At 56.2% G+C, this 56,840-nt stretch carries 51 protein-coding genes and 1 tRNA gene (2 of these 52 cut by a window edge); 34 read left to right on the forward strand and 18 right to left on the reverse strand.

Going from position 1 to position 56,840, the window contains the following annotated elements; genetic code table 11:
- The 3 genes from B3K78_RS00810 to B3K78_RS00820 form a co-directional block, all read left to right on the forward strand.
- A protein-coding gene (locus B3K78_RS00810; protein WP_027874144.1) for a DUF3015 domain-containing protein crosses the window boundary here: on the forward strand, positions 1-137 show its 3' end. The gene continues 346 nt to the left of window position 1, outside the view; the window shows 137 of its 483 coding nt (coding positions 347-483); the start codon falls outside the window, past its left edge; the stop codon is at positions 135-137.
- 67 nt (positions 138-204) lie between these two features.
- Positions 205-2,052 (forward strand): Lnb N-terminal periplasmic domain-containing protein, encoded by a 1,848-nt coding sequence (locus tag B3K78_RS00815; protein ID WP_286693940.1) that lies wholly within the window; start codon positions 205-207, stop codon positions 2,050-2,052.
- Positions 2,034-2,870, forward strand: a complete 837-nt coding sequence (locus B3K78_RS00820; RefSeq protein WP_286693941.1) for an alpha/beta hydrolase — start codon at positions 2,034-2,036, stop codon at positions 2,868-2,870. Before B3K78_RS00815 ends, B3K78_RS00820 begins: the two co-directional genes overlap by 19 nt.
- Before the next feature lie 20 nt (positions 2,871-2,890).
- On the opposite strand, the gene B3K78_RS00825 is transcribed toward B3K78_RS00820, so the two are convergent.
- Positions 2,891-3,373 carry an FKBP-type peptidyl-prolyl cis-trans isomerase gene (locus B3K78_RS00825; protein WP_286693942.1) on the reverse strand — a complete coding sequence of 161 codons (483 nt, stop codon included), beginning with the start codon at positions 3,371-3,373 and terminating at the stop codon, positions 2,891-2,893.
- A 106-nt stretch (positions 3,374-3,479) separates the two neighbouring features.
- Here B3K78_RS00825 and B3K78_RS00830 point away from each other — a divergent pair, with 106 nt between their 5' ends.
- Positions 3,480-3,656: a hypothetical protein gene (locus B3K78_RS00830; RefSeq protein ID WP_286693943.1), complete on the forward strand. Its 177-nt coding sequence runs from the start codon at positions 3,480-3,482 to the stop codon at positions 3,654-3,656.
- A gap of 11 nt (positions 3,657-3,667) precedes the next feature.
- Here B3K78_RS00830 and B3K78_RS00835 read toward each other — a convergent pair whose 3' ends face one another.
- Complete coding sequence (locus tag B3K78_RS00835; protein WP_027874141.1) at positions 3,668-3,922, reverse strand: hypothetical protein; 255 nt, start codon at positions 3,920-3,922, stop codon at positions 3,668-3,670.
- A 120-nt stretch (positions 3,923-4,042) separates the two neighbouring features.
- Here B3K78_RS00835 and parC point away from each other — a divergent pair, with 120 nt between their 5' ends.
- A complete protein-coding gene (gene parC / locus B3K78_RS00840; protein WP_204996164.1) occupies positions 4,043-6,304 on the forward strand; it encodes a DNA topoisomerase IV subunit A in 2,262 nt (753 codons plus the stop codon).
- Here the strand turns inward: parC and B3K78_RS00845 are convergent.
- Positions 6,288-7,496, reverse strand: a complete 1,209-nt coding sequence (locus B3K78_RS00845) for a hypothetical protein (protein WP_204996165.1) — start codon at positions 7,494-7,496, stop codon at positions 6,288-6,290. The genes parC and B3K78_RS00845 overlap by 17 nt on opposite strands.
- Before the next feature lie 179 nt (positions 7,497-7,675).
- On the opposite strand from B3K78_RS00845, the gene serB reads away from it, so the two are divergent.
- Complete coding sequence (gene serB / locus B3K78_RS00850; protein ID WP_027874138.1) at positions 7,676-8,917, forward strand: phosphoserine phosphatase SerB; 1,242 nt, start codon at positions 7,676-7,678, stop codon at positions 8,915-8,917.
- Here serB and B3K78_RS00855 read toward each other — a convergent pair.
- The 3 genes from B3K78_RS00855 to epmB form a co-directional block, all read right to left on the reverse strand.
- A complete protein-coding gene (locus tag B3K78_RS00855; RefSeq protein WP_286693944.1) occupies positions 8,893-10,899 on the reverse strand; it encodes a sensor domain-containing phosphodiesterase in 2,007 nt (668 codons plus the stop codon). The genes serB and B3K78_RS00855 overlap by 25 nt on opposite strands.
- A 34-nt stretch (positions 10,900-10,933) precedes the next feature.
- Complete coding sequence (locus B3K78_RS00860; RefSeq protein WP_286693945.1) at positions 10,934-12,733, reverse strand: cyclic-di-GMP receptor FimW-related protein; 1,800 nt, start codon at positions 12,731-12,733, stop codon at positions 10,934-10,936.
- Between the two features lie 70 nt (positions 12,734-12,803).
- Positions 12,804-13,817 (reverse strand): EF-P beta-lysylation protein EpmB, encoded by a 1,014-nt coding sequence (gene epmB / locus B3K78_RS00865; protein WP_286693946.1) that lies wholly within the window; start codon positions 13,815-13,817, stop codon positions 12,804-12,806.
- Between the two features lie 46 nt (positions 13,818-13,863).
- On the opposite strand from epmB, the gene efp reads away from it, so the two are divergent.
- Both efp and epmA read left to right on the forward strand, forming a co-directional pair.
- A complete protein-coding gene (efp, locus tag B3K78_RS00870; protein WP_027874134.1) occupies positions 13,864-14,433 on the forward strand; it encodes an elongation factor P in 570 nt (189 codons plus the stop codon).
- Entirely contained in the window at positions 14,434-15,393 is a 960-nt protein-coding gene (epmA, locus tag B3K78_RS00875) for an EF-P lysine aminoacylase EpmA (protein ID WP_286693947.1), read from the forward strand.
- Positions 15,394-15,449: 56 nt separating this feature from the next.
- Here the strand turns inward: epmA and asd are convergent, their stop codons facing one another.
- From asd to rsgA, 3 genes are all read right to left on the reverse strand, one after another.
- Positions 15,450-16,301, reverse strand: a complete 852-nt coding sequence (gene asd / locus B3K78_RS00880) for an archaetidylserine decarboxylase (protein ID WP_286693948.1) — start codon at positions 16,299-16,301, stop codon at positions 15,450-15,452.
- 38 nt (positions 16,302-16,339) lie between these two features.
- Positions 16,340-17,164, reverse strand: a complete 825-nt coding sequence (locus tag B3K78_RS00885) for a sulfurtransferase (RefSeq protein WP_286693949.1) — start codon at positions 17,162-17,164, stop codon at positions 16,340-16,342.
- A 91-nt stretch (positions 17,165-17,255) separates the two neighbouring features.
- Positions 17,256-18,266 carry a small ribosomal subunit biogenesis GTPase RsgA gene (gene rsgA / locus B3K78_RS00890; RefSeq protein ID WP_204996171.1) on the reverse strand — a complete coding sequence of 337 codons (1,011 nt, stop codon included), beginning with the start codon at positions 18,264-18,266 and terminating at the stop codon, positions 17,256-17,258.
- Positions 18,267-18,367: 101 nt separating this feature from the next.
- Between rsgA and orn the strand changes: the two genes are divergently transcribed.
- Positions 18,368-18,913, forward strand: coding sequence for an oligoribonuclease (gene orn / locus B3K78_RS00895; RefSeq protein ID WP_204996172.1), 546 nt, complete (start codon positions 18,368-18,370; stop codon positions 18,911-18,913).
- A gap of 204 nt (positions 18,914-19,117) precedes the next feature.
- Entirely contained in the window at positions 19,118-20,962 is a 1,845-nt protein-coding gene (locus B3K78_RS00900; protein WP_286693950.1) for an autotransporter domain-containing protein, read from the forward strand.
- A 2-nt stretch (positions 20,963-20,964) separates the two neighbouring features.
- On the opposite strand, the gene queG is transcribed toward B3K78_RS00900, so the two are convergent.
- Positions 20,965-22,044, reverse strand: coding sequence for a tRNA epoxyqueuosine(34) reductase QueG (queG, locus tag B3K78_RS00905; RefSeq protein WP_286693951.1), 1,080 nt, complete (start codon positions 22,042-22,044; stop codon positions 20,965-20,967).
- A 64-nt stretch (positions 22,045-22,108) separates the two neighbouring features.
- Here queG and B3K78_RS00910 point away from each other — a divergent pair, with 64 nt between their 5' ends.
- The 12 genes from B3K78_RS00910 to B3K78_RS00965 all read left to right on the forward strand — a co-directional run bounded on the left by B3K78_RS00910 (position 22,109) and on the right by B3K78_RS00965 (position 34,858).
- Positions 22,109-23,623, forward strand: a complete 1,515-nt coding sequence (locus tag B3K78_RS00910; protein WP_286693952.1) for an NAD(P)H-hydrate dehydratase — start codon at positions 22,109-22,111, stop codon at positions 23,621-23,623.
- Positions 23,613-24,074: a tRNA (adenosine(37)-N6)-threonylcarbamoyltransferase complex ATPase subunit type 1 TsaE gene (gene tsaE / locus B3K78_RS00915; protein ID WP_286693953.1), complete on the forward strand. Its 462-nt coding sequence runs from the start codon at positions 23,613-23,615 to the stop codon at positions 24,072-24,074. Before B3K78_RS00910 ends, tsaE begins: the two co-directional genes overlap by 11 nt.
- Positions 24,071-25,396: an N-acetylmuramoyl-L-alanine amidase gene (locus tag B3K78_RS00920; protein ID WP_204996177.1), complete on the forward strand. Its 1,326-nt coding sequence runs from the start codon at positions 24,071-24,073 to the stop codon at positions 25,394-25,396. The genes tsaE and B3K78_RS00920 overlap by 4 nt, the downstream gene beginning before the upstream one ends.
- Positions 25,393-27,228, forward strand: coding sequence for a DNA mismatch repair endonuclease MutL (mutL, locus tag B3K78_RS00925; RefSeq protein WP_286693954.1), 1,836 nt, complete (start codon positions 25,393-25,395; stop codon positions 27,226-27,228). Before B3K78_RS00920 ends, mutL begins: the two co-directional genes overlap by 4 nt.
- A 25-nt stretch (positions 27,229-27,253) precedes the next feature.
- Positions 27,254-28,168, forward strand: coding sequence for a tRNA (adenosine(37)-N6)-dimethylallyltransferase MiaA (gene miaA, locus B3K78_RS00930; RefSeq protein ID WP_239547763.1), 915 nt, complete (start codon positions 27,254-27,256; stop codon positions 28,166-28,168).
- Between the two features lie 119 nt (positions 28,169-28,287).
- Positions 28,288-28,542, forward strand: a complete 255-nt coding sequence (gene hfq / locus B3K78_RS00935) for an RNA chaperone Hfq (protein WP_027874122.1) — start codon at positions 28,288-28,290, stop codon at positions 28,540-28,542.
- A 27-nt stretch (positions 28,543-28,569) separates the two neighbouring features.
- A complete protein-coding gene (gene hflX, locus B3K78_RS00940) occupies positions 28,570-29,889 on the forward strand; it encodes a ribosome rescue GTPase HflX (RefSeq protein WP_286693955.1) in 1,320 nt (439 codons plus the stop codon).
- Between the two features lie 110 nt (positions 29,890-29,999).
- Positions 30,000-31,139, forward strand: a complete 1,140-nt coding sequence (hflK, locus tag B3K78_RS00945) for an FtsH protease activity modulator HflK (RefSeq protein WP_204996181.1) — start codon at positions 30,000-30,002, stop codon at positions 31,137-31,139.
- Positions 31,140-31,141: 2 nt separating this feature from the next.
- On the forward strand, positions 31,142-32,014 hold the full coding sequence (gene hflC, locus B3K78_RS00950) for a protease modulator HflC (protein ID WP_286693956.1): 873 nt from the start codon (positions 31,142-31,144) through the stop codon (positions 32,012-32,014).
- A 164-nt stretch (positions 32,015-32,178) separates the two neighbouring features.
- Entirely contained in the window at positions 32,179-32,346 is a 168-nt protein-coding gene (locus B3K78_RS00955; RefSeq protein ID WP_286693957.1) for a DUF2065 domain-containing protein, read from the forward strand.
- Positions 32,347-32,366: 20 nt separating this feature from the next.
- Positions 32,367-33,536, forward strand: a complete 1,170-nt coding sequence (locus B3K78_RS00960; protein WP_286693958.1) for an ATP phosphoribosyltransferase regulatory subunit — start codon at positions 32,367-32,369, stop codon at positions 33,534-33,536.
- A gap of 29 nt (positions 33,537-33,565) precedes the next feature.
- A complete protein-coding gene (locus B3K78_RS00965; protein WP_286693959.1) occupies positions 33,566-34,858 on the forward strand; it encodes an adenylosuccinate synthase in 1,293 nt (430 codons plus the stop codon).
- 97 nt (positions 34,859-34,955) lie between these two features.
- On the opposite strand, the gene B3K78_RS00970 is transcribed toward B3K78_RS00965, so the two are convergent.
- Positions 34,956-36,302 (reverse strand): OprO/OprP family phosphate-selective porin, encoded by a 1,347-nt coding sequence (locus B3K78_RS00970; RefSeq protein WP_286693960.1) that lies wholly within the window; start codon positions 36,300-36,302, stop codon positions 34,956-34,958.
- A 335-nt stretch (positions 36,303-36,637) separates the two neighbouring features.
- Here B3K78_RS00970 and B3K78_RS00975 point away from each other — a divergent pair, with 335 nt between their 5' ends.
- Positions 36,638-38,314, forward strand: a complete 1,677-nt coding sequence (locus tag B3K78_RS00975; protein ID WP_286693961.1) for a beta-helix domain-containing protein — start codon at positions 36,638-36,640, stop codon at positions 38,312-38,314.
- A 96-nt stretch (positions 38,315-38,410) separates the two neighbouring features.
- Positions 38,411-41,119, forward strand: a complete 2,709-nt coding sequence (locus B3K78_RS00980; RefSeq protein WP_286693962.1) for a TonB-dependent receptor domain-containing protein — start codon at positions 38,411-38,413, stop codon at positions 41,117-41,119.
- A 94-nt stretch (positions 41,120-41,213) separates the two neighbouring features.
- Here B3K78_RS00980 and B3K78_RS00985 read toward each other — a convergent pair whose 3' ends face one another.
- Both B3K78_RS00985 and B3K78_RS00990 read right to left on the reverse strand, forming a co-directional pair.
- On the reverse strand, positions 41,214-42,341 hold the full coding sequence (locus B3K78_RS00985; protein ID WP_286693963.1) for a tetratricopeptide repeat protein: 1,128 nt from the start codon (positions 42,339-42,341) through the stop codon (positions 41,214-41,216).
- Positions 42,342-42,427: 86 nt separating this feature from the next.
- Complete coding sequence (locus tag B3K78_RS00990) at positions 42,428-42,736, reverse strand: 2Fe-2S iron-sulfur cluster-binding protein (RefSeq protein WP_286693964.1); 309 nt, start codon at positions 42,734-42,736, stop codon at positions 42,428-42,430.
- A gap of 184 nt (positions 42,737-42,920) precedes the next feature.
- Between B3K78_RS00990 and B3K78_RS00995 the strand changes: the two genes are divergently transcribed.
- The 3 genes from B3K78_RS00995 (at position 42,921) to B3K78_RS01005 (ending at position 46,434) form a co-directional block, all read left to right on the forward strand.
- Entirely contained in the window at positions 42,921-43,361 is a 441-nt protein-coding gene (locus B3K78_RS00995) for a nuclear transport factor 2 family protein (protein WP_286693965.1), read from the forward strand.
- Positions 43,354-44,226: an SDR family NAD(P)-dependent oxidoreductase gene (locus B3K78_RS01000; RefSeq protein ID WP_286693966.1), complete on the forward strand. Its 873-nt coding sequence runs from the start codon at positions 43,354-43,356 to the stop codon at positions 44,224-44,226. Before B3K78_RS00995 ends, B3K78_RS01000 begins: the two co-directional genes overlap by 8 nt.
- A 1,095-nt stretch (positions 44,227-45,321) precedes the next feature.
- Complete coding sequence (locus B3K78_RS01005) at positions 45,322-46,434, forward strand: helix-turn-helix transcriptional regulator (protein WP_286693967.1); 1,113 nt, start codon at positions 45,322-45,324, stop codon at positions 46,432-46,434.
- A gap of 52 nt (positions 46,435-46,486) precedes the next feature.
- On the opposite strand, the gene B3K78_RS01010 is transcribed toward B3K78_RS01005, so the two are convergent.
- Complete coding sequence (locus tag B3K78_RS01010; protein ID WP_286693968.1) at positions 46,487-48,136, reverse strand: hypothetical protein; 1,650 nt, start codon at positions 48,134-48,136, stop codon at positions 46,487-46,489.
- Positions 48,137-48,369: 233 nt separating this feature from the next.
- Positions 48,370-48,456, reverse strand: a tRNA-Leu gene (locus B3K78_RS01015).
- Between the two features lie 122 nt (positions 48,457-48,578).
- Between B3K78_RS01015 and rnr the strand changes: the two genes are divergently transcribed.
- The 7 genes from rnr (at position 48,579) to dnaB (ending at position 55,541) form a co-directional block, all read left to right on the forward strand.
- Positions 48,579-50,990 (forward strand): ribonuclease R, encoded by a 2,412-nt coding sequence (gene rnr, locus B3K78_RS01020; protein WP_286693969.1) that lies wholly within the window; start codon positions 48,579-48,581, stop codon positions 50,988-50,990.
- A 55-nt stretch (positions 50,991-51,045) separates the two neighbouring features.
- The gene (gene rlmB, locus B3K78_RS01025; RefSeq protein WP_286693970.1) at positions 51,046-51,777 is read left to right on the forward strand and encodes a 23S rRNA (guanosine(2251)-2'-O)-methyltransferase RlmB; all 732 of its coding nucleotides are present in this window, start codon (positions 51,046-51,048) and stop codon (positions 51,775-51,777) included.
- A gap of 157 nt (positions 51,778-51,934) precedes the next feature.
- Positions 51,935-52,378 carry a 30S ribosomal protein S6 gene (rpsF, locus tag B3K78_RS01030; RefSeq protein ID WP_286693971.1) on the forward strand — a complete coding sequence of 148 codons (444 nt, stop codon included), beginning with the start codon at positions 51,935-51,937 and terminating at the stop codon, positions 52,376-52,378.
- Positions 52,379-52,404: 26 nt separating this feature from the next.
- Positions 52,405-52,632, forward strand: coding sequence for a 30S ribosomal protein S18 (gene rpsR / locus B3K78_RS01035; RefSeq protein ID WP_027874105.1), 228 nt, complete (start codon positions 52,405-52,407; stop codon positions 52,630-52,632).
- A 39-nt stretch (positions 52,633-52,671) separates the two neighbouring features.
- Entirely contained in the window at positions 52,672-53,490 is an 819-nt protein-coding gene (locus tag B3K78_RS01040; protein ID WP_286693972.1) for a hypothetical protein, read from the forward strand.
- Positions 53,491-53,525: 35 nt separating this feature from the next.
- Positions 53,526-53,972 (forward strand): 50S ribosomal protein L9, encoded by a 447-nt coding sequence (gene rplI, locus B3K78_RS01045; protein WP_204996201.1) that lies wholly within the window; start codon positions 53,526-53,528, stop codon positions 53,970-53,972.
- A gap of 150 nt (positions 53,973-54,122) precedes the next feature.
- Complete coding sequence (gene dnaB, locus B3K78_RS01050) at positions 54,123-55,541, forward strand: replicative DNA helicase (RefSeq protein ID WP_286693973.1); 1,419 nt, start codon at positions 54,123-54,125, stop codon at positions 55,539-55,541.
- Positions 55,542-55,583: 42 nt separating this feature from the next.
- Here the strand turns inward: dnaB and tatC are convergent, their stop codons facing one another.
- The 3 genes in view from tatC to tatA are tightly spaced (at most 3 nt apart) and all read right to left on the reverse strand, a layout consistent with a single transcriptional unit that may run on beyond the window.
- A complete protein-coding gene (gene tatC / locus B3K78_RS01055; RefSeq protein ID WP_286693974.1) occupies positions 55,584-56,351 on the reverse strand; it encodes a twin-arginine translocase subunit TatC in 768 nt (255 codons plus the stop codon).
- Positions 56,348-56,800: a Sec-independent protein translocase protein TatB gene (gene tatB / locus B3K78_RS01060; protein ID WP_286693975.1), complete on the reverse strand. Its 453-nt coding sequence runs from the start codon at positions 56,798-56,800 to the stop codon at positions 56,348-56,350. The genes tatC and tatB overlap by 4 nt, the downstream gene beginning before the upstream one ends.
- Positions 56,801-56,803: 3 nt before the next feature.
- Positions 56,804-56,840: the 3' end of a Sec-independent protein translocase subunit TatA gene (tatA, locus tag B3K78_RS01065; RefSeq protein WP_204996204.1), read on the reverse strand. It continues 203 nt past the right edge of the window; only the last 37 of its 240 coding nucleotides appear in the window; its start codon lies off the right edge, out of view; its stop codon occupies positions 56,804-56,806.

Here is a 56,840-nt window from a genome sequence, read left to right on the forward strand (position 1 = left end):
GCGCAGTATTTAAAACCACACTGCATAATAATTTCGACAGCCTGTTCCCCTCGGCTGACGTGAATGCGGAATCTGTGATGAATTCTATTGTGGAATTGATGAAGCAGGATAAGCAGCTGGCGAAGTACGTTTCCTAATTGCTTGGCATTAGCGTTACCTTAACGGCCCCGAGGGGCCGTTTTGTGTTTATGGAAGAAATAAAATATGAGAGCGAAGCTAAAACAAGCTCTGACTATATTGCTGGGTATGTGCGCCAGCTCAGCGTTGTTTGCGGCCACGATGGAGTCGCTGCAGGCGTATGCCGCGGAGCCACAGTGGCGCGCGTTGCTGCACTTCCCAAAGTCATCGACAGGCCCGAGCTATGTCGACGACCCGCGGTTTTTTCTGGCTGAGACTGGCCGGAGTAGTCCACTTGCAGAACTAACAGAAACGCTTGCGGCGTTTTCAGCGGAGCCGTCGTTGCGATGCCGCTATCCAGCGCGAGAGCAGTGGCTGGTCGAAAAAAAGCTGTTGGCACCGGCCGCTCAGCACTGCGACGAATATCGGCAATGGCGTGACAAGCTTAATGTGGACGCGGTTGTTTTAGTGCTCGCCTCAAGTTATTTGAACAGCCCCTCATCGATGTATGGACATACCTTTTTGCGATTGGACCCTGCGGGTGAGCGCGGCGACAGCGATTTCCTCTCGTATGCGTTAAATTTCGGCGCGAATATCCCCCCCGGTGAGAACGATTTGCTCTACGCCTACCGGGGCTTATTTGGTGGCTACCCAGGGCTGTTCAGCATGCAGCCCTACTATCAAAAGATTCAGGAATATACCCGCCTGGAAAATCGCGATATGTGGGAGTATCGGCTGACATTAGCGGATGAAGAAATAGAGCGTTTACTCAGTCATGTGTGGGAGTTGCGCAATGTTAACTTCGACTATTTTTTCTTTGACGAAAACTGTTCCTATCGCTTGTTGGAGCTATTGGAAGTTGCGCGTCCCGGCCTGGATCTAACGAGCCCCTTCGAATATGCCGCAATGCCAGTGGACACGGTGCGCGAAGTGGTTGACGCTGGATTGGTCGGTCAGATTGATTACCGGCCGTCAAAGCGGCTGGAGTTAGATACCTTAACGGCGGCTCTCAGTGCCGAGCAAAGAGTCTGGGTTCGGCAACTGGCCGACGGCGAAAGGGAAGACTTAGCGGATACCGGCTTGGATGCCGACGCTCAGCGAGCAACCTACCTGGCCGCTTATCGATACTTGCGTTATCGACTGAACACGGCTCCGCGAACCACTGAAATGGCGGCGCGGAGTCTTCGTTTACTCCGTGGTGCGCGTAAGCCTGGGGGCTTTAGCGCGCCGGTAGTCAGCACGCCGCCGCGACCGGAGCGTGGGCACAGAACGTCAATGTTCGGCTTGGGCGTGGGTTACCGAGAATTTTCCGAGCAGGGGCCTGCGGGAAACGAGGCGTTGGAGTATGTCGATCTGAATTGGCGGATTAGTTATCACGATGCCCTGGATGCTATGGCGGGCTATCCTGAGGGAGCCAGCTTGGTAATGGGCAACTTGGCGTTGCGGTGGCAGGATCAGGAAGGCGTGCGCTTGCAACGCTTCGACCTCGTCGATATCCGTTCCTTGTCTCCTCGGGGAGAGTTCTTTTCACCGATCAGCTGGCAGGTTCAGCTGGGGTTGGAGCGCTTGGATGATGCCCCCAGTCAGCCGCTTGTTGCGCAGATTAATGCCAGCGGCGGCGGGACCTGGCCAGTGATGAAAGGCGTGGCCTACCTGATGCCGGCATTGCGTTTTGAATATAACGCGGATTTTCGCGAGGACTGGCGGTTGGCGCCTGGCATCAATATTGGCCAGCTTTGGCAAGGAGCCAAGTATTCCGCCGAGATAGCAGGCCAGTGGCAGGACTTCTCCGGCGCCGGAGAAAGGAAGGTCCTTAAACTCAGCGGGAATTATGCATGGTCTGCCGATAGCAGTTTGCGCTTGAGTATCGACTATCGAGACCAGCCTTGGGGGCATTCTCACGGAGTAGCGCTATCATGGCGTCAGCATTTTTAGGCCGTGCGGCGGCGTTGTGTCTCGCCGTTGTTTTATTAAGTGGCTGCGAGGCGCTGTTATTTTTTCCTCAGCAGCAGTTGCTGCGCACGCCGGAAGATGTCGGCCTTGTGTATCAGGATGTGCGAATCCCTGTCGGAAATACAGCGCTCCACGGCTGGTGGCTGCCAGCTGAGCAGCCCCGCGCAACGCTGTTATTCAGCCACGGTAATGCCGAGAATATCAGCACCCACTTGGCGAGTGTGTATTGGTTGCCGAAAGAGGGCGTCAATGTTCTGTTAATTGACTATCGCGGCTTCGGTAAATCCGAGGGGGTGCCCAGTGTGGCGGCGGCGGTAGAAGATGTACGCGCAAGCTGGCAGTGGTTGTTGGCTGAGCAGGGGGATTGGCCCTTGTTTGGACTGGGGCAGAGCTTAGGGGCAAGCCTGATGGCTGCCGCGACTGCGCGAGAGGCCGAGGCGCTTACGGGGCATATTGCCGGGCTGGTGCTCGATGCCGGCTTTACTCGCTATTCTGCTGTGGCGAGAGAGCAGGCTGCTAAGAGCCCCCTTACCTGGTTGTTGCAGTGGCCGGTTGGCTGGGCCATGCCATCGGGTTTTGATCCCATCGATGCCCTGTTATCGCTACCGTCAGCGCCGGTGCTGATTATTCACGGCCGACGCGACCCGGTGATTGCTCTGCATCATGCGCAGCAGTTACATGAACAAGCCAAACCGCCAAAGTCACTTTACGTATACGACGGCGGTCACATTGAAAGTTTTCATCGCGCTGCCACGCGGCAGCGCCTTCTGGATTTTATTGATGAGAGCGTAGGGCGCTAAGCTGCGCGGAACCGACGCCGTCAGTGTTGGTGTCCGCCCTCACCATGAGCGTGACCGTGCTCACGCTCCTCCGCGGTGGCGGCGCGCACTGAGTCGATATGAATGGTAAAGGTAAGGGTTTTACCCGCCAGTGGGTGGTTGGTGTCCACGTCGACGGAGAATTTGCCCACCTTTACTACGGTAGCGCTACGGCTGCCCTGGTCAGTATTGAAACGCACGATTTGGCCCGCACGTAATTTACCTTCGTGCTTCAAATACTTGGCAGGAATGCGTTGCTGTTTACCCTCTTGCACTACGCCGTAGGCTTGCTCGGGCGGAAGTGTGATTTCAAAGTCATCGCCGGCTTGGCGTTTGCTGAAGGCTTTTTCCAGGCCGGGAATAATATTGTTCGCACCGTGTAAATAGAGGGTTGGCGTCTCGCCAAAATTACTTTCCAATACACTGCCGCTGCTGTCGCGCAGTTCATAGTGGAAGGCCACCACACAATTAGTATCGATTTCCATACATCCCCCTGCAATCATCAATGCCACGGCTCGCTAGAGCATTTGCCGCGTATAATAAGTGCTGATGAGGGCTTAGGGTAGAAAAACAAGAAAGGAGTTCGAGAATATGGGAGAGGTCGTTAAATTTGCGCCACGCAAGCCGCGCAAACAAAGCAGCCTGTGCCGGGAAGGCCACCATAAGTGGAAGGTGGGAAAGCGTACGCAGTTTGATGTAAAGCAGGGACGGTTGGTGAGTGTTTATAAGTGTGAGCGCTGTGGGTTGACGAAAACCCGCGCCGACTAAGCGGCGTGAGTTTAGTGTGCGAGTTCTTCGTCTAGCTCGGCGCTGATCAGTGCCAACCAGTTTTGGGCTTCGTCATGGCCTTCCACCGCTTTCACCACGCATGCGATCCCTAGCAGGTGCTCCATGAGGAGTTTTCGCATTGGAACGTTGTTCTCTGAGGCTTGTTCCTGTAGAAACAAGAACGCCTGTGCGCTAATGTCGTCGATCTGCATCTGCTGAGTGTTTTCTCGATACTCTGACAGCGTGACTACTTTTGACATTGCCATTTCGCAATCCTCTTGTGACATGGCAAAAGTATATGACGGCACCGCGGTGTAAGCGCTTCGTAATTACACGTATGGGGCATTCTGCGGGAATGCTGAACATTTGAGGAACTGGCTAAATCTATGTCTGACAATATCGTGATCGGCGCCGATGGCGTTGAGCAGATCCCATTAAAATCTTATACCGAGAAGGCGTATTTGGATTACTCCATGTACGTAATTCTTGATCGCGCGCTGCCGAATATTGCCGATGGCTTAAAGCCTGTTCAGCGCCGAATTGTCTATGCGATGAGTGAGCTGGGATTAAAGGCCAGCGCAAAATACAAGAAGTCGGCGCGCACCGTTGGCGATGTTATCGGTAAATTCCACCCCCATGGCGATAGTGCGGTCTATGAGGCCATGGTGCTCATGTCTCAGGACTTCTCTTACCGTTATCCGCTGATTGACGGTCAGGGGAACTGGGGTTCTCCCGATGACCCCAAATCGTTTGCGGCGATGCGCTATACCGAATCCAAGTTAACGCGCTACGCCGAAGTCATGCTGAGCGAGTTGGGGCAGGGCACAGTAGATTGGGTGCCGAATTTTGACGGCGCGCTTGATGAGCCTGCCATGCTGCCCGCACGGGTGCCCAATATTTTGCTGAACGGTACCACCGGTATCGCGGTGGGAATGGCCACCGACATCCCCCCTCACAATCTTCGGGAAGTGGTGAGTGCCTGCATTCATCTACTCGATGCGCCCAAGGCCACCGTTGCCGAACTCTGTGAGCACGTGAAGGGCCCGGATTTTCCTACCGATGCCGAGCTGATTACCCCCGCTGACGAAATTCGAAAAATCTATGAGACCGGGCGCGGCTCCTTGAGAATGCGGGCGGTGTGGCAGGAGGAGCACGACGACATCGTTATTACGGCGTTGCCTCACCAGACCTCAGGCTCCAAGGTGTTGGAGCAAATTGCCCAACAAATGCAGGCCAAGAAATTGCCAATGGTGGTCGACTTGCGCGATGAGTCCGATCACGAAAATCCGACTCGGCTGGTGATCGTGCCGCGCTCTAACCGAGTGAATACCGAAGCGCTAATGAACCATCTGTTCGCCACCACGGACCTGGAGCGCAGTTATCGGGTCAACATGAATATGATCGGCATTGATGGCCGGCCGCAGGTAAAGAGCCTGGATCGTATTCTCGGAGAGTGGCTGGAATTTCGGACTAATACCACTCGCCGGCGTTTGGAATTCCGTCTCGATAAAGTTCTCAAGCGTTTGCATATTCTCGATGGTTTATTGGTCGCGTTCCTCAATATCGATGAGGTCATTGCCATTATCCGTGAAGAGGATAAACCGAAGCCTGTGCTTATGGAGCGCTTCGGTTTAAGTGACACGCAAGCCGAAGCCATCCTAGAGCTGAAACTGCGTCATTTGGCCAAGCTCGAGGAGATGAAAATTCGCGGCGAGCAGGAAGAGCTGTCGGCCGAGCGGGACCAGCTCGAGCAGACGCTTGGCTCCACCCGTCGAATGAAAACGCTGGTGCGCAAAGAGCTATTGGCCGCGGCAGAAGAATATGGCGACGAGCGCCGTTCACCGCTGGTGGCGCGTAACGAGGCGAAGGCCTTTGCGGAAGAGGATATCGTCTCCGCTGATCCAGTAACCATTGTTTTGTCGGAAATGGGTTGGATTCGCGCGGCCAAAGGCCACGATATTGACCCTGTTGCTCTTAGCTATAAGTCGGGCGACCGTTTCAATTTGGCGGCGAGGGGGCGCAGTAACCAGTCCGTATTGATCTTGGACAGCACCGGGCGCAGTTACAGCGTCGCCGCTCACACACTGCCATCGGCTCGAGGACAGGGGGAGCCCCTGACTGGGCGTATTAACCCGCCGTCGGGCGTGAGCTTTTGCGGAATGATGATGGGGGGCGATGACAGCTATTACCTGTTGGCCTCCGATGCGGGTTACGGCTTCGTTGCCAAGCTGGGGGATTTACACAGTAAAAACAAAGCCGGTAAAGCGACCCTGACCCTGCCTAAGGGTGGTCAGGTGATGTCGCCGGTTGCGGTTGCCGGGCTTGAAGAGCATTTTGTCGTGGTGATCAGTAGCGAGGGCCGTATGTTGGTTTTCCCCGTCACTGATTTGCCGATTATGGCGCGTGGCAAAGGCAACAAGCTGATTGGCATTCCCGGCGCTCGCGTCGCCAGCCGAGAAGAGTATGTGGTGGCAACGGTGGTAATGGGCAGTCGCGACAGCATTAAGGTGCTCTCTGGCAAGCGCCACCTGTCTTTAAAACTCTCGGAATTGGAGCACTATTTGGGTGAGCGCGGTCGCCGTGGCCACAAATTGCCGCGTGGCTTCCAGAAAGTTGATGGCGTTGAGCTGATTAGTGCTGAGCAGTAGCGCCGCCATTGGGGCGACGCTGCAGTTGCTCCAGGTCGAGCGACTTCAGCTGGCTGTGCTGGCGCTCCAGTAACTCATTGTAGGGCGACTTGAGGCTTCCCACGCGGTTGCCTCGACAGCTTGCCCAGGCATCGAGGCGCTCGTGGTTGCAGCAGTTGTTGTCCAGCCAGATCCCTTCGCCTTCGGCGGTGGTGATATGCAGCCGGTCAATAGCCGCACATTCGTCAGCCTGGCAGTGCCAGTCACTGCCCTCGCTGCAGACGCGGGCGATACCCGGGCGAATTTTTAAACTGCGGTCCAGCTTGTGGAGTAGCTCTGCGGCGCACAATGCGCGAAACAGTGGGGCGTCGCAGCCGTCCAATTGGAAGAAGCGCAGCGTGACGGCGTTGTGCCGAGTCAGTATGAGTTCGCCGTGGTAGAGGCGAGCAATGGCCTCGCTGCGGGCAAACGCCGTCTGCAGCTGCTGCTCAAAGCGTTCCGCGGTCATTTTTTCTTTCAGGTCGTCATAGGCCTGCCAATGGCAGTGCAGTATGTAGTAGTCGCGGTAACGTTTTTCACCGGCCTGCATCAGCCGAATCTGGGGATTATGTATTTCATTTAGCAGCTCGCCGAGTGCATCTTGGCCGGGGTAGAGGCTCTCATCGTCTTTGATCGGTTGGGCAAGGCGCGCGCGGGCCCTATCCAAATGGCGCTCGATGCCGAGCATGGGTACGGCGATCAGCGCATAGCTCAAGCAGCAGAGGATGGCGGTGAGCAATAACAGCGTTTTACCGAGATCGCGTATTTCATTGCCAATTAGCTCGCTGCTCAACGACAGTTTGACTTGCCCGAGACGCCCGTCTGCAGCGACGGCTGACTGGTAGTTCAGGTGGTCGTCCCGCCAGGTTCCGGCTTCCGCGACGGCTTCGCCGCGCGCATTTTGAATGCTGCCGTACACGATGAGCGGGCTTTCGATATAGTCCTGCAATATGGCCTGCAGGCTGACACGGTCATTGCGCAACAGCGCTTGCTGGCTCTGGGAGGCAAGTTGGTTGGTCCACTGCTGGCCGATCAAGCGGGTGGTTTCTAGCAGGATCTGCTTGCTGGCGGTCATGCTGGTAATTAGCAGGGTAAGGCCGGCAATACCGCATATCAGCGCAGCGATAAGGCCGCATTTCGACGCTAGGGGTAGGCGCAGAAGCTGTTTTAGCATGTTTGTTTATCCGCTGAGAGAGTGGTTGCCTGGCAGGAGTATAACAAGGCTGTTAGCCGGTAAAGTGCATTTTCCTCAGATCTCGTGCAAAAGCGCTGGCAGAAAGTCACCTCAGCTGTCAGCAGTGCTTGGGCAGGCGCGGCACTCCCGCTACAATAGCGCCAAACCAAGGGGGCAGTGTGAACGAAATTATCATGATCAATATTGCTGGTGACGACCGTCCCGGCGTAACCAGTTCCATTACCGGTATTCTGGCTGACCACGATGTGGCGGTGTTGGATATTGGTCAGGCAGTGATCCACGACACGCTGTCACTGGGCCTGCTGGTGTCCCTGCCCTCGGGAACGGAAGCGGCGAGTATTCTCAAGGATGTATTATTCCGCTGCCATGAAATGGGGCTGCAAGTGCGATTCTTGCCAGTGAGTGCCGACAGTTATCAGCAGTGGGTAGCCGGGCAGGGCAAGCAGCGCCACATTGTGACCTTGCTGGCGCGTAAAATCAGCGCCCAGCATATCGCCCACGTCACTGAGATCGTTTCACGCTATGGTTTGAATATCGACCGCATTGACCGCTTGTCTGGACGGGTGCCGCTGGAGGGTGTGGACGAGCAGTCGAAGGCGTCGGTGGAGCTCTCTGTGCGAGGCAATTTGGCTGATGCATCCGATTTTCGCGGCGAGCTACTTACGCTCGCCAGCGAGATGGATATTGATATCGCCTACCAGGAAGACAGCATGTTCCGCCGCACGCGTCGCCTGGTCGCCTTTGATATGGATTCGACGCTGATCGAAGCTGAGGTGATTGATGAGCTGGCCAGCGCAGCCGGCGTTGGTGAAAAAGTGGCGGAGATCACCGAGCGCGCGATGCGCGGAGAGATCGATTTTAAAGAAAGCTTTGCTGCCCGGGTCGCGCTTTTGAAAGGCTTGGATGAATCGGTGTTGGAGGGTATTGCCGAGAGTTTACCAATCACCGAGGGTGCCGAACGTCTGGTATCCACCTTGAAGAAACTGGGCTATAAAACCGCCATTTTGTCCGGTGGTTTTACCTACTTCGGTCACTACCTACAAAAGCGTCTTGGCATTGACTATGTCTATGCCAACGAGCTGGCAATTGAAGAGGGGCGTGTTACCGGCGAGGTCAGCGGGGTAGTGGTTGATGGCCAACGCAAGGCCGAACTGCTGCGCGAAATTGCCCAGCGAGAAGGTATCGACATGGAGCAGGTGATCGCGGTGGGGGACGGTGCCAATGACCTGCCCATGCTGAGCATTGCGGGCCTGGGGATCGCATTCCGCGCCAAGCCGATTGTGCGCGAGAACGCTAAACAGTCGATTTCTACCCTCGGCTTAGACAGCATATTGTACCTGCTGGGAATCAGTGACCGCCTAAGCAGCCCTTCCGCTCAACCGAAGGCAGCAAATTCGTAAGACATCTCCGTGGATGGGTCTTGCACATAACTGCCCTGAATAAAGTCAGGGCCGAGTTGCCACAGCACGGCCAGGCTGGCGGCACTGCTGACGTTGGGAATCAGTACGCGGCTATTCAGTTGGCGACCACCCTGGATGATCTCTCTGATTTCATCGGCGCTCAGGCTGTCGGTTTTACGCACGCCGGGTTTAATCAGCGCGGGCTTAATGTGTTCCAGGAATTTATTGCCGTCTTGGCTGCGGCCGAAGTTGCGCACGGCTAGCCCAATTCCCAGCGACTCCAACTGGCGACAGCAATCCAGAGCAGGCTTCAGCGAGCTGGCAATGCTCTCTTCGCTAAACTGCAGTATCAGCGCACTACCGGGAAGGCCGGCGGCTTTCATGGCGACGCTCAGCCATGAGCAAAACTCGCTATCGTGAAAGACATTGCCGCTGAGGTTGATGGTTAATTTTGTATCCTCGCCAGCGGCGCGCTTTTTCGCCAAGACCTTGGTTGTTTCAACCACAATCCATCGATCGAGCTTATTGTTGTTCGGCTCTTTCTCTACAACGCGCAGCATTTCCCCTGCGGTCACTTCGCCTTCTTGCCAATCTCTAATATCCAGCGAGGCTTCGTAGTAATCCCCCTCGGCATCGCTGAGATTAATAATGGGTTGAAACAGAATTTGCAGGCGCTGGTCGGCGAAAGCCTCTTCAATAAGTGTGCTTATCTCATCACTGCGCTGCAGCTGCTGGCGGTCGCGGTGATAAATTTCGGCAGCGTTACCACCGTTGGCCGCGATGCTTTGCACCGTCTCAAAACACTGGTCAAGCAACGTCGCAGCGTGGGGCGTGGTGAGGTGATTAATGGGCATAATCGCTGCGCTAAAGTGACATTGCAGCGACTGTTTTTTTACCTCAATAATCTCAGACTCGATGGCCTTTAGTGCTTCTTGGCTGGTTTCTAAGGCCCGTTGACTGGGAACATGGTGGGCGATCACTGCGAACAGATCGTCGGCGATGCGACCGTAGTACTGCGCCGGGATTAATGCTTGAAGACGCTCGCTCAAGGCCTGAATTAGTGTTTCGGTATTGTGCAGATTTAAGTCGCGCCGGAACTTGTCGAAGTTATCGAGTTGCAGCACGATGAGTGAGCTATTGCTGTTTCGCTGCGCGTCGACGAAGTCTTGCAGTAGTTGTGCAAAGTGCTTGCGATTTGCCAGCCCGGTTGTCGCGTCGAGGTGGCCGGTGGCGGCGCCGCTGCCAGCTTCGTGCAGGGTTAGCTGTACACAGGCCTCACCGTCGTAGCTGGCGTTATTGCAGGTGACCGAGCTTTTTAGCTCTTGCTCGTCGCTACTTAAAAAACTAATTTCCAGCGTGCTGCCGTCACTGTTGCCTGGCTGCTTTTTTAGGGCGTTTTTAAAGCGATCTTGATCTTTGTTGCAAATCAAATCGACGATAGGAAAACCGTCCAGGTCGTCGTGGCCGACTTGCTGACAGAACAGCGCATTGGCATAAATAATCATGCCGTCAGTGATATAGCAAACCGCATCTTGGTGCGAATCCAGTAGCAGTGCATTGCGTTGCTGCTCTTCAAGCAACGCCGCTTTGGTGGCATCGAGCTCTCTGCGGCTTGCCAGTGCTTCAAGTTCTCGCTGCGCAAAAAACAGCAGGCGCGCGCGGTTTTGGTTGCTCAACACCAAACTGACTGAAGTGTCGGGCAGTGGGATGTTTTCGTCGTCACTGAGGTAGATAAATGGCAGATCGACGTTGGCGTGTCTGAGTATCTGGCCGCACTGCGCAATCGATAATTTGGAGTGCACGGCATCGAAGAATGCTAAGTCCCAGTGGCTATCACTGAGTTGCTCCTGCAGCTCTTTGCCGTCGTTAATCAGCTTGCTATGGGCGACCTTGCCGGCGCGGCGAAATGTGCTGATGATGTCTTCAGCATTGTCGTCATTGAAGCCGATAAGCAGCAATTTTATCGCGGAGGTGCGGGCCATAATTCCTCAACATTGACGTCGCCGGGTACGGCGCTTACAAAATATCCCAGAGCTTGTTGAAGTCGCCTTCATTGTCATCGTCGTCATCGCGTTTTGCCACAATACGGTCGACACTGCTTGTTTGTTGCCGGTTGGTGTCTGTGTACGCGAACAGCTTGTATGCCGTTGAGCTGTCGACGATCTCATCGAGTTTTATACGCATAACGTGGCCGGGGCGAATCAGTTCTACCGTCTGCCCCGTTGCGAAGCCAGTGATGTTGGTTAGCATCACCAGGGGGCCGCTGTCCCGACCGGGAATGAGCAGGGCTCGCTGGAAATCTCCTGAAGCCAGGCCAGATTGCATCGCTCTGGCACTGTAGGCCGTTGCCGCGCTCGCAATCACTTCAACGCCCATTTGATGGCTTTCGTCGCTTCTGAGCCAGCGAACAACGGCTATTCGCCAGTTTTCATAGTCGTCAGTTTTTACACCGATAACTTCTCCAGTACGAATCCGGGTCTCAATAGTATCCGGCCACTCAATACGGTATCCGGAGGTGCTGCTGTCCATTAGGCGAGCGCGCTGGTAGTGATAGTGGCTCTCGCTCTTGCCGGTGCCATTTTGGGTCTGGGGCAAGGTATAGGAAATGTCTTCGACCGCGGCCCGCTCGCTGCGCCCCTCGTGCCAGTGGTCATTGATATCGTAGTCGCGCGTGTCGCGGCCGCCGCTGCCTGCCCACGGGTCGGAGTTTTGGGGTTTGTTGTTGTACGGGTCTGCTCTCGAACTGGCGTCACTGCCCTCAAGCTCGAACAGCTCAAAGTCTGACTGATTTGCCGCGAAGTAGTGGGTTGGGTTCATTCCCACGGTAATGAGCGCCGTCTCATCGCAGGGAATACGCTCTGCGGCTCGCAGGGTCGCGGCGCTCCAGGCCATGCTCAACTGGCTGAGCACGTGCTCAGGTAGCTTAAATTCAACGCTGAGTTTGCTGCCAGGGATTTTGCTGAGCAACTTGGCGCTGCCGCCTTGCAGGGCGGAGGTGTCGATGCCCAGCCAACCGGGGCTGGGCGCTTTGTCGGCCAGCTCGCGATAGACCGGGGGAGCGTCTTGCTCGGGGTCGAGTAAGAAAACGCAGCTTTCAAGGCGTTTACTGCGCAGTTCAATCTCGCTGCTCCAGTATCGCAAGCCGAAAAAGACTTGTTCGATATAGCGCTGGGAAAGCTGCGAGCAGCGGCTGCAGGCCAAAATGAGTGGTCGTAAATAGGCCTGCTCGACGGTGCCGCCGCCTTGGCTGCGATCATCAATGCGCTGCTTGGTGAGCTTTTGCAGTTGTGCGCTGTGGTAGATGTGGTGGAGGTTTTGCCAAAACCGCCGTGGTGGTGTGCGGTATAGCTGGTAGCTGCGAACCAACACACAGCTGTACTCGGTTAACGCGCGATGCAGGCAGGTTGCCAGCGTCTCTTTAGGTTTGAGCAGTCTGGATTCAAGTTCCAAATTTACAAAGGCTTGGCAGTAGCCGAGTGCCAGCAAGGTATTTAGCGTGTCTGCCAACTGAACGATTTTTTCAGACTTCTCGGGCAGAACAATGGGCTTGTTTAAATAGTGTTGCGAGAGGCCGCGGGTAATGTAATGCACATGGGGGCGAATTTTTTCGAGCACTTCAAAGCGGTCACGACCCTTGCAGCGAACATGGCTGAGCTCACTCAGCGCTTGATACAAACGGCGAGTGGTTTCGCCAAGGTTGGCGCGCGGCAGAGTCTCCAGCCACTTTCCGGCTGCCGATGCCGTCAGGCTGAAGAGGCTGTGTTGGTGCCGGTTAATTTCCGGCAGCGGTACCAGCAGGCTTGGTGTGCTGTTCATGGCATTCCGTTATCAATCGCGATACATCACTTCTGCGATGGTAAATAAGTATATGTTTTTACGCGTTTAATTAGCGTAGCGCAAGTGGCGTCTTGCTGCGCTGGCCGGGCTCCTCGCGAACCAGTCGCGGCACTAAGTAGCCGGGCAGCGAGGCCAGTAACTGCCGCATAATTTGTTGCGCTTTGGCATCGTCAACGTGAAAGTGTCCTGCGCCGTTAACCTTGTCCAACACATGCAGATAGTAGGGGAGAACCCCGCAGTCGAACAATTGTTTGCTCAGGCTAGTCAGTGTTTTTGCGCAGTCGTTCACTCCTTTAAGCAGCACGCTCTGGTTGAGAAGCGTGAATCCGGCCCGCTTTAATTCTAGCAGTGCGGTGACAGTGTCGCTGTCGACCTCATTGGGATGATTGGCGTGCACAACGATGACGGTGTGTAATTGCGGCCGCGTCAGGGCATCAATCAGCCCGTGGGTTATTCTCGCTGGTAAAACCAGTGGCAGGCGTGTGTGCAGCCGCAGGGTATTGATTTGTGGCAGGGCCGCCAGGCGGTCAACAAGCTGGTGAAGGTAGTCATCCGGCGCCGACAGGGGGTCGCCGCCGCTTAGAATAACTTCATTTATCTCCGGGTGGGCGCTGATATAGTCCAGCGCCGCGCGCCAGTCGTCCTGACTTGCGCGATTGTCGTTGTAGGGAAAGGCGCGGCGAAAGCAGTAGCGACAGTGAACGGCGCAGGCGGGGGTGGTCACCATCAGGACGCGGCCGCGGTATTTGTGGATAAGCCCGGGTACTGGATTGCTGGCCGCTTCCTGTAAGGGGTCATTGCTGTAGCCGGGCTGCTCATTCAGCTCTTGTGCTTGTGGCAATATTTGCAGCAGCAGAGGGTCGTTCCAGTCGCCTGGCTGCATTTTTGCGACAAAGGCCTCGGTGACGCGCAATGGAAAGTCGGCAAGCGCAGTCTGAATATCCGGGCGGTCACCGGGATCGAGCGCTAACCGCTGCCAGAGCTGTTCCGGGCTGCGGATCATGTCGCGGTACTGCTGTTGCCAATCTGTAGTCTGCCAATGTGGCGCGTTAAGAGGTATCATGTCGCCCTTTTAAAAATACGCTAAAGCCCAGTCGCTGAGGATAATCATGGCCAGCTATTCTACCAATGAATTTCGCTCTGGATTGAAAGTGATGCTCGACGGTGAGCCCTGTTCAATTCTAGACAATGAATTTGTAAAACCCGGAAAGGGGCAGGCGTTCAACCGCGTGAAGCTGCGCAACCTTAACACCGGACGGGTGTGGGAGCGTACGTTTAAATCGGGTGAGTCCCTTGAGGGCGCCGACGTGATGGATCATGAAATGGAATACCTCTACAGCGATGGTGAGTTTTTCCACTTTATGGACCCCACCAATTTCGAGCAGGTACAAGCCGATGAGAAGGCTGTTGGGGATGCCGCTCAATGGTTGAAAGAGCAGGACGTTTGCACCGTGACTCTGTACAACGGCGCGCCCCTGTCGGTGACTCCGCCAAACTTCGTGGAGTTGGAAATTGTCGAAACCGATCCCGGCCTGAAAGGCGATACCGCGCAGGGTGGTACCAAGCCGGCCCACCTGAGCACCGGAGCCGTGGTGAAGGTTCCGCTGTTCATTAGCCAGGGTGAAGTGATTCGCGTTGACACCCGCAGCGGTGAATACGTTAGCCGGGTGAAAAGCTAATTGAGAGACTGGCGCCCCAGTGCGTCGATGGTGGCCCTGCGCAGCAGGGCCGCGCTATACGCCGCGCTACGCACCCGCTTTGCCGAGCGCGGGGTGATGGAAGTTGAAACGCCACTGCTGGCCTCTTCGCCGGTAACCGACCCCCATATTGACGCCATTGCCACAGCAAATCCGCTGTCGGGCGACCATCCTTTCTACTTACAGACCTCCCCCGAATATGCTATGAAGCGTCTGCTCGCTGCTGGCAGCGGCGCGATTTTTCAAATCTGTAAGGCGTTTCGTGGCAGCGAGCATGGCGCTCGTCACAACCCTGAGTTCACGATGCTCGAGTGGTACGAGCCGGGTGTAGCGCTCGAATCACTGATGGATGAGGTCGCTGCGGTTATTCGCTTGGCCGTTGGCGATAAAGCCGTGGAGCACATGACTTACCGGTCGGCGTTCTTAAGCGCGGTAGGCCTGGACCCGCATACCGCCAGCCTCGATGCGTTGCGAGACTGTGCCTCACAGCATATGGATATCAACTTCGAGAGCGATGAGCGTGATACCTGGCTGCAGTTGATTATGTCGGCGGTTGTCGAGCCGAGCTTTGACGGCGAGGCTATTACCTTCGTGGTGGATTTTCCCGAGTCGCAAGCCGCACTGGCCAATATCGCCATTGATGCTCAGGGGCAATCGGTAGCGCGGCGCTTTGAGGCGTTCTGTGGCGGTTTAGAGTTGGCGAATGGTTACGACGAGTTGCGCGACGCCGGTGAGTTGCTGCGGCGCATACGTCGCGATCACCAGCAGCGTAAGGCAAGCGGTCAAACATTGCCGCCGATTGACCGCAACCTGCTGTCGGCGATGCAGGCCGGTTTGCCCGAATGTTGTGGTGTTGCCGTGGGGCTGGACCGCTTATTAATGCTGGCGACAAGCAGCTCGCGCATCGACGAGGTTGTGGCTTTTCCGCTGGACCGGGTGTGATCCAGCGGGGCTTTACACGGGCGCGAAAGCCGACTCGTTGGTTGGGGGCGGGTTTTCTAGCGTCGACGCGCCAGGGCCTCGCCAAGTCGCGTGGGGGTTAGGGCTTCATACTGCTCCAGCCAATCCACTTGGTCTTTGCCGAATAGCAAAATCACCGTTGACCCCAGTTTAAAGCGCCCCATTTCTTCGCCTTTTTGCAGTACGGGTGCGGCTTCAGTTTCCTGGTACTGGCGGGTGGTAATTTCCCGTGGAGGGGGGGCAACCTGGCCCGCCCCTACCGTCTCAATGCCCGCGACAATCATGGCGCCCACCAAAATCATTGCCATAGGGCCGGCCTCGGTATCAAAAATACACACCGCCCGCTCGTTACGAGCAAACAGGCTGCGCACGTTTTCAGCGGTAGTGGTGTTTACTGAAAACAGCTTGCCGGGGATGTAAGTCATGCTGCGCAGGGTGCCGGTGATCGGCATGTGAACACGGTGGTAGTCGCGGGGAGACAGATAAATAGTTGCAAAGCTACCATCGCGAAAGGTTTCGCTGAGCGCCTCGTCGCCACCGAGCAGGGTATTCAGGCTGTAGTCCTGGCCCTTGGCCTGAAAAATACGGCCGTCGTGAATGCGACCTAACTGGCTGATGGCACCGTCCGCTGGGCAGCACAGGGTTTCCGCTTTGTCGTCGATTGGGCGCGCGCCATCGCGCAGCGCGCGGGTAAAAAAGTCATTGAAGTTGGCGTAGTCCTGCGGGCTGTCCGCCGCGGCTTCCTCCATGTTGACCTTGTACTGCCGGATGAATTGGCTGATCAAGATGTTTTTTAGCCAAGGGCTGCGACACTCCGCCAGCCGCCCGACAAGGCGCGACAATAAATGCTGGGGAAGCAGGTGTTGCAGAATAATAAAAACAGTGTTCACGATGTCGCCTCTACATTGGCAGTGTATAAAAGAATGTTCTAGGGAGCGTCGCCGGTGTTGATTGGCGTGTCGTCGCGATTACCCCACTCTCCCCACGAGCCGTCATAGGCCTTGATATGGGGGTAGCCAAGTATCTTCATCAATAGATAGCTCAGGCCCGAGCGGTGATGGGTTTGGCAGTGGGTGATAACGGTGCGGTCACGGGTAATGCCCAGTGACTGCAACTGGGCTTCCAGTTCGCCAAGGTCTTTCAGGCGGAAGTCATTGTCTTTGTCCATGAGTGCCAGCCAGTCTAGGTTGACGGCACCGGGAATGTGGCCGCCCCGCGCAGCCAGTACTTTTTCACCGCGATACTCCTCGGCGCTGCGAGCATCCCATATGGCGAGCTGGCTATTGCCAAGAAGGTTGATAAAGCCTTCGATCTCCGCGATTGGCGTGCTGTCAATATGGATGCTGATGTCGCTGCTGGGCACGTCGTGTTCGCCGTTTTCGGTTGGGTGGCCACCGGCTAGCCAGGCGTGCAAACCGCCATTGAGGTAGGAGTAGTTGTGATGGCCAATAGCATCCAGGGTCCAGATCAGGCGTCCAGCCCAGCCGCCGCCTTCGTCGTCGTAGGCAACAACATGGTGTTCGGGGCGGAGCCCGATGCGCGAGAACAGCGCCTGTAGGTCCGCTTCGCGGGGAATTTTACCGACGGCCGGCTTTTCGCCGCGCTGTAGTTCCGAGGGGGCAATATGCACGGCGCCGGGGATATGGTGGCGGAGGTAGTTGTCGCGGCTACTGGTATCAACAATCAGCAAATCTGGCTGGTCAAGCGCGGATACAAGCGCTTCGGTCTCAATAAGTAGTGGTAAGTCACTCATAGCGTTCCCTCCTGTTTCGGCGGATTGTAACAGCTAGCGCGGCGGTGCTGCGATGCCTCTGTCGCAGCAGTTCCTGAGCTCGCCGCTGCCGTTAATCGCCGCTTATGCTGGCAATAATTTGTTGGTAGCTGGCGAAGCGCTGCGCAGTGATGTCACCGCCCTCGACAGCCTCGCGAAGCGCGCAGCCCGGTTCCTGTTGGTGCTGGCAATCTCGAAAACGGCACAGGCCGATAAACGGCCGGAATTCTTTAAACCCTTGCAGAACCTGCTCTGGCTCAAGGTTCCACAGCGCAAACTCACGAATTCCCGGTGAGTCGATCAAGCTGCCGCCGCCGGGAAAGTGGTAAAGCCGCGCGGTTGTGGTGGTGTGGCGCCCCTTGGCTGTGGCCTCTGAGAGTGCGCCGACTCGGCTGTCAGTGCCGGGTAATAAGGCGTTGACGAGCGAGGATTTGCCGACACCAGACTGGCCGACAAAGGCACTGATATGGCCGTCCAGCAGCGCTTTTAAGTCGCTGAGGCCGCCTTCACTGGCGCAGGACGCGGTGAGCACGTCGTAGCCGATGTCGCGATAGCGCTGCACCATGTTGAGTAAGCTGGCGTTGCCCTCCGGGTCGATGAGGTCTGACTTATTAAGCAGCAGTACCGGCGTAATATCACTGTGTTCTGCCGCGACAAGGTAGCGATCGATCAGATTGGCGTGGGCCAGCGGCTCGGGCGCAATTACGATAACAATACGGTCAATATTGGCGGCGACAGGCTTTAAACGATTGAAGTTGTCGGGCCGGGACAGTAGTGACCGGCGAGGTTCGCGAGCAACCACCACGCCAGTGGGCTTGCCCGGCCGCCAGATGACCTGGTCACCAGTGACCAAACCGTCGATGTTGCTGCGGACGTGACAGCGCTGCTGTTCGCCGGTTTGTCCTTCAACATCCAGCTGTTGGCCGAAGTGACTGACAACAATGCCGGTTTGTTCGTCACCCAGCTCGCCCTCGCTCAACGCTGCCTCAGTATCGGCGGCCCTGCGGCGTGCGCGTTCGCTGCGTTCAGATTGAATTTTTTCTATGCGCCATCTCTGCTGGCGGCTTATTCGGCGTTTACTCATGCCCGACCCTGCGTGAACAGCGCTCATATTAACGTATGAGCTGGTACAATCCAGCAGATACTGCCCGGTAAGGGAGATTTCTGTTCTGTGGAGGTGAGGCAATGTCCAAGGCGATGAATTTAATCTGGATTGATCTGGAAATGACCGGTCTGGATACTCAGAACGATCACATTATTGAAATTGCCACAATCGTGACCGACCCGGAGCTGAATACGCTGGCCGAAGGGCCGGTATTGGCGATCCATCAAAGCGATGAAGTGCTGGCGGGTATGGATGAGTGGAACACGACTCAGCACGGGCAGTCAGGGCTTATCAAGCGCGTGAAGGAAACCTGCATGACGGTGGCGGAGGCCGAGCGGCTGACGCTGGAGTTCCTCGATAAGCATGTCGATAAGGGCGCCTCGCCGATGTGTGGCAACAGCATCTGCCAGGACCGGCGCTTTCTGGCGCGTGAAATGCCCAAGCTGGAGGCGTATTTCCACTACCGCAATCTCGATGTCAGTACGCTCAAAGAGTTGGCGCGGCGCTGGCGCCCCGAGCTGATGAGTGGCCTCAGCAAAAAAGCCAGCCACTTGGCGCTGGATGATATTCGCGACTCAATTGCCGAGCTGAAATATTACCGGGAGCATTTTCTTCGTCTTCAGTAATTGCTGGAAAATCCCAGCTTCTCAATACTATTTCGAAGCTTTTCGAACCCGTTTAAGTAAAACCACGTATTAAATAATGTATGTCAGTCGCGTTGACTGGCAACAGAACCAAGCATCGTTGAAAAGCTCTGCTATGTTGCTATTAGTGCAGCGAATTGTCGGGCGCAACAGTGTTGGTGAAAACAATAATACGTGGGGACCACAATGAAAAAACTCCTTCCTTTAAGCATAGCGGCTGCGCTGGCGTTGCCGGTGCATGCTGACGTCAGCTACAGCAATTTATACATCTTCGGCGACAGCCTGTTAGATAGCGGCAACCTCGGGTTGCGATTTACCAACCGCGTGGGCGATGGCAATGGCGACTTCACCGTCGGAGACTATGCGCGTATTGCGCCGCAATATCTGGGCGAAGCCTTAACGCTGCTCAGTGCGCCGGCCGCTGCGGGTGGCACAAACTGGGCGGTCGGTGGCTATGAAACCGCAGATATACTCAACTCAATTAACGGCACGGGTCTGGCGCTACCGGCCGGCGGTGCGGTTGCACGTCAGGCTTTTCTCAATGAGACCCCGCGTATCGACCCCGATGCATTGGTGCTAATTGATGGCGGTGGTAACGACTTTTTAAACGGCACGGCCACTGATCAGGCGTCTATTATTAATTCAGCGCGCACGCTGCTTGCGGCTGCACAAGCGCTGAGTGACGCCGGGGCGAACTATATTCTGTTCGCGAACTTGCCAGACCTCGGTCAGACGGCGGCATTGCAGGCTCAGGACCTCGGTGCGCCGGGCAGTGCGGCGGCCGCCTCGGCAGGTGCTGCCGGCTATAACAGTGCGCTGGAGGCATTTTCTGCTTTTGGCAGCGCGAACCTCGTTCCCGTCGATCTTGCGGGGTTGATCAGCTACGTTTCCGATAATGCCGAGGCCTTTGGCTTCGTCAGCGGCACCAACCCCGCGTTTGGGCCGCTGGCTGGCTTCGATCAGCGTTATATGTGCTTTGACGATTCAGGCAATGACTGTGTTGAGCACCCGATATTCGGCATTGATGGCAGCAACCCCAACCCGGATGTGCTGATCTTCAATGACGGCGTGCACCCCACGGCGCAGATGGGGGCAATTACGGGTGACTACCTCATTAGTGTAGTGAATGGCCCGCAAGACGTTGGCCTGATTCCGGAGCTCGGTTTGGACATTGTGCGCAGTCAGCGCGGTGCAACAACGGAATTGCGGCGCCAGCAGCAGGCCTCTCCGGGCGAATCGCGGTGGACGATCAGCGGTGTCGGCCTGGACGCAGAGCGCGTTGCTGAAAATGATAGCCGCAGCTTGAATATCGGTTTTAGCAGCCCCTTGAGTGAGCAGCTCGACTCTGCGGTGGTGCTCAGTTTTGGCGATCACGAGTCAGAATCCGCGCGCACGGATTTTTCGGCGACGAGTGTTGGGCTTAGCGGCCTGTTGAGCTATCGCGATGGCGGTTGGTTGTTGCAAGGTGCCGCGGGCTTGAGCGTGGTGGATTACGACAGCCTCGACCGGGACGTCAAGCTGGGGCCGCAGACCTTAACGGCCAAAGGTGGCACGAATGGTTTCGGCTGGCATCTCGATGGCCTGCTTAGCTACGAAGTTCTTGGCGACAGTAGTATCTCACTGCGGCCCGCTGTTGGCTGGCGTTGGATGAAAGCTGAAGTTGATAGCTATCGTGAATCGGGTGCGGCGGTGGCCAATACCGAGTGGGGTGAGCAGCGCCGCGACAGCCAGGTATTCCGAGCCGGGCTGTTGGCAGGGGTGGCACTGGGCGACGGTGTGCGCGGCTTTGCCGAAGTGTTTGCAGCGACGGAAATGGAAGATCATGACGAGACGGTAACCGGGCGCAATCGCAATCTCGGTTTCGGTGATTATCAAATGCCGTCGTATCGTGAGGATGGCGAAGATTACGTCGAGGCCAGTGTCGGCATCAGCGCGGCACTGGGTAGCTCCCGTATTGCGGCCAGTGTTGAGTACAGTGACGAGGCAGAAGGTCGGGAAGCACTGATCTTCAGTTTCTCGCGCCCGCTATAAACTCAGTGTGAGTGGGCCAGGGTGTCGGTGTGTTGTTGCCGCGCCAGGGCCCAGTCGATATGTTCAGCGGCCATGGGTTCTGCCTGTGGCCGCTGTTTTTTTAGGCCGGCAACAATGTCAGGGTTGAACGGTGCATTGCCAAGACCGACAGCGAGGTTGCGCAGCCAGCGTTGGTAGCCGATGCGCCGTATCGGCGAGCCCGCTGTGCGGCTCAGAAATTCCTCTTCGGTCCAAAGAAACAGGTCGAGCAGCTCGCGGTCATCTAATTGATGGCGAGGGGCGAAGTCCGGCTCGCTGGTTGGCTGGGAAAATTTATTCCACGGGCATACCAATTGGCAGTCGTCGCAGCCGAAGACGCGGTTGCCCATCGCGGGTCGCAAGTCCTCTGGAATGGCGCCCTTTAGCTCGATAGTTAAGTAGGAAATACAGCGTCTGGCATCGACTTGATAAGGGGCGACGATGGCCTGTGTTGGGCAGTCGTCCAAGCAAGCTTGGCAGCTGCCGCAGTGGTCGGTTTCCTGCGGCGGATCGATGGGAAGGGCGAGATCTGTGTAGATTTCTCCCAGAAAGAACCACGAACCTGCCCGCGAATTAATAAGCATTGTGTTCTTGCCGATCCATCCCAGGCCGGCCTGCTCAGCGAAGCCGCGTTCCAACACCGGCGCACTATCGACGAAGGCCCGCTGTTGCTGGCCTCCTAAGCGGTCAGCGAGCTGTGCCAGTCGTTTGCGAATCAGCTTGTGATAGTCGCGGCCCAGCGCGTAGCGAGAAATATAGGCCTTGTCAGCTTGCTTGAGTATTTGCAGTGCATCGCTGGCCTCCGGCCGGTAATCCATGCGTGCACTGATGACGCGCAGTGTACCGGGGAGCAGGGATTCAGGGGCGCGGCGCAGGGACTCCCGCTCTGCCATGTAGTGCATCTCTCCGTGAAAGCCCTTTGCAAGCCACTGCGTCAGCCGTTCAGCGTGGTGTGAAGGCTCCGCCGGGCCAATGCCGATGTGGGCAAACCCCAGCTCCTTCCCCCACTGTTTTAGCTGTGTGGCGAGGTCGGCCAGGGCCTCTGGGCTGAGTACTTTGCTCATGGGCTGCCTGCAAAATGGATGCGCGCTATCATGGAAGGATATTCTACACGCCTGGGAGCGGGAAATGGATCGATCAATGCGTGCGGCGGCTGGGTCTTTGGCTCTGTACACAGCGGAGCAGGTGCAGGAGTTTGATCGAAAAGCGATCGCTGCCGGTACGCCGGGCTTTGAATTGATGCATCGAGCCGGGGCGGCAGCATTCGCCTGTTTGCAGCAGCGCTGGCCTCAGCATAGTCCTATCGATATTTTTTGCGGTGGCGGTAATAACGGTGGCGATGGCTATATCGTGGCCGCGTTGGCGGCCCAGTCGGGGATGGCGGTGCGCTGCTGGGCCTTCAGCGAAACCTCTCGGGGAGACGCCAATATTGCGAGGGAGTTGGCTTGCGACGCCGGGGTGAATGTACAGCTGTGGGACGGGCAGTCGCCGGCAGCCGGTGCGGTGGTTGTGGACGCCTTGCTCGGTACTGGATTTTCAGGGCCGCTGCGGGGGCAGTACCGGCACGCAATCGAGGCGATTAATGCCGCTGGCTGCCCCGTGCTGGCAATCGACGCGCCCTCGGGCCTGAATTGCGATACCGGGATGCACGAAGGTTTAGCGATCAAGGCGTCGCTAACGCTGAGTTTTATCGCCTGGAAGCAGGGCTTGTTTACCGGGCTGGCCAGTCAGCATTGCGGCGCGTTGCGTCTCGATGGACTCGGCATTGAGGCGCGTATATTTGAGCACACTGAGCCGTCAGCCTGGCGCACAGATGTGGATGCCGAATTGCGCCAGTGGGGGCAGCGCCCCGTCGCCGCGCACAAGGGGATGTATGGCCACGTCTTGGTTGCGGGTGGCGACTACGGCACAGCCGGGGCAGTGGTGTTGGCTGCCTCGGCGGCGGCGCGCTGCGGCGCGGGGCTGGTCTCTTGTGTAACGCGACCAGAGCACGTGGCGCCGCTGTTGTCGCAGCGCCCGGAGGTCATGGCATACCCGGGGGCGGATGCACAGGCATGGGCTGAGGCATTGGGGCGAGCTTCGGTGCTCGCTGTTGGGCCCGGCCTTGGGCAGCAGGTGTGGGGCAAGACCTTGCTCGATGATTGTCTGCAAGCGCAGGCCCCCTTATTGCTTGATGCCGATGCACTCAATATTCTCGCTGCCGATGCTACCCGCTTCGACGAGCAATGCGCCCAGCAGCCAGATAGAATTCGCGTCATGACGCCTCACCCAGGAGAGGCGGCGCGCCTGTTGAAATGCGCTGTTGCTGAGGTGCAAGCAGACCGGTTTAGCAGTTGCAAAGCCCTGGCCAAGCGCTATCGGGCGGTGGTGTTGTTGAAGGGGGCGGGCACGGTTATTAGCGACGGCGTGACCTGCTGGGTGAATGAAGGGGGAAATCCCGGAATGGCCAGCGGTGGAATGGGGGATGTGTTGAGCGGTATGATCGCGGCCCTGCTCGCCCAGCACCTCGACGCCGTTACTGCTTGCCGACTTGCGGCGGCGTTGCATTGCCGCGCTGCCGATCGAGCGGCACAACACGGTGAGCGAGGCTTACTGGCGATGGACTTAGTAGCGCAATTACGCGGAGTGATGAATGGACATTGAAATTCAGCTGGCAAACGAAGCTGAAACCGTTGCCGCGGGTGAGCGTTTGGGTCGCTGTCTGGAAATGGCAACGGTGGTTTATCTCGACGGCGATCTCGGTGCGGGTAAAACCACCTTTTGCCGGGGTGTCCTACATGCCTATGGACACACCGGGGCCGTGAAGAGCCCAACATATACACTGGTTGAGCCCTATGAGCTTGCCACTGTCACGGTTTATCACTTTGATTTATACCGTTTAGGCGACCCGGAAGAGCTCGAGTATATGGGGCTTCGAGACTATTTTTCCGACGACAGCATCGCGTTAATTGAGTGGCCGGAGCGCGGCGCCGGTGTTTTGCCAAGCCCGGATATACAGGTTAACATCAAACAACAGGGAGTCGGTCGCCGCCTTGTTGTGCAAGCTCTCAGTGAGCGTGGCCGTCGCATCGTTACGCAGATAAAAGCGCTATGAAACCCATCCATATTGTTGTTCTGTTCTGGACTATGCTGGTCGCCACGCTGAGCAGTGCAGCAGAGGTGCGCGACGTTCGCTTTTGGCGGGCGCCGGACCATAGTCGAGTGGTCTTCGATCTGTCTGCTCCCGTTAGTCATGAAGTCATTACCCTCGATAAGCCCGACCGGCTGGTTGTTGACCTATCTAAAGCGCGGTTCAATGTGGGCGGCGCCATTCCTGAATTCGAAAACAGCCCCATCGTGCGCTTGCGTCACGCAGAGAAGCCGGACGGCAAGCTGCGGGTAGTGTTCGATCTGAGTAAAAGTGTGCAGGTCCGCAGTTTTCTGCTGCCCGCCAGCGCCGGTCAAAGTGACCGCTTGGTTGTCGATTTTCTCGACCAGCAACGCGGCACTGAGCCCACGGTAGTCAAAAGTGTTGAGCAAAGCTCCCAGCGCGATGTGGTCATTGCCATTGATGCCGGGCACGGCGGCGAAGACCCGGGCGCCATTGGGCCAGGTAGGCTGCAGGAAAAAGATGTGGTTTTCCGCATCGCCAAGAAGCTTGAAGCCAAGTTTAAAAGCAAGCGCGGTTATCGCGTCGTGATGATTCGCGACGGCGACTACTATGTGGGCTTGGCGAAGCGGCGGCAGCTTGCGCGCAAGGCGCAGGCGGATTTCTTTGTATCGATTCACGCCGATGCGTTCACCCATTCTAGCGCCAATGGCAGTTCGGTGTATGCCCTGTCCAAGCGCGGGGCTACCAGTGCGTCGGCGCGAATTCTCGCCAAGCGCGAGAACCAGGCTGACTTGGTGGGTGGTGTCAGTTTGTCTGACAAAGATCATGTGCTGGCCGGTGTGCTGACCGACTTGTCGATGACTGCGACCCTTGATGCGAGCCTGAGTGTTGGCGCGCAACTATTGGGCGAAATGGGCAAAATTTCCCGGCTGCATAGCAAGCGCGTTGAACAGGCGGGTTTCGCGGTGTTGAAGTCCCCCGATATTCCGTCCTTGCTCGTTGAAACCGGGTTTATTTCCAACCCCGGTGAGGCCCGCAAGCTCAAGACCAGCCGCTACCAGAATCAAATGGCGCAAGCGATATTCGAAGGTATCGACCGCTATTTTCGCGAGAGCCCGCCGCCCGATACTTACTTTGCTGCGGTGAAGCGTGGCGATGCCGCCAAGCCTAAAGGGGCGAGAGAATACGTGATTGCCAGCGGCGACACACTGTCGGCCATTGGCGCGCGTCACAACATCAGCGTTGCTGACCTCCAGCGTCACAACGGTTTATCCGGCAGCAGTATTCGCGTCGGTCAAAAAATCCAAATACCAGCGACAAAATGACCCATATCAGATTGCTCGACCCTCGCCTGGCAAACCAAATTGCCGCTGGCGAGGTGGTAGAACGCCCAGCCTCTGTTGTAAAAGAATTGGTGGAAAACAGCCTCGACGCTGGTGCGCGCCGTATCGACCTTGAGGTTGAAGATGGCGGCGTTAAGCTTATCCGCGTTCGCGATGACGGTAGCGGCATCGCGAAAGACGATCTGCCGTTGGCGCTCAGTCGCCACGCCACAAGTAAAATAGCGGAATTAAGCGACCTGGAATCTGTGGCGAGCTTGGGATTTCGCGGCGAGGCCTTGGCGAGTATCAGCTCGGTGTCGCGGCTATGCCTTAGCAGTGCCACCGAAGATGCAGAGAGCGCGTGGGCGGCGCGATCGGAAGGGCGTGATATGAGCGCGGTGCTTGAGCCAGTGGCCCACCCGCGCGGTACCACCGTTGAAGTGCGCGACTTATTTTTCAACACGCCCGCACGGCGTAAATTCCTGCGCACCGAAAAGACGGAGTTCGGGCACCTGGATGAGGTGATGAAGCGGCAGGCGCTGGGGCGCTTTGACGTGGGCTTTTCGCTGCGCCACAACGGCAGGGCCGTGCACAGTTTAAAGCCAGCTGCCAGTCAGCTGGAACAAGAGCGCCGTTTGGCGGCAGTCTGTGGCCCGGCGTTTATGGAAAATGCGCTGTTCATCGACCGCTCTGCGATCGGTTTGCGCCTGTGGGGCTGGGTCGCCTTGCCGGGATTTTCGCGCAGTCAGGCGGACTTGCAACATTTCTATGTGAACGGTCGCTATATTCGCGATCGCCTTGTCGCCCATGCGGTGCGCCAGGCATACCGCGACGTGCTGTTTCACGGTCGTCACCCTGCTTTTGTGCTCTACCTGGAGCTCGATCCCGCATTGGTCGATGTCAATGTGCACCCCACCAAGCACGAAGTGCGCTTTCGCGACGGGCGCAGTGTTCACGACTTTATTTTCCGCACCTTACATAAAACCCTTGCCGATGTGCGCCCGGATACCGTGGCACAAAATGCCGCGCTGCCTGGCAATACTGCCGAACCCCTGCGGGATATGCCCCAACAGCAGTCGGCGATGCCCTTGCGCGAAGCGGAGGGTGGTGCGCCGTCAACCGCGCCGACCCCGCCAATGCACAGCGGCGGCTATCAAAGCCAAAATGCCTTCGCGCCGGGCAGGGTTGCCGATCAGGTACCGGCCTACCAGCGCTTGCAAGAGCCGATGGTGGAGAACCCGGATGCGGAAATTCCGCCCCTGGGCTACGCTTTGGCTCAGTTAAAAGGGGTGTATATCCTGGCCGAAAACGCCGAGGGCATGGTGTTGGTGGACATGCATGCAGCGCATGAGCGCATTACCTACGAGCGCATGAAAGCAGCCCGAGAGGGCGAGGGTCTGCGTAGTCAGCCACTGTTGGTGCCGCAGAGCCTGGCGGTCAGTGAGCGCGAGGCCGACTGCGCAGAACAGCACGCGGCGGTTTTCTCCGAGCTTGGTTTGTCGGTGGAACGGGCGTCGACAGAGTCCCTGGTGGTCAGGGAGTTGCCGGTTATGCTGGCAAACAGTCAGGTGGAACAGCTGGTGAGAGATGTGATTGCGGACCTGTTGGAATATGGCAGCTCTGACCGCATTGCCGCCCATATCAATGAGATCCTCTCCACGATGGCCTGTCACGGCTCGGTGCGCGCGAATCGTCGCCTGACTATCCCGGAAATGAACGCTCTGCTTCGCGACATGGAAGCCACCGAGCGCAGTGGCCAGTGTAACCATGGGCGTCCCACTTGGGTGCAAGTGGGATTGGCTGAACTCGATAAGTGGTTTCTGCGTGGCCGTTGATCATTTACCGCCGGCCCTGTGTTTGATGGGGCCGACCGCCTCCGGCAAAACCGATCTTGCAATGGCGCTGTGCGACGAGTTGCCCTGTGAGTTGATCAGTGTGGACTCGGCATTGGTTTATCGCGGCTTGGACATTGGCAGCGCTAAGCCTAGTGCCGATGAGTTGGCCAGATACCCCCATGCTCTCATTGATATCTGCGAGCCCAGTCACGCCTATTCGGCGGCGGAGTTTCGTCGCGATGCGTTGCGCGAAATGCAGCGAATACAGGATAGCGGGCGCATCCCCCTGCTGGTTGGGGGAACCATGTTGTACTTCAAGGCCTTGCTCGAAGGGCTCGCCGATATGCCCGCCGCTGACGCTGCAGTGCGCGCCGAGATAGCGCTGATGGCCGAAGAGGGAGGCTGGCCGGCTGTGCACGCCGAATTGGCGAGAATCGACCCGGAAAGCGCGGCCCTTATTCACCCCAATCACAGTCAGCGCCTAAGTCGAGCTCTGGAGGTTTATCGCGTCAGCGGGGTTACGATGACTGAGTGGCGCGCGCGCCAGCAGGCGGTCGCCCTGCCTTGGCATTGTCATCAGTTTGCCATCGCACCGTCCGATCGGCTCGAGCTGCACCGCCGTATAGAGCTGAGGTTGCAGCACATGTTCGAGCACGGTTTTGTCGATGAGGTGCGGGCCTTAATGGCGCGCGGTGACCTGACAGATGACTTGCCAGCCATGCGCGCGGTGGGTTATCGGCAGGTTTGGCAGTACCTGCGCGGTGATTTCGACCTTGATACGGCCTTTGAAAAAGCGTTGATCGCGACCCGGCAGTTGGCAAAACGTCAAATGACCTGGTTGCGCGCGTGGCCGGAGCTGTGTTGGCTCGATACAAATGCCAGCAGAGACCAGCAATTAAAAACGGTTATAAGGGCGCTCGGCAATGCTATAAGCGATTGACTTGCGGTATACTGCCAACTAATTACTTTGATGCGCGAACTTGTTCTATCCTAAGTAGTCAACAACTTGCATCTTTTCTCGATTTTTTTGGCCCACGTTGGGCGACAAGGAGGCTTACCATGTCAAAAGGGCATAGCTTACAAGACCCTTATCTGAATATTCTTCGCAAGGAACGGATTCCCGTATCCATTTACCTCGTAAATGGCATTAAGCTGCAGGGACAGATTGAGTCCTTCGATCAGTTTGTTGTCTTGCTGAAGAATACGGTAAGCCAGATGGTCTACAAGCACGCGATTTCCACCGTCGTGCCCTCTCGTGTTGTTCGCCTGCCGATGGCTCATCCGCCAGAAGACGACGAGCAAGAAAGCGAATAATTCGCGCGGTATTATTGAGGTTCATTCTTGCTTTTTGAACGACCCAACTCAGGTGAGCGGGCAATACTTGTTCACCTGAACCTTAATAGTGAGGATGAGCGCGAAGACGCCGACGAATTTGTTCAGCTCGTTACCTCGGCGGGCGGTGATCCCGTTGCGTTCATTACGGGGCAGCGTCAGCATCCCGACCCCCGATCTTTTGTGGGGTCGGGAAAGCTCGCGGAAATTCGTCAGGCCCTGCAAGACCACGACGGCGAGCTGGTACTGTTTAACCATGCGCTGTCGCCAAGCCAAGAGCGAAATATTGAGCGCGAACTCCAGTGTCGCGTTCTCGACCGCACCGGTCTGATTCTGGATATTTTTGCCCAGCGGGCCCGTACCCACGAAGGGAAACTCCAAGTCGAGCTCGCTCAGCTCGAACACATGTCTACCCGCTTGATTCGTGGTTGGACTCACCTTGAGCGGCAGAAGGGCGGTATCGGCCTGCGTGGCCCGGGCGAAACCCAGCTCGAAACCGACCGACGCCTACTGCGTGCACGTATCAAAAGCATTCAATCGCGCTTATCGAAGGTTCGGCGTCAGCGAGACCAGGCGCGCCGGGCGCGGCAGCGCGCCGATATTCCTGCGGTATCCCTGGTCGGCTACACCAATGCGGGCAAGTCCACTTTGTTCAATGTGCTCACTGAGTCAAAGGTCTACGCCGCGGATCAATTGTTCGCCACCCTGGATCCTACGCTGCGTCGCATTCAAGTCGACGATGTGGGGCCGGTCGTGCTGGCAGATACGGTGGGTTTTATCCGCCACTTGCCGCATAAGCTGGTGGAGGCATTTCGTGCAACGCTGGAAGAGGCGACGCTGGCGGATCTGTTGGTTCACGTGGTCGACTGTGCCGACCCGGAGCGCAGTGACAATGTCCGGCAAGTAAAGAATGTATTGGAAGAGATTGGTGCCGACAGCATTCCTGTGCTGGAGGTGTATAACAAAACCGATCTATTGGGTACAACGCCGCGTATCGAAAGAAACGAGCACGGTGATGTGACACGGGTGTGGCTGTCGGCGCAGCGCCAGCAAGGGCTGGAGCTGTTGGGTGACGCGCTGGCAGAAATTCTCAGTGGCGATATCGTGGAGCCAGAGCTTGTGCTCAATGCCAGCGACGGCCGCTTGCGTGCCAGGCTCTATCAACTCAATGCGATTCAGTCTGAGCAGCTCGATGAAGCGGGGCGCTTTCACCTGAAATTGCGCTTACCGTCGGTCGATTGGCAACGTTTTTTAGCCGCTGAGTCGCTGAGCGAGGCGTCGCTCAACACCCAGCAAAGCAGTGACGAAATGTCGCCTACACGGCGTTAGCAGGGCAGGGTAAATCTGCTAGACTGCCCCTCTAATCAACAGCTTGGCGTCTTAATCTGCCATTGGCTTTCTTCGGAAAGCGGGCAATGACATACGGACAGGAGAAAACTATGGCCTGGAATGAACCGGGTGGTGGTCGCGATAACGACCCTTGGGGTGGCAAAAATCAAGGGCCGCCGGACTTAGACGAGGCGCTGAAAAAGTTGCAAGAGCGGCTCAATAGCCTCTTCGGTGGTGGCAGTGGCGGCCAGGGTGGAAATGGCGGCGGCGTAAAACTGGGAATGGGCAGCATTGGTGCCCTCGCGGTGTTGGCCGTTGCAGTGTGGGCGCTATTTGGTTTTTATCAGGTAGACCAACAAGAGCGCGCGGTGGTGTTGCGCCTGGGTGTCTACCAACAAACGGTGATGCCGGGTCTGCGTTGGGCGCCGCCGATTATCGACGATGTGAATATTATTAACGTCACCAAGGTTCGTGCGGCCGCGAGCCGCGGGCAAATGCTGACTGAGGACGAAAATATTGTCGATATTTCAGTCTCTGTGCAGTACACCGTTTCGGATCCCGCTAACTTTTTGCTGAAAGTGAAGCGTCCTGAATTGAGCTTGGAACACGCGCTGGAAAGTGCGCTCCGCCACGTGGTGGGCAGCTCGAAAATGGATCAGGTGATCACTGAAGGGCGTGAGCAGGTCGCTGTTGAAACGCAGGCTCGTATGCAGAACTACCTCACTGCCTACCAGAGCGGCATCCAGGTGGCGAAAGTGAATATCGAAGACGCTCAGCCGCCGTCGCAAGTACAGGACGCGTTTGACGATGTAACGCGGGCGAAGGAAGACCGTGAACGACTCAAGAACGAGGCTGAGGCCTATGCCAACGGCATCATTCCTGAGGCGCGCGGTGCGGCACAACGTCAACTAGAAGAAGCTCAGGCATATAAAGAGCAAGTGATTGCCAAGGCCGAGGGTGAGGCCCAGCGCTTTAGCGAGTTGGTGGCAGAGTACAAGAAGTCACCAAAGGTAACTCGTGAGCGCTTGTACATCGATGCTTTGCAGGCGCTCTACGCAGATTCAAGCAAGGTGATGGTCGACGTAGAAGGTGGCAACAATATGATGTATCTGCCCTTAGACAAGCTGGCCAACCAGCGCGCGGCCTCTCGCCCTATGCGAGACCAAGAGGTGGATATTCGCCAGCTGACCGACAAGGTTGTAGAGCAGTTGCGCCGGGACAGTCAGTTTAGCCGCCGGGAGGGACGTTGATCATGGCAAATCGTCAATTTACGCTATTACTGTTAGCGCTGGCGGTATTGGTCGTTGGCTATAACTCCCTGTTTATTGTGAAGGAAACCGAGCGAGCGGTAATGCTCAAGTTCGGTGAGATTGTCGACCCCGATGTGGCGGTCGGTTTAGGTGTTAAAACCCCGTTTGTGCACGTGGTGCGCAAATTTGAGCGTCGGATTTTAACCCTGGACGCCCCAACTCAGCGTTTTCTCACGAATGAGAAGAAGCCCTTGGACGTAGACTTCTATGCCAAGTGGCGTGTTGCCGACACGGAAACGTTTTACACCGCCACCAACGGCGAGGAAATTCGCGCCGAGGGCCTGCTGGCTCAGCGTATTAACACCGGCCTGCGGAATAAATTCGGTGAGCGCACCTTCCACGAGGTGGTGTCCGGTGAGCGCGACATGCTGATGACGGATCTGACCACTGAGCTGAACAAGATTACGATGGCGGAATTCGGGATCGAGTTGGTCGATGTCAGGGTGAAGCGTATCGACCTGCCTTCGCAGGTAAGTCAGTCTGTATTTGATCGGATGAAGTCAGAGCGCGAGCGCGAGGCACGCGAGCAGCGCTCAACAGGGCGCGAGCTGGCCGAGAAAATTCGCGCCACAGCGGACCGCGAGCGCACCATCATTGCAGCCAACGCCTACCGCGATGCGGAAGTCATTCGCGGTGAGGGTGACGCCCAGGCGGCACAAATTTACTCGTCTGCCTACAATGCCGACCCCGAGTTTTATGCCTTCGTCCGCAGCCTTACAGCGTACAAAGCGTCATTCTCTGGTGATGGCGACCTGCTGGTACTGGACAGTGACAGCGAATTCTTCCGCTATCTGAGAAAGGGCAGCGTAAAGTAATGTGACTAGTTGGCAGCGGCGCGTCGAAAGCGCCCTGCCAATGCCGCCATTGGCGGCGATTGTGGTATCATCCGCGAATCCGGGCAGGGGACATGCAAGCAGCACGTTTCCTGGCGCGGATTTTTTGTTTTTAGCGGGTGGGATCAATGTGGCAGGAATTGGCAGTGGCCCTCAGCTTAGTGCTGATCATTGAAGGCATTTTGCCCTTTCTGAGTCCTGACCGCTGGCGCATGCTGGCCTATCGCATGGCTGATTTAGAAAGCCGTTCTGTTAGGTGGGTGGGCCTGCTGAGTATGGTGACCGGCCTGCTAATGCTGAGCGTCTTGCGCTGACTTCAAGAGATTGTGGATTTATGACCCTGGTTGATCGTTGGCTGCTCCCAGATGGAGTGGAAGAACTGCTGCCTGAACAGGCTCAGCAGGTAGAGAGCCTGCGCCGCAAACTGCTAGACCTATACCAGCGTTGGGGCTACGAGTTGATCGTTCCGCCCATGTTGGAATACACCGAGTCACTGCTGGTTGGCTTGGGCAGCGACATTGACCTGATGACCTTCCGGGTCACCGATCAGCTGACCGGTCGGCTGATGGGGCTGCGCGCAGACATTACCCCCCAGGCGGCGCGTATTGATGCTCACAGCTTAAAACGTGAAGGCCCGGTGCGTCTCTGTTATGCGGGCAGTGTGCTGCACACCCGGCCGAAGAAGCCACTGGCTTCGCGCTCGCCGATCCAGCTCGGTGCAGAGTTATACGGCGACAACAGTCAGGCCAGTGACCTGGAAATTATTTGTCTGATGCTGGAAACGCTGCGCGTTGCCGGCCTCAGCGAGTTGACCTTAGATATCGGTCACGTGGCGGTCTATCAGGCGGTGGTCGATGCCGCTGGTCTCAGTGACGAGCAAGAGCAGCGCTATTTCGACATATTACAGCGCAAGGCCGTTGCCGAATTAGGGACCTTTATTGATGAGCTGGCGGTTGATGGCGAAACGGCTAAACAGCTCAGTGGCCTGAATGCCCTGCACGGCGGCGATGATGTATTGCAGCGCGGCCTTGAACTGTTCGCCAATATTCCGGCTGCGGTTGATGCCATCCACGCTCTACAGTCGTTGCAGCAGCGCCTCACGGCGCGCATGCCGTCCCTCAGTTTCTACTTCGACTTGGCCGAACTCCGGGGTTTCCACTATCACACCGGTTTGGTGTTTTCGGCGCTAGTGAGTGAGCACGGACAGGCGCTGGCCTCCGGTGGTCGCTATGACGATATTGGCAAGGTATTTGGTCGCGCGCGCTCGGCTATCGGTTTTAGTCTTGATCTAAAAGCCCTGCTGTCATTGGTTGCGGCACCGGCTGAAGTGAAGGGAATTTTTGCGGCGCACAGCGACTCGGCTGAGCAGTGGCAAGCAATACAGCAGCTGCGAGACGCGGGCGAAAAGGTCGTCGCGGGTTTGCCGGGGCAGCAGCCTAGCGAAGCGTGTGATCGCCAATTAATTGAACAGAACGGCCAGTGGCACGTACAGCCACTGGGTTAAGTCACAACCTGTTATCCAGAGATGCGGATATGAGTAAGAATGTAGTGGTATTGGGCACCCAGTGGGGTGATGAAGGCAAAGGCAAGATCGTCGATCTGCTGACAGATCAGGCCAATGCGGTCGCCCGGTTTCAGGGTGGCCATAACGCCGGCCATACTCTGGTTATTGACGGTGAGAAAACCGTTCTTCACTTGATTCCATCAGGTATCTTGCGCGAAGGCGTCACCTGCCTGATTGGCAACGGTGTGGTGCTGTCGCCAGAAGCCCTGCTCAAAGAAATGGCCGAGCTCGAAGAGCGCGGTGTACCGGTTCGCGAGCGCCTGCGTTTAAGCCCCGCTTGCCCGCTGATTCTCCCTTATCACATCGCTTTGGATAATGCCCGCGAGATAGCGCGTGGCGCTGCCAAGATTGGTACGACCGGCCGCGGTATCGGCCCGGCTTACGAAGATAAAGTGGCGCGCCGAGGTTTGCGCCTGGGTGATGTGTTTAATGCCGAGCGCTTTGCCGAAAAGCTGAAAGAAGTGATGGAGTATCACAACTTTACTCTGACGCAGTACTACAAGGCAGAGGCGGTTGATTATCAAAAAACCTTGGAAGAAGCCCTGCAAATGGCTGAGCAGCTTCGCCCGATGGTTGTCGATGTTACCAGTGCCTTGCACGCCTACCGCGAAGAGGGCGCCAACATCTTGTTTGAAGGTGCTCAGGGATCATTGCTGGATATCGACCACGGTACCTACCCCTTTGTCACCTCGTCCAATACCACCGCGGGCGGCACGGCGACCGGTAGTGGTTTTGGTCCGCTGTATTTGGATTACGTGCTGGGTATCACCAAGGCCTATACCACGCGTGTGGGCAGTGGTCCGTTCCCGACGGAATTGTCCGACAGTGTGGGCGAGCACCTGGCCAAGCAAGGGCATGAATTTGGTGCAACCACCGGTCGTGCCCGCCGCTGTGGTTGGTTTGATGCGGTCGCCCTGCGTCAATCAGTGCGTATCAACAGTGTAACCGGCTTGTGCCTGACGAAGCTGGATGTGCTCGACGGCCTGGATATCGTGAAGGTATGCGTGGACTATCGCAACGCTGCGGGCGAGTCGATTTCTGCGCCATTTGATTGTGAGGACTACGATCAAATCACGCCAGTGTATGAGGAACTGCCAGGTTGGTCTGAGTCGACAGTGGGTGCCAAGTCGCTGGATGAGCTGCCCGAAAATGCCCGCGCCTATATCAAGCGCATTGAGGCGTTGTTGAATGTGCCCATCGATATCGTGTCCACCGGCCCAGACCGCGTTGAAACTATCGTACTGCGCCACCCCTTCGCCTAAGTAAGCGGCGGCGATCTCAGGCTTTGCTGCCAAGATCGAGTGATAAAAAAAGGCCATGCATTGCTGCATGGCCTTTTTTGTTTCCGGGGTCGTTAGCTTAGAACGCCCACTGTGTGCGGATAGCAAAGCTGTCTATATTGTCAGCAACCTCGCCTTTATCGTTCTGGATCGCGCCGCCGTCCAGGTCGTAGCTGCGGCTGTAATCAAACAGCACGCGCATGTTGCGGCTCAGATACCAGTTCAAGCCCAGGGTAAAGCGCTTGGCTTCGCCGCCACTGATATTGTCATCTTCCAGATCAATTTGATCAAAGCGTGCAGCGACTTCCAATGCGCCCCAATCGCCGGTGCTGGCATTGAATGGCGTGTTCACATTGAAGTACTTAAATTCGCCTTCAGACGCTTTGTAGCGGCGTTGACCACCAAAGATACTGTAGCCGAGTTGCACGTAGTGCGCGGAAAAGCTCAGGTCGTCGCCACTGTCACGGCTAACATTGTTCGCTGCAATCTCACTTTGTACCGACCACGCACCGTGCATGGCGGCAAATTCGAAAACGCCTATCTCGACCTTGTCCATGTCGGCAACGCTGGCGTTCACGGGCTTAAGGTCAGAGAAGTTAGTGGTTTTATATGAGAACGAGGGGCTCTTGCCATTCGCCAAACCGTCGTCGCTGGTTTTGCGCAGGCCATACGATGCACCCACGTGGACAACGGTATTGTCATTCAGAACCGGGGCGAAGCTGGCGCGCGCGCCGAAGCCGTGGCCTTCATCGGCATCATTATTAGAAATGCCGTCGCCGAACAAACCGGCTTTGGCGTGCCAGTTGCTGCCACCGCTGGCTGCTGTGATGCCAATGGCGCGGTCAAAGTAGGGCGTGGTGAGTGCAGCAACCAGTGAGCGCTCGGTGAACATAATGTCGTTAGAGCTTTCTTCTACTTCCATGCTGACCGCATGCTTTTGGTTACCGACAGTCAGTGTGATCGGGGCAGAGGTCAGCTTGTAACTCAGATTGGCGTCTTTAACGCTGACCTTGTTGCCCGCGAAGTCACTTTCCAACACGTACTTCCAGCGACCGTTCAGTTTGCCTTTAGCGTAGAGACGAGCGCGGCGGATTTGTGTGCCGTCAATTGCATCTTCCTGGTTGGCGAACGCTTCGTGGTCGTGTGTGGCGTAGTCGGCGTGCAGGCGACCGCCAATTTGTATGCTGGCTTGCTTGTCCGCACTTTCAATCTTCAGGCCTTTGCTACCCATGCTGACGGTCGCTTGCTGTTGTGCGCGTCGCGCTTGTTCGGCCTGCAGTGATTGCGCTTCCTCGGCACTGATAATGCCTTTTTCTTGTAGAAGCTTCAGTAGGGCGGAGTCCTGCTGGTTATCGGCGAAGGCGTGGCTGGTTGCAAGGCAGGCTGCAATTGATGCGCTGCATGCTAAAGAAGAGATCGTTTTCATTGTTTAGGCACCCAAAATGAAAGAAGTGGCACTTATGTTACAAACCGGAGACAAGTGTATTTCTGTTTTATGACATTTTTATGACTTGCAGGTGGCATTACTCCCTGTTTTTTACAACGCAGGGGCTCGCTTAGCCCCTGCGTTGTTCTCTAAGGCCTTGTTATTCAAATACAAATTAGCTCCTTATGGCAGCTTTGTCTAAAAAATAAGCAAAAAACACCGGCTGAAACATTTTCGTCATAGTTTATTCACTGAGTTGTCACTTTGCCTGCCTAACATACGCCTCAACGACAACAAGCTATGCCCTATTTAAAAGGTTCCGGAGATAAGTTCCCATGAAAAAGCTTTTCGCAATGACAGCAATGGCCTCAGCGATGGCGCTGGTAGGCTGTGGTGGTGGCGGTGATATTAATATCAACGCCCAAAACAACTCTGTAGACAACAGCACTGGGAATGGTGGCGGTACGCCTTCCAATGCCTGTGCGTCTTACAGCGATAACGGCGTAACCCAGCAAGGTAGCCTGGACGGTGTGAACTGCATCTACGGTCCTGACTTCGTGAGCCTGACCAACCCGATCGAAACGCCTGCCGGCAACCCGGTTGTATTTGCCAAGCTGAGCAACGGCGGTGTGCATATCTTCCGCGATAGCCTGGTAGTGGGTAAAAACTACGATAACGATGCAGACTTGAATGCAGCAGGCATCACCAAGGGTGGTGACGGTGCAAGCATTCAGATCGAAGCTGGCACTACGTTGGCCTTCCAGTCTAGCGACGATTACATGGTAATTAACCGCGGTTCACAAATCATTGCAGAAGGCGAGATGAACGCGCCCATCACTATCACGTCAGTGTCAGATGCTGTGGAAGATTCCGTTGGCGCTGAGGACGTGCAACAGTGGGGCGGTTTGATCATTAACGGCTTCGGTGTCACCAATAAGTGTTCTTACACCGGCTCTTTTGCGAACAACAACTTGGCGACCAGTGACTGTCACGTTGCTGCAGAAGGTAAAGCGGGCGCTGGCCAAACGCATTACGGCGGTGACAACAACGAAGATAGCTCGGGTACGCTGGAATACTTCATTGTTAAGCACACGGGTTTCGAAGTTGAGGAAGACAACGAGCTGAACGGTATTTCTTTCAACGCTGTTGGGTCGGGCACCACGGTTGATTACCTGCAAGCCTACTCAACTTACGACGACGGCATCGAGTTCTTCGGTGGTGCGGTAAACGTGGGTCACTACATCGGCATGTACGTGCGTGACGACTCTATCGATATCGATGAAGGCTACCGCGGCACGATCGACTACGCACTGGTTATTCAGTCTGAGAACGATGGCAACCGCTGTGTAGAGTCTGACGGTATCGGCAGCTACTCAAGCAAAGACCAGGCAACCATTGATGACTTCATCGCTCGCGGCTTGAACTCGCAAGCAACCATCAAGAACCTGACTTGTATTGTGTCAGCGACAGAGGTGAGTGGTCAGCCAAACGGTACTGGTACCCATGATCCCGGTCAGGGCATGCGTATTCGTGAAGCGCATTTTCCAACTATCCAAAATGCCTTGATCACCACCGCTTACAAAGGCGATGTGAAGCTGGCGGATGACGACTACAACTACTGTGTGCGCATCGATAACGAAGGCCTGAAAGCGGCTCAAGATGGCGATCTGAAAATTGAGAGCAGCATCATTGCTTGTCAGGATCTGACCGACGGTGATGATCTGCCCAACGGCACCACACAGCTGCAGTTCTTGCAGGCCAGCAACGACACATACCAGTCGCTGGAAGCGGGTGAAGATCCCACTGCAGATGCGAATGCCAATCTGGAAATCCTGAAAGGCTTCTACTCGCTGCCACTGGCCGACATGAAAGTGAATGGTGCTGCCCCAACAGTAACACCCGCTGATGGTCGTGCCTTCATCGGCGCAGTCACCGAAGACGATGACTGGACTGCGGGTTGGGCCTACGGCTTGGACCCCGCTAACCGCGGCCAAGGCCTGTGGTTCGAATAAGCGAACGCAGAGTCTAACGCCAGAGCCGTAAAACAGAGGGCGCCTTACGGCGCCCTTTCTGTTGAAGACAGGTCAAATACGAGTAGGTCTTTACTGATGAAAAAGCAGATGATTAAAAAAGGGTTGCTGCCGGCATTTAGCCTGAGCGCTCTTAGCCTCGCCGTTTCGGCGGTGGCGCAAGAGGCCGACAGCGACCTCAGTTTTAACAAGCCACTGGAAGAAGTGGTTGTTGTTGGCCGCCTTAAGAGCACCGCCGAAAACCTGGTGATTGAACGGCTGGAACAAGAAGTCGCGGTGGATTTTCTCGGGGCTGAGGCGATTGGTCGTATCGGTGATTCAACCGTTGCTGCCGCGCTGCGCCGCGTGCCCGGTGTTACCTTAATTGATGACAAGTTTGTTTTTGTCCGCGGTTTGGGTGAGCGCTACTCAAGCACCTTGTTAAACGGTGCAGTGGTTCCCTCTCCAGACCTGACGCGCAGTGTTATTCCGCTGGATATTTTCCCAACGTCCATCGTTGAGAGCCTGGCGGTTCAGAAGGTGCATTCCTCTGATATGCCGGCCGCTTTTGGTGGTGGTAATGTGGACATCCGCACCAAAGGCATTCCCAGTGATCTGGTGTTTAGCCTTGAGATTGGCACGGACTACAACAGCGCCTCTGACGGCCGGCTGCTGACCTACAAAGGCGGCAGTGACGATATTTATGGCAACGACGATGGCACGCGAGCGCTTTCTTACAAGCTCAAGCAAGCGCTGCGTCAATACGGCGGTAGCCTTGATCGCAACGATATTCTCGCCGATATGCGCCAGTCAAACCCCAATTCAACACTGGCCGATGCTGAACAGCTCAACCGTGAGTTGGCGTTGAACCTATATCGCAATATCGATATTTACGAAACTGATGACGACGATAACTTCTCTGCTGAAGTTAACGCCGGTAACCGTTTCTATCTTGGCGATGCCGAAGAGATTGAGTTTGGCGTGTTGGCTGGGCTGTCCTATGACCGCAGCTGGCGCAATAAGTCGTCGGAAGTGCGTTCGGTATCTGACGAGGACGAAGCCGAGTTCAAAAACGAGACAACGCAGAACACATCGATTGCTGCCAACCTGAATTTTGGTTTGCGCTTGAACGAAGATCACTCGCTGGAAACAACCAGCCTTTATCTTCGTAACACCGACGACAAAACCTCAGTCACCGATAGTTATGACAACGATCAGCCTGTGGGCGGGGACATCTCGGACCGTCAATTCAGAATTCGTTTTGAACAGCGCGAGCTGGTGGTGAATCAAATTCGCGGTGAACATACTTTCGGTGAGTTGAGCCGCGAGCAGTTGGGCTGGGATCAATTGGCCTTTGCCGAAGGCTTGAGCTTTAACTGGTTCTACTCCGACAGTGAATCGACAACTGAGATCCCCAACGAAGTTGCGGTGCAGACACGTCATGTAGAAGGCCCGAATGGCAGCACCACCGTTGCCGCAAACGCGACGGCTGCCGACTACCGTTTTACCGATCTTCAGGATGAAGTTGAGAGCTACGGTTGGGAAGTGAAAATGCCGTTCTCCAGCATGGATTGGAAAGTTGAGCTGAGCGGTGGTAACGAGTATTGGGAAAAGGCGCGTACCTATCGCCAGACCCAGTTCGGCCTGGGCTCAGTGGACGCATCGGATGCAGTGCGCAGCGGCCCACTGGATCGCGTCTACAGTGACGCGAATATTCTCGACCCCAACAATGGCTATCAAATCCAGGTGGCTGGCAGTAACTCCGAAAGTTACATTGCCGCCAACCGCGTCGATGCCTACTACGGTAAGCTCGACGTTACCTGGCAGGATACCTGGCGCGTTGTTGCTGGTTTGCGCTACGAAGACTATCAGCAGGTGGGTTTGACCTGGGATCCGCTCGACTTTGATGGTATTCCTGTCGTGAGCAATGAGTCCGGTGGTCAGCAGGCGATCATCGACGAGCTCGAAAATGCCGTCTTCACCGACGACGATACCTTCGCTTCGCTCGCGGCAACGTACATGCTGCCCGGCTTCTGGGCCGAGGACTTCCAGCTGCGCTTTGGCTACAGTGAAACGACGGTTCGCCCGGACCTGCGTGAGATTGCTGACTCCAGCTACGTGGACCCAGTGACTGGCGCGCTGGTGTTCGGTAACCCCGATGTTCGCCCTGCGCAGTTTAAAAACTACGACCTGCGTGCAGAGTGGTTCTTCAGCAACAGCGACAGCTTCACCGCATCGTTGTTCTACAAGGACATCAGTGACCCGATTGAGCTGTTCCAGGCTGCGGCGGGTGACACCAACACCGCTGTTGAAATCGTCAATGCCGAAAGCGCGACGATTTTGGGTGCAGAAGTGGAGTTTATGAAGAGCCTCGGTGACTTTTCCGATGCGCTTATCCCCTTCTTCCTTCAGGGTAACTTGACTCTGCTGGATACCGAGCTGGTTGCCGGCAGCAATGCCGATGCGCCCACCAACGCTAAGCGCGACCTGGTTGGTGCCTCAGACTATGCGGCGAACTTGATTCTCGGGTTTGACTCGGCAGACGAAATGCACGCGGCAACACTGTCTTACAATGTGTTCGGCGAGCGTCTTTACTTTGCCGGCCGCAATGGTGAGCCCGACGCTTTTGAGCAGCCTTTCCACTCATTGGATGCCACCTATTCTTTCTATCCGAACCAGTCCGTTATCGTGAAGGTGAAGGTGAAAAATATTCTGGATGAAGAGCTGGAAATCGAGCGCGACGGTAAGACCACGTTCCGCGAGGAAGTGGGTACGACCTTTAGCGCTAGCATTGAATATGAATTCTAAATAAAGTCAGTAACCTTACTAAGGCGCCCCTGAGGCGCCTTTTTTATGCCCGGAATTGCTATACGGTATTAATACGCGACTCGCCGATGTCCGACTATTTGCCCTGCTTGAGTTTGGCGTGAGCCGCCTTTAGGCCGTATTCGTGGTACTTGTCGGTGTTGCCCTGGCTGCGAAAAATAATGGCCGCAAACTGATAAAAGCGATACTCGTTTTTGTCCAGTCGAATGGCGCGTTTGATGGAATTCAAGGCTTGGGGATAGTCGCCTCTTTCAAAAGCTGCGCGGGAGCGGCTGTAGTGCCAGAAAGGGTTGTCGCGCTGTCGAGATTCAATGACTTGCTCAAGTTGCTTAGCGCGATCCTTGCGGCCACTGCTGCGGTACAGCCGGGCCAAGTTGGAGAGTGATGCGGACTCCTCCGGGTCCAGACTCAGCGCCTTTAGAAAGGCAAGCTCGGCTTCGTCGTTATGCCCTTCTCGGCGGAACAGAACGCCTAAGTTACCCCAAATATAGGCTTCGTCAGGGCCGAGGTACAGCGCCCGGCGCAGGTAGAGATAGGCGTCGCCGTAATTTTTGCTGTTCAGTGCGCCAACGCCCAGGTTGCTGTAATACTGCGCGGCGGCGATATCGTCGCTAACTCGCTTTTGCGGATAGCGATAGTCGTAAATATCTACGCTGAAGTCGATAACTTCGCGTTGGCCATTGCCGAGGTCGACAACGGCATTGATGTGTTTATAAATCGCTGAACTGCTGTTGCTCAGCATTTCCCAGCTTGGCGGCACGCTGACTTCATTAAAATAGACATCCAGCTTTGCTTCTCGCGCCAGTGCTATAAACAATAAACTCAGCGACAAGCAGTCGCCCTGTGGGTCGTCAAAGGTGTCCGCGGCACTTTGGGTAATACCCGGTTGGTAGCGAATGCCCAATTGCTGGGGCCGCACCATGGCATCGACTAAGTAGCGGAGTCTGGCGCGCGGGGTGAGTACCGGCGGTACATGCTCGTTGACGAAGTAACGCATCTCTGCGGTCACCGCGAGAATGTGTTGGTCCGGGGTGTTGAGGGGCGCGGGTTGCCGGTTGAACAGCGCCTCCTGGTGCAGCAGTTGTGCAACCGCATCGCTATCCGGGGCAGCGATAAATTGCTCGAGTTGCGTGGGCTGTGTGCTGCAGGCGCTGCTCAAGAGCAATGTGGCGCTCAGTATTATTGTTTTTGCCGGGTGCTTCATTATAGGGGCTTGCCTATACCACTAAAGGCCGCGTCGGCGGCTGTTACGTTTCACAGTAACGCCGATCGCGGCAGTCAGCAAGACGCTTAGTATTGCGAGGCGGGCAGGCGTACTTCCATTCCTTCTAGGTCGTCGCGCACCTCAATTTGGCAGCTTAAGCGGCTGCCCTCTTCGGGCTCGAGTACGCCGTCGAGAATGCCTTGTTCCATATCATCGGCTGCGGGCAGTTTGCTGCGCCAGGGTTCGTCAATGTAACAGTGGCAGGTTGCGCAGCTGCACGAGCCGCCGCACTCGGCCAGAATGTCATCGATACCGCCGTCGAGTGCGGCTTGCATCAGGCTGTGACCGCTCTCGGCCTCGACTTCGCGGGCCTCGCCAAAAGTGATTAGCGGCATAAAACGCTCCAGTGGGTTATTTGTGTCGTCTGCTGCTGGGGGCAGGTGGCGCAATTTTACCCTCTAGAAGGGGTGATGCCAGTCTTGAATGGAAATGTTGTCAATTGTGATGCTATTGGGCGATGTGTGTCGCTTGCTGCATGGCTATATTGCCTGTTGCATAAGCTGAGAGTGGGGAAATACGGTGACTACAGGCAAACACGAGCTAAGCCTGGCTGACCGACTGGCGCTACATGAACTGCCAGGGCGGTACGGCGACGCAGTGGACGATCGGGATTGGGCGCAAATGGATTCCATCTTCACCAAGGACGCAGTATTTGAAGTGCGCGGCCTGGTGACGTTGCGAGGGGTTGCAGAGATAAAGCGTTATATGGCGGAGGAGGGGCAGCATCCGCTCGCCCACTTGATGTGTAACATCCATGTCCGGGAAGACGGTGATGGCGCGCGGCTATTTTTTCGCATTATTGCGCCGGTGCCGCGCGAGGATAAAAGTCGCGATGGCTACTGTATACACTTCGGCTCTTATTACGACTGGCTGGTGAAAACCGCACAGGGCTGGCGGGTGAGGCACCGAATTTTCTCGGCGAAACGACTAACAGAGTATGAGGAGGCCCGAGGTGAGTGAGATAAAAGTAGCGCTGGTCACGGGGGCGAGTCGCGGCGCTGGTGCGGGCATCGCTCGTGCGCTGGGTGCTCACGGTATGACGGTTTATGTTACCGGTCGCACCGTTGAGCCCGGCGATGCCAAAGCCTGGGATGGCTCGGTATTGCCCGGCACGGTTGCGGAAACTGCTGCTGCGGTAACGGCTGCGGGTGGCAAGGGTATTGCCGTGTTATGCGATCACGGTGACGACGAACGCGTGGCCGCGGTGTTTGAACAAATTCGCCGTGAGCAAGGGCGGCTTGACCTCTTGGTCAATAACGCGACCTATATGCACCCGCAGCTCATTGAGCAGAAACCCTTTTGGCAAAAAGACATCTCGGCCTGCGAGATACTCAACGTAGGATTGCGCTCGGCCTATATTGCCAGCTGGCATGCAGCGCCGATGATGGTGGAGCAGGGGCGAGGCCTTATCGCTTTTGGCTCATCATTTGGTGCCTCCTGTTATATGCACGGCCCCGCCTATGGCGCGCAGAAAGCCGGGCTGGATAAGTTTGCCCACGATATGGCCGTAGACTTGCGGGGATCGGGAGTGAATACCCTGTCGGTGTGGATGGGGCCGCTCAAAACTGAGCGCGCCGCTGTTGCCAGCAAGGTCAATCCAGCGCAATACGAAGCCTTCAGCAAAACTGCCGAGAGCCCGGAGTTTACCGGTCACATTCTCTATGCCTTGGCCACCAGCAACCAAGCAGAGGCCTTGAGTGGCCACACCGTGATCGGGGCAGAGTTGGCGCGGGAACTTGGCGTAACCGACGAGGGCAGTGTCCGCCCCTCCTACCGGGAGACTTTAGGCGAGCCGCCGAAACCCAATCCGGCGGTGGTGTATTAGGATAGTGGCGTTATTCCTTACCGATAATTATGGAGTTTAATTTTTAGCCGAGGGAGGTGTATGGTGAAAATATACAGGTGTGGAAATAAAAGTATTGGGCTATGCACCCTTCATTCCGTTTTTTGGGTAGAAGGCCCTACAGCGACGGCGTCAATCTAGACCTCTGGGATTATTTATTTATGGGGTGGGAATAAATGAGAGCTCTCAATGAGCGCGAGCAGCTTACTGTACCGCTTTGGACATCACTTTTGCCATTATTTTTTCGATCAAATGATATAGAGGTTGTATTGCTCGGGGGTATATTTTTTATATTTTTAATGGCGCTCTACTCAAAATATTACTTTCCTGGCAGGAAGCCGAAGCTGGTGGCATTTTTGTCGGTATTTTTACTGGCTGTCTATGGGATCTATTCGTGCTCGATTGGCTATTGCTACGGGAAGTATGAGTCATTGGTCTCAATGAGGCCATTTGATGTTATTTATTTGATATATATGGTTTCTAATTGCGCTTATATGTCCATTAAATATGAGGCGCTGGCAGATAGCGGGAAGCTGGCAGAGTGATTTCGGACCTTAGTCAATAGAGTGACTAATGCATAATTAATGAAGCCATGACAAAAAAAGGGGCCAAATAAATACACGAGGTTGGGGTTATTGATTTTATGAAGCCTTACTTCAATAGTTCCCGCTATAGTCTCCACCGATAATGGCTTTGCCGGCCACGAACAGCTAGCTGTCATTGGTGTGACCGCACAGTGCGGATGTGCCACGCCGAGGCCGGGCGCTTTTGTGCAAGATGCTAGCAGCCAGCGAGCGTTGAACCGTTCCCTTGACGCTTCGTCGCTATTTTTGCGTCCTCGCAGTCGCAGGAAACCCCTACTTTTTCAATTGTAAGTTCTCACCCCCTTTCAATTTTTCTTGCTAAGCCAGCGACAAGCATAGTGGCACATGCCTATAATCCGGCGGCATGTTGCCGTTGCCCACGGTGGATGAGTGGGGGCAGTAAATGTTCAATATGGTATCGACCCAAGCGTCATGGATGAGCTGGCAGGTCTGATGACGGGACGCTATAGCAGGCATTACGCAAGTACTTGGGATGCAATCACTACCATTAAGCAACGAGCCAGCGTTGATTCAGCACCTTTACGGTGCCCTGATTGATCCGGCGGGTTTTCATCACTTTCTCGAGACGTTGACGCTGTCTATTGGCGGTGAAGCCGCTGAGCTGTTGGTTATTCGCCGCAACCCCCTGCGGGTGGAGAATGTTTGGTACTACGGCCTTTCTGAGGAGTTGTTGCAGTGGTACATCGGCAGCGACATGATTGCCGTGGATATCGTCATCAATACGGCAATTCGTCAGGCGCCAGGCGCTTTTCAGACCGCGCTTACCTATGTCGAAGAGACTAACCCCGATGAGGGCTCTGTGCGCTGGGAAGAAGAGCAGGGCATGCTCGATGCCGCTTGGCTGGTTGTTGAAAGCTCAGCGGATGAATGTGTGCTGCTGACAATTCAAAGAACCGTGGAACAGGGTGCATTTCAGCCGCATGAAATTGGCGCTCTGAACCGTCTTGCTCCCTATATTCGTCAGGCTGTGGGCCTCAATCGGCAGTTAGCATCGCGTAGCGACGCGTCGTCATCGCTGGCTGCGATCATCGATGTATTGCCCGATGCGACGTTAGTGCTGGACAGCTATTCCACGGTGTTGCACTCCAATAAGGCCGCGCGAGCATTGCTTGACCGCGAGCGTAACCTGGCGATACGTGATGAGCGTCTGAGTTTTTCAGAGACGGCGCTGCAGTCCGCGTTTTTTCTCGCTTCGACACAGGTTGTGCGCGCCAGTATTGGTCGCGAGGGGCATTACACCGAGACCTTATTCTTAAAACGTACTGGTCGCCAGCCGCTGATATTTGTTTTGCGGCCGATAGAGAGCAGCGAGTTGTTGGCGGGCGGAGCGCTGCTTACCATTTATGAGCCCGGTCACCGGCAGTTGCCAAATGCCGAGCAAATTGCCGGCTATTTTGAACTTACGGTGGCGGAGTCACAGGTGTGCGAGCACTTGGTAGCGGGCATGGATTTGCAGGCTATTGCCGACCACTTGGGGCGCAAGATAAGCACTGTGCGTTACCAGTTAAAGCAGGTTTTTCAGAAGACGGCATGCACCCGGCAGGGAGAGTTGGTGAGCAGTATTTTGGCGGCGCTATTGCGATAGCGCCTGTTGCAATGGGTGTCTGCGGGCAGTTTATGCCCGCAGGAGATTGAGCTTATTTTGCGACGACCTCTCCGACCAGCTCGCTGATAAAAAAGGCACTTTCATGGGAGGTGGTGCCGTCCTTATGCGAAAAGCTAATCAGCGCCATGTCACGTCCGCGGCTGTCTTTGATCGGCGCAAAGAGCCAATAGCCTGTTGAGTCGTCGTCCATGGTTTCGTAGTAATCGAGGCTGCCCGCCGCATTGACCTTCCAGCTGTGTTCGATCGTGCTTGACTCATCGGGGCCAAAATCCACCCTGCCTGAGCCGTTTTCGTAGAGCCTGACCGAAATTTTATCGGCTTCATCGGGGAAGGCGTATGTAAAGGCTTTGCTCTGGTTCTCGACAAACAGGCGCTCTGCGCTGCGCTCAACGGTAGCAGTTTTTCTATAGATGGCGCTGCCGTTGTCATCTTCTACTCGCAATTTTACCGTGAAGCGGCCCACGCGCATGAAGCTGAATGCCTCCTCGGCGTCGCTTTCGCAGTTGAAATCTCCCCATTTGGTGGTGGTGCATACATCGTCACCGTCGGATAAGCCGCCGTCTCCGTCGGTTTCTGAAACGATGTCAGTCACGCTGAACTGTTTGCCATCAATGCTGTAATTTCCCCATTCGGAGGTAGGTGCGTCAGCGGGGAGGGAGGCGTCACCTTCGTCGCGATAGCTGTGGGCTACGTTGTAGCTGCCATCCTCAAGTACCGTAAGAACGTGGAACTCGTCTGTCTGATCTTCAATCAGCCAGCTACCTACAAAAGCATTGCTGCTACTTTTGACGCTTTTAAACGCTGCGGCGGCATCCGCCTCGCTACCAAAATGTAGCTCATCGTTAACTAAGCGAACCGTTTCCTGGCCGCAGCCTTCGCCCAGCGTTTCACAAAAACCGCCATCGGTGTTGGACTGTGCCTGGGCGCTGAACGTGATTACGCCATCGGCAGGGTTCCACTCGTAGTAGCCCCACTCTGCAGTGGCGGTACCCTGATCATCGTTGCCGTATTTGTGGCTGACAATGTAGCGATTTCCGCTTAGGAAAGTCAGCACGCTGACTTCTTCGCCATTTGGCCCTTTACCGTTACTGCTCTCGCCCGCCGGCTCGACAAATAACCAGCTGCCGCGCAGGTCGGCCTGTTGTGAACGGCCAAAATGGGCTTCGGCCTTGTCCGCGCTGACTAAGCTTTTGCCGGTGGGGGGCGCAACTTCGGTGTCGAATTGCGTTTCAAACTCTGACTGCGGTAAGCCGAGATTGAGCTGTGCATCGGCAAGAAGCCCGTGAATCTCGCCGTCAATGGTAATGCCATTGTCAGGATTGCCGTCATCGTCCAGTGACTGCAGTAAGCGCAGAATATTGGTGACCTGGTTGGGCGTGCCGCCGTCCATGTCGGCTGGGGTGACTCGGCCGCTGGCGGGAACCTCGGGCAGTGTGATTCCACCAATACTGAAGGTGACGCTATCGCCCTCGACAAATTCGTACTCACCCAGCTCAGTCGTGCTGCCTGATTGGCCGCTGGGCGCGGTTTGATAGCGGATGCCGGCAACGGCGCTGTCGGTAAAAATGCCTCGCTGGACCTCTGGCTCGGAACTATTGCTTCCGCCAGACGAGGAACCACCGCCACCGCAGGCGGTGAGTGTAAAGGCTAGGGCGAGCGGCCCCCAATGAGCTGATTTCATGGTATCTCCGATTTTTGTACCGAATGTCTAAAGTCGCTAGAGGACCATAGAGCCAGGTACAGCTCATCTCCCAAATTGGGTATGTGTTACTGGGTAGCGGCGGGAATCGGTAATATTTCTATAATTACCGGGAGCGCGTCTTACTGTTTGCCTGTTTGGGGGGGAGGACGTAAGTGAAATGGTGGGGTATAAAAAAAGGCCTTCGCTGATTCAACGAAGGCCTTTTCAAAATATGGTGCCCAGGAGAGGACTTGAACCTCCACGGCCGTGAGGCCACTAGCACCTGAAGCTAGCGTGTCTACCAATTTCACCACCTGGGCAGGGGGTAAAACGAGGCAATTGCTGCCGAGGCGCGCAATTTACTGATATCGCGCTTTTTTGTCAACGCTTTGCGTTACACTAGGCGCAAATTTTCTAGCTATTCAAGAGGAACTGCCACTGCATGCCAAAAGGCCGCAAGCAACATAACGACCCCCATGCCGCTCGTGAAGCCGAGCGCTATGAAAATCCTGTACCTAGCCGCGAGTACATCCTCGACCAGTTGAGGTCTTCAGAGCAGGGGATGACGGCAGCGGCGCTGCGCAAGCGTCTTGACGTTGTCGGAGAGGAACTGGAGGAGGGCTTGCGCCGCCGTATCAAGGCGATGTTGCGTGACGGCCAGTTGATTGAGGGCCGCCGCGGTAAGCTGATGGCCCCTGTTGTGGGTGACGCGATTAAAGGGCGCGTGCAAGGGCATCGCGACGGCTACGGTTTTGTGCTGGTCGAGGATGAAGAAGACGTATACCTGCACAGCCGGCAGATGCAGCAGGTCTTTGACGGCGACACGGTTGCAGTAGAGGTGACGGGCAGCGATCACCGTGGACGGCGGGAAGGCATTATTGTCGATGTGCTTGAGCGCAATACCCAGCAATTAGTGGGTAAGCTGGTTGACCACCGTGGCCGCTGGGTTGTGGTGCCGGATAATAGTCGAATCCAAAATTGGGTCGCGCTTGAGGATGATGACACGGCGGGTGCCAGCGAAAATGACTTTGTGATGGTGTCGATCACGCGTCAGCCCGGGCTGCGCCAGCAGGCGCGGGGCAAAATAGTTGACGTGCTCGGTGACCGGGCGACAGTGGGCGTTGCCACCGAGCTGGCACTGCGCAGCCATGAAATCCCCTTCGAGTGGCCCGAGGCGGTAGAGGAGCAGGCTCGGCAGTTTGGTACCGCGCCCGCTGAGGTGGATAAAAAGCGCCGTGTCGACTTGCGAAAGCTGCCGCTAGTGACGATTGATGGCGAAGACGCGCGGGATTTCGACGATGCCGTCTACTGTGAGAAAAAGCGTTTCGGTGGTTGGCGGCTGTGGGTGGCCATTGCCGATGTCTCGCACTATGTGACGCTGGGCTCCGCGCTGGATGAAGAGGCCCAGCGCCGCGGAACCTCAGTGTATTTTCCCGATCGAGTGGTGCCGATGCTGCCGGAGGCACTGTCCAATGGTCTGTGCTCGCTAAACCCGGATGTCGACCGTCTGTGCATGGTGTGTGAGATGACCATCAGTGCGCGGGGGCGGCTGAGTGGCTACCAGTTTTATGAGGCGGTGATGCGTTCACATGCCCGCCTTACATACAACGAAGTGGGCGCCATGCTCGGCGTGGAGGGCGCTGACCCCGCCAAAGACACCGGCAAACACCGCGATCTGCTTCCTCAGTTAAGCGAGCTTCACAATTTGTACACAGCGCTGCGTGAGGCGCGCTCTAAGCGCGGTGCCATCGACTTTGAAACGGTTGAGACACGCATCGTCTTTGACGACGAGAAGCGTATCGATGCGATCGTGCCCGTGCACCGCCACGATGCACACCGAATGATTGAGGAGTGCATGCTGATCGCCAATGTGGCGACGGCAAAAACGCTGGAGAAGTCAGGGCTTGAAGCGCTGTTCCGCGTGCACAATGGCCCGTCCGAGCAAAAGCTGAGTAACTTGCGAGAGTTTTTGGCGGAGATCGGGCTGGGGTTAAAAGGTGGCGACGACCCCTCGCCCACCGATTACCAAAAGTTATTGGCGAGTTTGAAAGACCGGCCCGACGGCCAGATGATTCAAACGATGATGCTGCGCTCGCTGAGCCAAGCCGTGTATCAGCCGGACAACGATGGCCACTTTGGCTTGAACTACACCGGCTACACCCACTTTACCTCGCCGATACGGCGCTACCCGGATTTGATGGTTCACCGGGCGCTGCGGTATTTGTTGCGCAATGGTGGCGGGAAAGCCCCCAAATGCTTCCGGCCTGTGAAAGGCGCACCTGATCTGCCGCGCGAAAAGATCTATCCCTACGATATGGCGGCGCTGCTGGGTCTGGGTGAGCACTGCTCGATGGCCGAGCGTCGTGCCGATGATGCCAGCCGCGATGTAATGGCGTTTTTGAAATGCGAATTCCTGCAGGAGCATGTGGGCAGTGAATTCGACGGCATGATCGCCGCGGTGACCGGCTTCGGTTTGTTTGTTGAGCTGCAGGACCTCTACATAGAAGGGCTGGTGCATATTTCCGCGCTGCCACAGGACTACTATCAGTTTGACCCGGCCCATCAGCGCTTGGTGGGTGAGCGCAGTCGCCGGGTATACCAGTTGGGTGATTCGCTAAAAGTGCAGGTGCTCAGTGTCGACCTAGACGAGCGCAAGGTCGATCTCGGCTTGGTGCAAGGCGAGACCAAGCGCCGCCGTAAACCGTCGCTGCGCGAAGCGCTTGCCAAGGGGCAGGTGCCAAAGTCCAAGCCCGGTAAAGCCCCTAAGGCAAAGCGCGGTGCTGCTGGCAAGAAGTCGGGCGCAAAGAACAGCTCTGCCAAAAAGGGAGCGGCTAGTAAAAAGCGCCGCCGCTAACGCAGTGATGAACCCCGCCCGTGAGGAATACGGGATGCTTACAAAAGGTTAAAGAGTGAAAGAGCAGATTTTTGGCTTGCACGCCGTTACCACTGCGCTGCAACGCCGCCCGGAAAGTATTAGTGAAATGTGGGTGCTGGAGGGGCGTCGAGACAAGCGACTACATACCGTGCTTGAGCTGGCGCAGCGACATGGCATTACTCTGCATGAATGTTCTCGAAAGGTGCTGGATGAGCTCGTCGACGGACGGCATCAGGGGGTGGTTGCCAGTGCCAAAGCGCCGACGCAAACCCATGAAAAGCGCCTGCCCGAGCTGGTTGCTGAAGCGGGCAAGCGCGCTTTGGTACTGGTCCTCGACGGTGTGACTGACCCCCATAATCTCGGCGCTTGCTTGCGCAGCGCCGATGCGGCGGGGGCCACGGTAGTGATCGCGCCCAAGGATAATTCTGCGAGCTTAAACGCGACCGTACGCAAGGTGGCCTGCGGGGCTGCCGAAGCAGTGCCATTTGTGCAGGTAACCAATCTGGCGCGCAGCCTGCGCCAACTCCAAGAGGCGGGGGTGTGGATTATTGGCTTGGCGGGAGAGGCGTCGCAGTCGCTGTATGAATGTGACCTGGCGGGGCCTGTTGCGCTGGTGATGGGCGCCGAAGGGGCAGGTATGCGGCGCCTAACCCGAGAGCAGTGTGATTACTTAGCGCACCTGCCAATGGCCGGGGAGGTCAGCAGTCTCAATGTATCGGTTGCCACCGGGGTGTGCTTGTTTGAAGCGGTGCGCCAGCGTCTTTAATACCCGAATTTGATTAAAAAATGCACGAATTGCTTGCATCTGTCAGGGTGCTTGCCTAGAATTCGCGCTCTTGTTTTAACGGTAAGCTCGTCCATAGCGGCTGGTTTGCCCTCCTTGCCACACCATAAAGGGTGGCTTAACCCGTAAGGAGCATACAATGCGTCACTACGAAATCGTGTTCCTGGTCCACCCGGATCAGAGCGAGCAGGTACCTGGTATGGTCGAGCGTTATACCCAGGCTATCGAAAAAGACGGCGGTAAAGTTCACCGCTTGGAAGACTGGGGCCGCCGTCAACTGGCTTACCCCATCAACAAAATCCACAAGGCTCACTACGTGCTGATCAATGCTGAAGCAAGCGCTGATGCGATCGACGAGCTGACCACAAACTTCCGCTACAACGACGCTGTTCTGCGTAACCTCATCATCCGTCAGGATGAAGCGGTTACTGAAGAATCTCCGATCATGAAGGCGGAAAAAGAAAGCCGTGAGCGTCGCAGCCGCAGTGAACAGCGCAGCGAGCGCCGTGACAGCGAGCAGCCTACCGAGAAGCGTGAAGAAGCATCAGAAGCCGCTCAGGCTGCTGAGCAGAACGCTGAATAATTGCGGACAGAGTGAGGATTTAAAAGATGGCACGTTTTTTCCGTCGTCGTAAGTTTTGCCGCTTCACCGCGGAAGGTGTTAAGCAGATCGACTACAAAGATCTGGACACTTTGAAAGCCTATGTTTCAGAAACTGGCAAGATTGTTCCCAGCCGTATTACTGGAACCAACGCCAAGTACCAGCGCCAGCTGTCTACCGCGATTAAACGCGCGCGTTTTCTGGCTCTGCTGCCTTACACCGACAGCCATAAATAAGCTGAGCGGATAGTCATGCGCCCCCTTGCAGAATTTATTATGAAAGGGCGCCTCCAGGCGGTGGCAGTTGCCGGTCTGGGGATAGGTAGTTTGATGTTTGCCTGGGTAGGGGCTTCAGCCGCTGCCTTGGTTACCCTGAGAAAGGGAATGACCGAGGGCGCCTTTGTTGTATTTTGGGCGCTTTTACCGGCCATCGCCGTTGCGTTATACGGCCAGGATGTCGGCCCGCTTTGCATGCTGTTAACCACAGCCGCAGCAGCAGAAGTACTGCGTAGCAGTCGATCCTGGTCTTTAGCACTTGCCAGTGCTGTGCTGGGTGGAATGCTCAGCGCCTTTGCCCTGTATCACGGGGCACAGGAATACCTGGCGGGAATTTTGGCTACCGTGCAGCCGATGTTGGATCAGCTTCAAGCGCAGTCCAGCAATGCGTTGCCCCAGATACTGACCGGCGATATTGCGGCAGTGATTGGCGGCAGCACAGTGTTGTGGAGCGTGTTAGCGCTTATGCTGGCGCGCTGGTGGCAAGCACTGTTGTACAACCCGGGTGGGTTTCGCGAAGAGATGTGGTCTTTGCGCCTGCCAGCGGTACTGACCGTTGTGTTCGTGGCAGTGATGCTACTGGTGAGCCAACTGGGCGAAGTGTACCGCTTCTGGGGCGTTATGTGTTTGCTGCCACTGATTGCTGCGGGGCTGTCACTGGTGCACGGGGTGGTGGGTCGTCTTGCCTTAGGGCGTGTATGGCTAGTGGTGTTTTATATCGCGCTGCTGTTGTTAGGGCCGCTGTGGGCGGTGCTGATTTTGGCAGCGATTGTAGATAGTTGGATTGATATCAGACGGCGTTTGCCGACGGCCCAATAGGCCTCGAGACAGACGCGCAGAAGAGGGTTAGAACCATGCAAGTGATTCTGCTTGAGAAAATTGGCAAGTTGGGTGACCTGGGCGACCAGGTAAATGTGAAATCCGGTTACGGCCGTAATTTCCTGATTCCCTTCGGTAAAGCAGTTCCTGCCACCGAAGACAATGTAGCGACATTCGAAGCGCGCCGCGCCGAGCTGGAAGCCGCTGCTGCTGAAAAGCGTGCAGAAGCTGAAGCACGCGCAGCGAAACTGGCTGAAGTGGCTGTTAACATCGAAGCGAATGCGGGCGAGGGCGGCAAACTGTTCGGCTCTATCGGTACTCGCGATTTGGCTGAGGCGATCACTGCTGCTGGCGTTGAAGTAAGCAAAAGTGAAGTGCGTATGCCTGAAGGTCCCATCCGTGAGATTGGTAGCTACGAAATCGCTATCCAGGTTCACAGTGATGTGATTCAAAACGTTGCCGTAACGGTTGTTGCTGAGTAATAACTCGCCAATCAATGGTAGCAGCGGGCGGTGAGCACTGCCCGCAATGCTGTGTCCTGTTAATGGGGTGCGGTGAAAAAAGCGCGCGTGGCCTTGCTGGTCGGCGCGTTTTTTTTTTGCCACAATGGCCAACCAACCTGAGCAGTGAGTGTGGCTGTGCAAGCTGACGCCTATCCAGAATCTGAATCGCCGCCGGAATTTGAAGACGGTGACTTCGCGAAATTGAAATTGCCTCCGCACTCTCTGGAAGCGGAGCAGTCGGTGCTGGGCGGCTTAATGATTGCCGGTGAAGCTTGGGACTCGGTTGCCGATATGGTTGGCGAGGGCGATTTCTTTCGCCCCGAGCACCGTCTGATTTACGCCTGTATGAGTCAGCTGGTCGAGCAAGAGCAGCCGATTGATGTTGTCACCTTGGCGGAAACCCTGGCGCGCAACGGGCAACTCAAAGAGGTGGGTGGCACCGCCTACCTTGCCGAAATTGCCACCGGGACGCCGTCGGTCGCGAATATTCGCGCCTATGCGCAAGCCGTGCGCGAGCGCTCGATCTTTCGTTCGCTGATCTCTGCGGCCAACTCCATTGCCGATACGAGCTTTAACCCCGAGGGGCGAAGCAGCGACGAAGTACTGGACGAAGCCGAGCGTCGCATTATGCAGATCGCTGAGGAGCGCCCGAAAGCGGGCGGCTTGGAGCCGATCAATCCACTGTTGAAGGAAGCCGTTGATAAAATTGACGAGCTATTCAACAACGACGATGCAATTACCGGTTTAAGCACGGGCTTTGAAAAACTCGATGAGATGACCTCTGGCTTGCAGAAGTCGGACCTGGTCATCGTCGCTGCGCGACCATCGATGGGTAAGACGACGTTCGCCATGAACCTGGTGGAAAACGTCCTGTTGCGATACGAGCAACCGGTACTGGTGTTCAGTATGGAAATGCCAGCCAGCCAGCTGATGATGAGGATGTTGTCGTCAGTGGGTAAGATCGACCAGGGCCGGGTGCGCAGCGGCAAGCTGGAAGAGGAAGATTGGCCGAAGCTGAGCGCGGCGGTAAGTAAGTTGAAGGATCGGCCGCTGTTTATCGATGATACCGCCGCATTGACCCCCACCGAGGTGCGCTCGCGGGCGCGCAAAGTGCTCCGCGAGCATGGCAGTATCGGCATGATCATGCTCGATTACCTGCAGCTGATGCAGGTGGCCGGCAAAGGAAGCGAGGGGCGAACTGCGGAAATCTCCGAAATATCGCGCTCGCTCAAAGGGATAGCAAAAGAATTCGACTGCCCGGTCATCGCGCTGTCACAGCTTAACCGGGCACTGGAGCAGCGGCCCAATAAGCGCCCGGTGAATTCCGACTTGCGGGAATCCGGTGCGATCGAGCAGGATGCCGACGTCATCATGTTTATCTATCGTGATGAGGTCTACAACGAAGAAACGCAAGATAAAGGCGTTGCGGAAATTATTATCGGCAAGCAGCGTAACGGCCCCATCGGAACCGCGAGATTGAGCTTTATTGGTAAATTTACGCGCTTCGAAAATCTCGCCTTTGGCGATTACGACGACCCCGGTTACTAAGCCCAGCCTATCAGGTGACACTGGGCCAAGCCCCGTCTCCGTTCATAGAGACGGGCGCTGGTCTTCCCCGTTCGTCGCAGGCCGCGACTGAATAAAGCGGCCAAAGAATATTCCCACTTCAAACAGTAGCCACATTGGCAGCGCCAGTAGCATCTGCGAGATAACGTCTGGCGGTGTTAGCAGCATACCCACGACAAAACAGGCCACCACCACGTACGCACGCTTGGCTGCGAGCTTTTCAGCGCTGGTTACGCCGGCGCTAATCAGTAAGACCGTGGCGATGGGGATTTCAAAGGCAATGCCGAAGGCCATAAAGAGCTTCAGTGCGGTGTCGAGAAAGCGCGAAATATCGGGTGTATAGGACACGCCTTCCGGTGTGATACTGCTGAAAAAGCCAAACACCAGTGGGAATACCACAACATAGGCAAAGGCCAGCCCGAGATAGAAGAGCAGCACGCTGGAAAACAACAGCGGCGCGGCAATACGCTTTTCGTGGCGATACATGCCGGGGGAGATAAAGGCCCATATCTGGTGAAGAATCACCGGGATGGCCAGGCAGACCGCCGACACAAGTACCAGTTTAAAGGGGGCGAGGAAGGTGGAGGCAACCTCGGTGGCGATCATGCCGCTGCCTTCTGGCAGGTACTGTTGCAATGGCTGCGAGACGAAGGCATAGATCTCGGAGGAAAAGGGCATAAGCCCCAGTGCGCAAATCAGCACTGCCAATACGATTCGCAATAAGCGGTCGCGCAGTTCAGTGAGGTGGGCAATCAGGGGTTGGCCTTGATCTTGGTCAGCGTCGATACTCATGGCGCGGGGTCGCTGCCTTTTTCTTTAGTGGGGGTGTTATTACTGGCGTCGGGGGCTGCTTCTGGGGCGGCCTCTGTCGCTTCCGGGGCAATGGAGTGCTCGTCCAGCGCGGGCTCGGACGTGTCGTCCTCGGCGTCCTGCTTCGCATTGGCGCGGCTTAGCGAGCGCTCAACAGAGCGGATGTCGTCGGCGGCACTTTCAAGGCCGTCTCGCAGGGATTGCTTGCTGTCTTCCAGCGAAGCCATTATCGACTCATTGTGGAGCTGTCGGCGGATTTCATCGGCGCCGACCTCTCGTTCGATTTCCTGTCGAATGCTGGTAAAGCTTCTGCGCAGCCGTCCTAGCCATAAGCTGATTGTTCTCACTGCGGTTGGCAGGCGCTCGGGCCCTAATACCAGCAGACCGAGTACAGCGATCAGCAGCAGTTCGGCAAAGCCGATGTCAAACATGGTTTATTTTGACTCGCTTTTTTGTTCGCTTTGCTCGGCT

Source organism: Spongiibacter sp. UBA1325, assembly GCF_002306875.1.
GTDB lineage: Bacteria > Pseudomonadota > Gammaproteobacteria > Pseudomonadales > Spongiibacteraceae > Spongiibacter > Spongiibacter marinus.

What these genes read in the sequence shown, in the direction of transcription:
- B3K78_RS00910 (WP_286693952.1), top strand. Translation starts at nt 22,109, where the DNA reads ATGGATCGATCAATGCGTGCGGCGGCTGGGTCTTTGGCTCTGTACACA.
- tsaE (WP_286693953.1), top strand. Translation starts at nt 23,613, where the DNA reads ATGGACATTGAAATTCAGCTGGCAAACGAAGCTGAAACCGTTGCCGCG.
- hfq (WP_027874122.1), top strand. Translation starts at nt 28,288, where the DNA reads ATGTCAAAAGGGCATAGCTTACAAGACCCTTATCTGAATATTCTTCGC.
- B3K78_RS00990 (WP_286693964.1), bottom strand. Translation starts at nt 42,736, where the DNA reads ATGCCGCTAATCACTTTTGGCGAGGCCCGCGAAGTCGAGGCCGAGAGC.
- efp (WP_027874134.1), top strand. Translation starts at nt 13,864, where the DNA reads ATGGCCAGCTATTCTACCAATGAATTTCGCTCTGGATTGAAAGTGATG.
- rsgA (WP_204996171.1), bottom strand. Translation starts at nt 18,266, where the DNA reads ATGAGTAAACGCCGAATAAGCCGCCAGCAGAGATGGCGCATAGAAAAA.
- B3K78_RS00845 (WP_204996165.1), bottom strand. Translation starts at nt 7,496, where the DNA reads ATGCTAAAACAGCTTCTGCGCCTACCCCTAGCGTCGAAATGCGGCCTT.
- rpsF (WP_286693971.1), top strand. Translation starts at nt 51,935, where the DNA reads ATGCGTCACTACGAAATCGTGTTCCTGGTCCACCCGGATCAGAGCGAG.
- B3K78_RS00920 (WP_204996177.1), top strand. Translation starts at nt 24,071, where the DNA reads ATGAAACCCATCCATATTGTTGTTCTGTTCTGGACTATGCTGGTCGCC.
- epmB (WP_286693946.1), bottom strand. Translation starts at nt 13,817, where the DNA reads ATGATACCTCTTAACGCGCCACATTGGCAGACTACAGATTGGCAACAG.
- B3K78_RS00900 (WP_286693950.1), top strand. Translation starts at nt 19,118, where the DNA reads ATGAAAAAACTCCTTCCTTTAAGCATAGCGGCTGCGCTGGCGTTGCCG.
- B3K78_RS00960 (WP_286693958.1), top strand. Translation starts at nt 32,367, where the DNA reads ATGACCCTGGTTGATCGTTGGCTGCTCCCAGATGGAGTGGAAGAACTG.
- B3K78_RS00825 (WP_286693942.1), bottom strand. Translation starts at nt 3,373, where the DNA reads ATGGAAATCGATACTAATTGTGTGGTGGCCTTCCACTATGAACTGCGC.
- queG (WP_286693951.1), bottom strand. Translation starts at nt 22,044, where the DNA reads ATGAGCAAAGTACTCAGCCCAGAGGCCCTGGCCGACCTCGCCACACAG.
- miaA (WP_239547763.1), top strand. Translation starts at nt 27,254, where the DNA reads ATGGGGCCGACCGCCTCCGGCAAAACCGATCTTGCAATGGCGCTGTGC.
- hflK (WP_204996181.1), top strand. Translation starts at nt 30,000, where the DNA reads ATGGCCTGGAATGAACCGGGTGGTGGTCGCGATAACGACCCTTGGGGT.
- parC (WP_204996164.1), top strand. Translation starts at nt 4,043, where the DNA reads ATGTCTGACAATATCGTGATCGGCGCCGATGGCGTTGAGCAGATCCCA.
- B3K78_RS00980 (WP_286693962.1), top strand. Translation starts at nt 38,411, where the DNA reads ATGAAAAAGCAGATGATTAAAAAAGGGTTGCTGCCGGCATTTAGCCTG.
- B3K78_RS01010 (WP_286693968.1), bottom strand. Translation starts at nt 48,136, where the DNA reads ATGAAATCAGCTCATTGGGGGCCGCTCGCCCTAGCCTTTACACTCACC.
- B3K78_RS00830 (WP_286693943.1), top strand. Translation starts at nt 3,480, where the DNA reads ATGGGAGAGGTCGTTAAATTTGCGCCACGCAAGCCGCGCAAACAAAGC.
- rplI (WP_204996201.1), top strand. Translation starts at nt 53,526, where the DNA reads ATGCAAGTGATTCTGCTTGAGAAAATTGGCAAGTTGGGTGACCTGGGC.
- B3K78_RS00975 (WP_286693961.1), top strand. Translation starts at nt 36,638, where the DNA reads ATGAAAAAGCTTTTCGCAATGACAGCAATGGCCTCAGCGATGGCGCTG.
- tatB (WP_286693975.1), bottom strand. Translation starts at nt 56,800, where the DNA reads ATGTTTGACATCGGCTTTGCCGAACTGCTGCTGATCGCTGTACTCGGT.
- B3K78_RS00970 (WP_286693960.1), bottom strand. Translation starts at nt 36,302, where the DNA reads ATGAAAACGATCTCTTCTTTAGCATGCAGCGCATCAATTGCAGCCTGC.
- B3K78_RS00855 (WP_286693944.1), bottom strand. Translation starts at nt 10,899, where the DNA reads ATGGCCCGCACCTCCGCGATAAAATTGCTGCTTATCGGCTTCAATGAC.
- hflC (WP_286693956.1), top strand. Translation starts at nt 31,142, where the DNA reads ATGGCAAATCGTCAATTTACGCTATTACTGTTAGCGCTGGCGGTATTG.
- B3K78_RS00815 (WP_286693940.1), top strand. Translation starts at nt 205, where the DNA reads ATGAGAGCGAAGCTAAAACAAGCTCTGACTATATTGCTGGGTATGTGC.
- rnr (WP_286693969.1), top strand. Translation starts at nt 48,579, where the DNA reads ATGCCAAAAGGCCGCAAGCAACATAACGACCCCCATGCCGCTCGTGAA.
- B3K78_RS00860 (WP_286693945.1), bottom strand. Translation starts at nt 12,733, where the DNA reads ATGAACAGCACACCAAGCCTGCTGGTACCGCTGCCGGAAATTAACCGG.
- B3K78_RS01040 (WP_286693972.1), top strand. Translation starts at nt 52,672, where the DNA reads ATGAAAGGGCGCCTCCAGGCGGTGGCAGTTGCCGGTCTGGGGATAGGT.
- B3K78_RS00965 (WP_286693959.1), top strand. Translation starts at nt 33,566, where the DNA reads ATGAGTAAGAATGTAGTGGTATTGGGCACCCAGTGGGGTGATGAAGGC.
- B3K78_RS00835 (WP_027874141.1), bottom strand. Translation starts at nt 3,922, where the DNA reads ATGGCAATGTCAAAAGTAGTCACGCTGTCAGAGTATCGAGAAAACACT.
- mutL (WP_286693954.1), top strand. Translation starts at nt 25,393, where the DNA reads ATGACCCATATCAGATTGCTCGACCCTCGCCTGGCAAACCAAATTGCC.
- B3K78_RS00985 (WP_286693963.1), bottom strand. Translation starts at nt 42,341, where the DNA reads ATGAAGCACCCGGCAAAAACAATAATACTGAGCGCCACATTGCTCTTG.
- B3K78_RS00885 (WP_286693949.1), bottom strand. Translation starts at nt 17,164, where the DNA reads ATGAGTGACTTACCACTACTTATTGAGACCGAAGCGCTTGTATCCGCG.
- tatC (WP_286693974.1), bottom strand. Translation starts at nt 56,351, where the DNA reads ATGAGTATCGACGCTGACCAAGATCAAGGCCAACCCCTGATTGCCCAC.
- B3K78_RS00820 (WP_286693941.1), top strand. Translation starts at nt 2,034, where the DNA reads ATGGCGTCAGCATTTTTAGGCCGTGCGGCGGCGTTGTGTCTCGCCGTT.
- orn (WP_204996172.1), top strand. Translation starts at nt 18,368, where the DNA reads ATGTCCAAGGCGATGAATTTAATCTGGATTGATCTGGAAATGACCGGT.
- B3K78_RS01005 (WP_286693967.1), top strand. Translation starts at nt 45,322, where the DNA reads ATGCAATCACTACCATTAAGCAACGAGCCAGCGTTGATTCAGCACCTT.
- rpsR (WP_027874105.1), top strand. Translation starts at nt 52,405, where the DNA reads ATGGCACGTTTTTTCCGTCGTCGTAAGTTTTGCCGCTTCACCGCGGAA.